The organism is Verrucomicrobiia bacterium (genome assembly GCA_035946615.1).
Classification (GTDB): domain Bacteria; phylum Verrucomicrobiota; class Verrucomicrobiia; order Limisphaerales; family UBA8199; genus DASYZB01.
This window is the reverse complement of sequence record DASYZB010000086.1, coordinates 1-51,172: the sequence shown is the minus strand read 5'-3', so window position 1 is coordinate 51,172 and position 51,172 is coordinate 1. Positions and strand designations below refer to the sequence as shown.

Below are 51,172 nucleotides of genomic sequence, written 5' to 3'. Positions count from 1 at the left end.
AGCGAAGGCCAGCGCGAAGCGTTTGGATCTCAGTTCCGCCTACCGCCCTCCAGCGTGCAATCATACCGTTCCAACCGCCTTCATTCTAAAAGCTCCTTCCCCTTCTACCCAAACTCAGCCACTAAATTCCCCGAATATCCTTATAATGGAGCAAAGCGGTTTTTTCCTGAGCACCAGCGACCGAAATGCGAAACTCTTTGTCGGTTCCGAGACCAAGTGGCGCCCGAACCAAGTTTTTCAGAAGTTTTTCAATCGTCTCTTCATCGATCCCCTCGCCCTTAATCTCGGAGGTATCGTACACCGTCACATCGTCCTCTGGAAGAAACTGAAGCGCCCCAACGCAATCTCGCCCTATCTGAAAGAGCAGGCTGTAAGCATCCGTGCCTTTTGCTCCAACCCTTTCCGCCACTCGCCGCCGGAGTTCCTCTGAGTCCGGCAGGAGGTTCTCGAACACAGCCACCACCCGATCTCCCTTAAAAGCATCATCCCGTAGCGGGAGCGACATCGAAATCGGGAAGGTATTGCTCCAGGATAACCAACTCTCATCGTATTGAAACGAGATAGCCCCGCTCGTCTCTTTCAAAAGCCGGCCGACCAACCGGTTATTTAGGAGGACCCGTAACGGTGTATTTGTAGGCTTCCGCGGCATCAAAAATCAGTTTCTATGCCCAAGTCTCCTTTGGAACGCGATGCAATACGAAATTCAAGGTCCAGGGCGGAAAGGACTTTCAGGATTGTTTCGAGCTTGGCAGCCTCATTCCCGTTCTCTATCAACGAAATGGTTTCCTGGCGCAGGCCGGCTTTGGCACCAAGCGCGCCCTGGCTCAATCCCCGGCGCTTACGGGCGCGGCGGATTAAGTTGCCTATCTGTTTCGGATCACGGGCTAAATCACTCACACAGTAATTATGTGTCAAACCCGATAATTCGTCAATATAGTAAATAACACATAAATATGGATTATGCGCTTAAGCAGATAACTCCTCTCCTGCGATTGCTTTTGAAATTTCGGCCATCGGGTGTTCCGTTACCCAGACCTGGGACCTAAAAGTCTTTAGTGACACGAAGGTTCCATGCTCCGAGGGATGAGAGCCAAGAACATGGCGTTTCCAATCTCCGAATGAGAGCTATGGACCTTCAGTGCCGTTCTCGCGCCGTAGACAATGAATCCCCAAAGTCGATTTCTCCTGTCACGCGGTTTATCATGGCCGATCATCATGCTCTAGTCGTTTGCCCATGCTCACGACATCATCCACTGAGTAACCGAGCCGACGATAAAACTCAATCACAGGCCGGTTGGAAGTGCGGATCTGGAGGTTGATCTTGGGGCAACCTGCTTTCCGAAGCAACCGCTCCGCCTCGGCCACGATCGCCCGCGCCAAGCCGCAGCGCTGGAATTCGCGAGCAACCGCCAGGTAATTGAGCCACCCGCGGTGTCCTTCGTAACCGGCCAAGACTGTGGCCACGACTTGTCCATCAACTAATCCCACGTGGAACCACTCCGGGTTGATCTTGCGCTTGCGGCAGATGTCGCGGTGGGGATCGTTCCAGGGGCGAACTAAATCACACTGTTGCCAAAGGGCGATGACGGCCGGCTCGTCTTCCGACTGAAAGCATCGGATCTTCATCGACCTGCGGGAGGATTTCATGTCGGTCTCAGGCTGCCCTGCTCTTTGATACTCATGCGCATCAAACGCGTCAGGTGCACGCAGTACAGCAGGGGGATTGCGCCAAAAACCCAAGCTTATCAGGTTCCCTCCGCTAAATTAAAGACCATTAGGCCGGCCGCCTTCGCGAGCGCTATTTGGTCGGTGTCAAAAGAGAGCAGGGCGTCTGCCCCAACCTCGATTGCGATCGCCAGGTGAAACAGGTCCATCGCTCGGACCACCCTCTTAAGGGAATGTTCGGCTCTGAGTTCCCCGGCTGTCCGCACAGCGTCTGTCCAGTCGAACTCGACATGTGGCCAATAGCCGATCCTTACCTCTTGCTCCAGGATGCGAATAGTCTGCTGAGATTCTCCCTTGCGCATCAAACCCGCGCGCTCGGCCTGGCTAAAGCCGTTAAAGACCTCGACCCGCTGCCAAGGCGTCCAGAGGACCTCCGCCTCCGGTTCACGCTCGAACAACCTCAAAGCCGAGTGGTGTTGCGTATCGCTGCGGCACTTGTATCCCAGCCACCACGACGTGTCGGCATAGAGTCTCATTTCTTGAGCGACGCGAGGAAGGCTGCCCCGTTAAACCGTGGGGCTTTCGAGTCGCCAATGGCTCGCCTTTCGGCCAGTTCCCGCGTCATTTTCGGCCGCGAGCTTTTGCTGACCACAAACTTTGGCTTCCCATTGGAGGTCACCACAAGTTGATTTCCTTCTGCCAATCCATCAACCAAGGCGGCGTTATGGTAAAATTCGCGAACAGTTACCGTCTTCATTGTTAGACAATAGCGTCTAACAAATTAAACATCAAGTGCAATCCTGAGATGTCTGGCCCACCAGCAACACCCAAATATCAAGCAACAGCGCCCCTATCGGACTCTCCTCCTGCGCCCCCGCCGTCAAACCGACCGCCGCCCTCCGCGCCTCCGTGGTCGCATTGGCCACCGACCACCCCAATCGTGAGGCGCTCCATTTTTCAGTTATGATTGACAAATCCCAACCACAGCGGTAATCAAAGCACACTTCACGTTCGGTTTTCAATTTCGGACTGAGTATGAAGAATTGGCAAACATCTCTCATTTTCGCGGTGGTCGCTTTCACCTTGCGGGCGCGAGGCGACGTCAAACCAGCCGGTTCTCTGCCGGTGCAACCCTTTCCGCTGAGTCAGGTGCGCCTGCTCGATGGCCCCTTTAAGGATGCAATGGTGCGAGACGGGCATTATCTCTTAAGCCTTGATACGGACCGTCTGCTCTACAACTTTCGCGTTAATGCCGCCTTGCCCTCGTCTGCGGAGCCCTACGGGGGCTGGGAAGCGCCAAAGTGCGAACTCCGAGGGCACAGCGTCGGCCATTATCTCTCGGCCTGCTCTCTGATGTACGCCAGCACTGGCGAGGCGCGTTTTAAGGAGCGCGTGGACACGATCATTTCATGCCTCGCCGAATGCCAGGCCGCGCTCTCAACAAACGGGTCGCATTCGGGCTATTTATCGGCTTTTCCTGAATCGTTCATTGACCGTGTGGAAAACCGAAAGCCGGTTTGGGCGCCCTGGTACACGTTGCACAAAATCATGGCCGGCCTTTTAGATTCCTACCAGCTTTGTGCCAACGCGCAGGCGCTCCAAATCCTAACGAACATGGCGGATTGGGTGACATTTCGCGTGGACCGTTTGTCGCCGGCCAAAATGCAGGCCTCGCTCGATACCGAATTCGGCGGCATGAACGAGGTGCTGGCCAATCTTTACGCCGTAACCGGCACTCCGGACTACCTGCGCATTGCTGGAGCATTTAATCAGAAGAAGCTTTTTGAGCCGCTCGCGCGCGGCGAGGATTGCCTGGACGGACTCCACGCAAACACTCAAATTCCGAAAATTATCGGCGCAGCCCGGCAGTATGAATTGACAAACGACCCGCGGGATGAACGCATCGCAAGGCTCTTCTGGGACCAGGTCGCCCTGCGCCGTTCGTATGTCATTGGCGGTGACAGCGACCGGGAACACTTTTTCCATGTCAATGAGTTCTCCCGGCATCTTTCGGTTGAGACTTGCGAGACGTGCAACACCTATAACATGCTCAAGCTCACCCGGCACCTTTTCCAATGGCAGCCGGACACCGCAACGATGGACTTCTATGAGCGCGCGCTTTACAACGACATCCTTGCCTCCCAAGACCCCGCCAGCGGCATGTTCACTTATTTCATGCCGCTCAAGCCCGGCCACTTCAAGACGTACTCCACTGCGGAGAATTCGTTCTGGTGCTGTGTCGGCACGGGCATGGAGAATCATGCGAAGTACGGCGACTCAATTTATTTTCACAGCGACGACTCGCTTTTTGTGAATCTTTTCATTCCTTCGGAACTCTCATGGCCTGAAAAACATCTGCACCTGCGGCAGGAAACAGCTTTTCCAGAGACAGACAGAACGCGGCTGACTTTTAACACCGAAACCCCGACCGAGATTGCGCTGAAAATCCGCTGGCCATCCTGGAGCGACCGTCTTTCGGTGCGTGTGAATGGCCGAAAGCAGAAAATCTCGGGCGCCCCTGCTTCGTATGTGAAAGTAAACCGCGAATGGCGTGACGGCGACCGGGTGGAAATCAGGTTTTCAATGAAACTGCACACCGAGCCGCTGCCGGGGTCGAGCAACACCATCGCTGTGCTCTACGGTCCTCTCGTGCTGGCCGGTGAGCTGGGCGCCAATGCAATGCCCAATCCATACGCCCGGGACCAATTAGATTTCGCCAAAGTGCCCGATCCGGCCGTGCCGGTATTGGTTGAAGCGCCGGGATCATTTCTGAAACGGATAGAGCGCGCGCGTCGTTCGCTCACTTTCCGCACCCAGGGGCTTGGCAAGCCCAAAGATATCACACTGATCCCCTTTTACAAACTTAACCATGAGCGTTACAGCATTTATTGGACATTGACGCGCGCAGACATCCCGAGGTGAATCCTAGGACCGAAATTGCCCGAGGGCGCGCAGAGAATCGCAAGGGCAACGAGATTGGAAAATGTAACTTGAAGATTCGGCCATGTGTGGCACCGTTTCTCCATGGGACTTTGAGTTGTTAGTTATTATGTCCGAAGAGGAAGGAGAAAATCCGGGCTTGAAAGACTTCGCAAATATTCTTGTGGTCGATGACCGTGAGGAAGACGTTTTCTTCTTCCGCCGCGCGTTTAAATCCGCTGACCTTCAGCACCGCATCTCCCAAGTGGGCGACGGAGAGGAAGCAATCAAGTATCTTTCGCGCCAAAACCCGTACGACGATAGCGCGCTTTATCCCGTGCCCGATGTAATCGTGCTGGACCTGAAGATGCCCAAGAAGGACGGTTTCGAAGTTCTCCAGTGGTTACGAGACCAGAACGCCCTTAAGCCCGCGCCGGTTGTGGTCCTGACCTCATCCAATCGAGAGGATGATAAAAAAAGGGCGAAAGACCTGGGCGCGCGCAGCTATTACACCAAGCCGGTTGACTTCACAAGGCTCGTAGGCGTGGCCAAAGACATCAACCGTCGATGGCTCACACGGCGGCGCGCTTTAGGTTTGCTGATCGTCGATGATGACGAGAACGACCGCTTGCTCATCGAGCGCGCTTTCGAGAAGCTCAACGTGGGCTACCGAATTCAACCTTTGGCAAACGGACGGGAAGCCCTGGCGCTCATCAAAGGAGAAGGCATTTATGCGGATCGAAAGGCATATCCCTTCCCGAGCTTTATCCTGACCGACCTTAAGATGTCCGGAGGCGACGGCTTCGAGATTCTCTATTACCTCAAACAGCACCCCGAGATACTAATCGTCCCCGTGGTGATGCTCTCCGGCTCCGACGACCCGGATGACGTGCGGCAGGCCTACCTGCTGGGCGCCAGCTCTTTCATCGTCAAACCAACGGAACTCAACGGGCTGGAAGGCATCGTTCAAAAACTCCATTATTACTGGTCCGAATGCGAAGTGCCGCTGGTCGATGAATCCGGCCACGCTATCGCAACGAACTCCGGCGGAAAAATCGGTGAGCGCTTCAGCAAGGAATAGACCGCTCTGAATGCATTCGCTGCTCGAAGAAAACCGGCGGCTTCAGGCTAAGTACGGTCTCACGGCGTGGTTTTACGACATTTTGGATTTGCCCTGGGAACTCCAGTATCGCCGCTGGCGGCCATCGTTGCTTGAGGATGTGCGGGGCGCGGTGCTGGAAGCCGGCGTCGGCACGGGTCGTAATCTCCCCTACTATCCTCCCGAGGCCTCGGTGACGGGAATCGATCTGTCCCAGGCGATGCTCCGCCGCGCAGCCAAAAGGGGCCGCCATGCAGGCTGTCCCGTTGTGCTGCGCCAAGAAGATGCCACCACGATGGCATCCATTCCTTCAAACCATTTCGACTGGGTGATTTCGACCTTTCTCTGCTGCGTCATGCCCGACCATCTCCAACCCCTGGCCCTCGCGCAGTTTGCGCGAATCCTCAAACCCGGCGGGCGTTTCCGCTTGCTCGAAATCATATACTCCAAAAATCCGCGGCTCAGGCGGCGCCAGGAGCTTTTTGCGCCTTTTGTCGAAAAAATCTACGGAGCCCGCTTTGACCGCAACACCTTGAGTCATGTTCGCGAGGCATCGAAGCTCCAGTTGCTCAATACCCGCTTCCTCAAGCGGGACGCCTATTTGCTAATCGAAGGCGAACGCAGCCGTTAAAGCGTGTTTTGAGAATGGACGGCTTGCCCGAGCGCTCTTGCAGGTCTTGCCGGCGTTATCATGACCTGCGGCTATGCGTATCCTGGTGGTCGAAGATGAGCGCAAAACGGCGGCATATCTCCAACGCGGGCTTTCCGAAAGCGGCTTTGTGGTGGACCCCGCCGGCCGGGGCGATGATGGGGTCGAGTTGGCGCTCAGCCGCGATTACGACATGGTTATTCTCGACGTGATGTTGCCGGAACGGGACGGCTGGGCTGTCCTCGCTGAAATCCGCCGCGCGGGCAAACAGACCCCCGTCCTGTTCCTGACGGCCCGCGATGCGGTACCAGACCGGGTCAAAGGTTTGGAATTGGGCGCCGACGATTATCTTGTTAAGCCATTGGCTTTTTCAGAGCTGCTGGCGCGAGTCCGCTCCATCTTGCGCCGTGGGCCTGCCCGGCAGCCCGATATGGTGCGCGTGGCCGATTTGGAGATGGACCTCCTCCGGCACAAGGCAATGCGCGGAGGCCAGCGCCTGGACCTTGCCCCGAAAGAGTTTGTGGCCGTCCGCCGGCTGCGCAGAAAGGCCGACGACCCCTTTGCCCGCAAGCTAATCCACACCGTCCGCGGGTTGGGCTATGTTCTCGAAGAACATTGAATCCCAGCGGGCCGCCTCTGGACCGCCCGGTTCGGCGCGAGCCTGGTCGATCACGCGCCGGCTGACGCTGCTGTACGTGGCATCGACTCTGGTCCTGCTGTTTCTCTGCACCGGATTTCTCTACTGGGTTTTGGCTTGAAATCTGGAGCGCGAAAACGCCTCCTTTGTGGCAAACAAAATCCTGGCTCTGCGCCTGGTCCTGAACAAGCACGCCAACGATGCATCCATTCTGAGCAGTGAGGTAGAACTCGAACCTTCCGCCATCCAGCCTGCCAGGTATTAGATCCGCATGTTGGATGCGCGAAACGAAGTGGCCGTTGAAACACCCGGCATGCGAGACCAGGTCCCGGTCAAGGTCTTCCCGGCACCAGTTCAGCCGGCTGCTGTTCCTGGCTCAGGCGGCAAATGGAAATCGCGATCGAGGAACATCTTTCTGCTGATGTCGGCGCTCTCGCCGACCGGCGCTTCGCGCAAAGGTGTTTGGACCCTGCAAGTGGCCCTGGACGTCTCTTTGGATGAGGCCCTGCTGGCGAGCTATCGCTGGACATTTATGGCGGTGTTGGTCGTGGGGGAGGTGTTTGCGGCTGCGGCTGGCGTGTTCATCGCGCGAACAGGGATGGAACCGCTTACGGACATCGCCAAAACCGCGCGTCGCATCACGGCCAGCCATCTTCACGAACGCATCGCCGCCTCACGCTGGCCGGCCGAACTTGCCGAGTTGTCCGCCGCCTTCGATGCCATGCTCGACCGCCTCGAGAACTCCTTCACGCGCCTCTCACAGTTCTCCGCCGACCTGGCCCATGAGTGGCGCACCCCCATCAACAACCTCCGCGGAGAGGCCGAAGTGGCACTCGCCCGCCCTCGTTCCGTCGAAGAGTACCAGCAAATTCTGGCGTCGAGCCTTGAGGAGTGCGAAACGCTCTCGCGGATGATCGATGGCATGCTTTTTCTGGCGCGAGCGGAGAACCAGGACGCGGCTGTGACGCGCGTGCGCATCGATGCTCGCAAGGAAATCGACGCGGTCCGGGAGTTCTACGAAGCTTTGGCAAAGGAGCAGGAGGTCGAGGTGACCTGCTAGGGCGAGGCCAGCCTGACCGGCGACCCGGATTTATTTCGACGGGCCATTAGCAACTTGCTGGCAAACGCATTACAACACACTCCGCGAAAGGGGACCGTAAACATCTCCATCGCGTCGGTTGATTCGGCCACGGTGCGGGTTGATGTGCGCGACAGCGGGGACGGAATCGCGCCGCAGCACCTTCCGAAAATCTTCGACCGCTTTTACCGGGTGGACCCTTCCCGCTCACGGCCAGCGCGTGGGACCGGCCTGGGTTTGGCCATCGTGCGCTCGATCATGCAACTGCACGGAGGCGCCGCCTCGATTCAGAGCGCCCTGGGCCGCGGGACGGTGGTCAGTCTTGAGTTCCCGGCCTGAAGCCCGGAATGGATTCTTGAATTTGGGTTTTGGATTTTCGATTGTGGACGATCGCGCGCTCCTCACAGATGACCGAAATGTAATCCAGCGGTCATGTTCCGGTTACTTTCCGTGTAATAAGGGTTTAGCAATAAGCTCCTTGTGATGAACCTTGTAAAACGATTCGAGAATTCTCGGCGGCGTACGGTTGTAGCGCATGTTGCGACTCCTCTGCGCGATTGAAAGGGAAATCAAACCAGCTCCACTCGATGAAATTCGACCTTATCATCCCAACCCTCCTCGGGATTGTTGTCCTGAGCGGGTGCGCCACTTCCAAGATGGAGAGCAAGGAGCGTTCGCCGGAGAAGCCGGACCCGAAGTTATTCTATCTGCCCAACGCCGAGGCCTCACGGGTCGTAAGCGTCACGACCAACGGCGTTAGCGGCGCCAATATCCTGGTGCAAACCCACCGCGTAGCGGTCAACGAGACCGGTCTCAAAGAGACCATCGAGAGATTTGGCGAGGTATATTGTTTCTCACCGAATTTCTTTGCCGTCCGTCGTGAGGAACCCACGCGCATCCGTTTGTGGAATCTGCAGCCCGATGACAATCACGATTTTATGCTCATTGATCCGCATTCGCGGGTTCTGATGAGTGCCCGGCTGCCACCGTTGAAAGAAACTGCCTATATATTCAGCTTCCATGAAGAAGGGCTGTTCACCTTTGTTTGCGCCATGCACCCCGCCTCGATGGCGGGCCAGATTCTGGTGCTGCCGCCAAAAGCTCCTTAGCCAATGAGCCTAGTCCACATCGCGTTGCGCCGCCCGCTGACGATCGTGGTGCTCATGATTGGCCTCGTGCTGGCCGCGGTGCTGGCGGTGGAGCAAATGCCTCGGGACATCTTTCCCACGCTGGGCATTCCCACAATCTACGTCGCTCAGCCTTACGGCGGCATGGACCCGGCGCAAATGGAAGGTTATCTCAGTTATTATTACGAGTACCACTTCCTCTACATCACCGGCATCGAGCACGTCGAATCCAAGTCCATCCAGGGCGCCGCGCTTCTGAAACTGCAATTCCACCCGGCCACCGATATGTCGCAGGCGATGTCGGAGACGCTCGCCTATGTGAACCGCGCGCGGGCGTTCATGCCGCCCGGGACCGTGCCACCCTTTGTGATGCGCTTCGACGCCGGGAGTGTCCCGGTGGGAGACCTGGTTTTTTCGAGCACCAGCCGCACGGTAGGCGAGATGCAGGACCTGGCCTTGAATCGGGTAAGACCCCTGTTTGCGACCTTGCCGGGCGTTTCGGCGCCGCCACCCTTTGGCGGCAGCGCCCGGAGCATCGTCATTAACCTCAGACCTGAGCGCCTCCGCGCTTTTAATATGTCTCCTGATGAAGTCGTGGCCGCCGTCACCTCCGCCAACCTCATCAGTCCTTCTGGGAACGTCCCCATTAAAGGCAAATATCCAATGGTGCCCCTCAATTCTGTAGCGCTCAATATCAAGGACCTGGAAGGCGTGCCGATTCGGACCGGGACGTTCCCCACCGTTTTTCTGCGCGATGTCGGCCAGGTCATTGACGGCTCGGACATTGTCACCAGTTACGCGCTGGTCAATGGACGCCGGACGGTCTATATCCCGGTTATCAAGCGTTCGACGGCTTCGACCCTGTCGGTTGTCAACCTGGTCAAGGCGAACCTGTCGAAGTTCCAGAGCGTGTTGCCGGCTGACGTGAAGGTCAGCTATCAGTTTGATCAATCCCTTTACGTCACGCACGCCATTGGGGGCCTGGTGCTCGAGGGCGCCATGGGCGCGGTGCTGACAGGGCTCATGGTATTGTTGTTCCTGCGGGACTGGCGAAGCGCCTTGATCGTGGTCATCAACATTCCCCTTTCCTTGATGGGTTCCGTACTGGCGCTGTGGCTGACGAAACAGACTATCAACATTATGACCTTGGGAGGGCTGGCATTGGCCGTGGGCATCCTGGTGGACGAGGCGACCGTTAGCATCGAAAACATCCACACTCATCTGATGCGAGGCCGTTCCATTGGATGCGCAGCACTAGAGGCGACAACCGAGACAACAGTGCCTCGATTGCTGGCCATGCTCTGCATCCTGGCAATATTTAGCCCGACGCTCTTCATGTCAGGGGCTGCCAAAGCGATGTTCTTGCCGCTGTCATTGGCGGTCGGCTTTGCCATGATGACCTCGTATTTGTTGTCGAGCACCCTGGTGCCTATCCTCTCGGTTTGGCTTCTACGCAGTCACGAAAACGCCGCTGCGGGCCATACCGCAGCCGAGAGCCGCTTCACTCGATTCCAACAACGCTATGCCGCCCTGGGGCAGAAGTTGGTTCACGCGCGTTGGGCGGTGGCCGGCCTTTACCTGGTGTTAGCGGCTGCGGTCATCGTGTTTCTCGGGCGGCGTTTGGGCGCCGAGATATTCCCAAAGGTGGAAGCCGGGCAGATTCAACTGCGTTTGCGGGCTCCAACCGGCACGCAGCTTGATTGGACCGAGGCAATTGCGCTGCAAACCCTGGACCTCATCAAACAGGAGGTCGGTTCTCAAAATATCGAGATTTCCCTGGGTTTCCTGGGAGTGCATGGGTCGCCTTACCCGATCAATTTCATTTACCTCTGGAACGGCGGTCCTGAGGAAGGCGTGCTCCAAGTGCAACTAAAGCCCGGCGCCCCAATTCACGTCGAAGAGTCGAAGGAACGGCTGCGGAAGATTTTTGCCCAAAAGATGTCCGGTGTCAGCTTCTCGTTCGAACCCAGCGATATCGTCAGCCGCGTGATGAGCCTGGGTTCACCCACGCCCATTGAGATAGCCATCAGCGGCCAAAACCTGGCCGCTGACCGCGCATTTGGCGAGCAGGTGAAAGCGGCCCTCGAGGAAATCCCATCCCTGCGCGACATCCAATTCGGCCAGGCCCTGGATTATCCCACCGTGGATGTGACCGTGGATCGCGAAAAAGCCGGCGTGATGGGAGTCAAAATGGCCGATGTATCGCGCGCGCTTGTGACGGCCACTTCGTCCAGCCGGTTTGTGGTTCCCAACTACTGGGCCGACCCCAACAGCGGCGTCACCTACCAGGTACAAGTGCAGGTTCCCCAGACTCGAATGGACTCGGTCGAACAGATCAAAAATGTGCCGGTGATGGACCACGGTGGCCATGGACTGTTACTCCGCAATGTCGCCAACGTCACGCAGAGCACTGCGGTCGGTCAATATGAGCGATACAACATGCAGCGGATGGTGACGGTGACCGCCAACATTGCGGGTGCTGACCTGGGCAGCGTGGCCAAGGAGGTCAAAGAGGCGCTCCGGAAACTGGGGCAGCAACCACCGGGTATAACCGTGACGGTGCGCGGCCAGGTTGTCCCGCTGGCACAAATGCTCGACGGGTTGCGAACCGGGTTACTCATGGCGGTGGTGGTCATTTTTCTGCTGCTGGCGGCCAATTTCCAGTCCCTCAAGTTATCGTTCCTGGTGGTTTCCACCGCGCCGGCCGTCATTGCTGGCGTCCTCCTCATGTTGTGGGTAACGGGCACGACACTGAACATCCAATCCTTCATGGGGGCAATCATGGCGGTCGGCGTGGCTGTGGCCAATGCCATCTTGTTGGTGACTTTTGCCGAGCGCAGCCGGCTGGGAGGGGCCAGCGCGCCTGAGGCGGCAATCGAAGGGGCGCGCAGTCGTCTGAGGCCGATTCTCATGACCAGCACGGCGATGATAGCCGGCATGATGCCGATGGCCCTGGGTTTAGGCGAGGGTGGCCAGCAAACCGCTCCGCTTGGCCGGGCTGTAGTTGGGGGGCTGGCGGTCGCGACGGTGGCGACCCTGCTGGTGCTGCCTGCCATATTTGCGCTGGTCCAGGCTCGCGCCCACCGGCGCTCTGTCTCGCTGGACCCCATTGATCCGCAAAGCTCAGCCGCAGAGCCGGTGTAAGAACGTTATGCGCGAATTAGTCAACCATGCGTAAGATGAAATCCGAAATCCCAACCTGGCATTGCCAGAACCAGGGAATCTTGAGGAATAGGACTGGCGGGGCATTCTTAAGGACATTGGCCTTGCTCGGCCTGGTCATGCTATGCGGTTGCGGCCAGACCCAAACTGAAGGGCCGAAAGCCCCTCCTCCCATCACCGTGCAAACCGTCCTTCCTCATCGGGGCGAGATTGCCCGCACCCTCACCCTGCCAACGTTTCGTATCCTGGCGCTTCAGGAGGCCACCCTTTACGCCAAAGTTTCCGGCTACTTGAAGACCCTTTTCGTGGACAAAGGCGACGCTGTCACAGCAGGCCAGCTGCTCGGCGAGATTGAAGTGCCCGAACTGTTCGCTGATGAAGCCCAGTACACAGCGGAATCAGAGGTGGCGCGCACCACTTACCAACGCATGGCTGAAGCTCGCCAAAAAGCTCCCGACCTGGTCGTTCCTCAGACGGTGGATGCCCTGCGAGGGCAGTGGGAGGTCGCGCAAGCGAAGTTACAACGGACACAGACGCTCTTGCAGTATGCCCGGCTGGTGGCGCCGTTCTCCGGCATGGTCACGGCGCGCTTCGTGGACCCCGGCGCGTTTATCCCCGCCGCGACCACCGGCAGCACTCCGCAAGGGGCCGCAGTCTTGACGTTGATGGATTACAGTCGCGTGCGCGTCCAGGCCTTCGTGCCGGAGCCGGAGGTCCCTTTCATTAAGAACGCCGCGCCTGCAAAAGTTTCTGTGGAAGAGTTGCCCGACCGCGTTTTTCCAGGGTTCGTAACCCGTTTCGCCCACGCGCTGGACCCCGCCACCAAAACCATGCTCACCGAAATCGAGATACCTAATCCAGACGGTGAACTCCGGCCCGGGGCCTATGCCACCGTGCAGTTGGAACTCGAACGCAAGCAGAATGTGTTGCTTTTACCCGTCCAAGCCCTGCTGGTAAAGAAAGCAGGGACATCCGTTTTCACCATTGCAGAAGGGAAAATTAAAAAGCTCTCTGTCAAAACGGGCTTTAACGATGGCGTCAATGTTGAGATAGCCAATGGTCTCAACCCTGACCAAGCGGTCATCCTCGTAGGCAAGCAAACGCTCAACGATGGCCAGCCCGTCAACCCTGTGGAGGCCAGGTGAGAGGTACGATTGCCGCTATCTTCGCCGCCACGCTTGCCATTTCGGGTCAGGCGGCTGACAGCACCGCGGCCGGGCTGGCGATTCCCAAGTCTGAGACCGGAACAAACATGGTTTATCCCATCGATCTGCCGGCGACATTGCGTTTGGCGGGCGCGCGAAACCTCGATATTCAAATCGCACGCGAAGCCCTGAATGAAGCCCAAGCCAATCGCCAAAGCGCTGTCGAGCAGTTTTTCCCGTGGGTGGCGCCTGGGATTGGCTCCCACCGCCGCGATGGCGCAGCCCAGGCTGTCCCCTCCGGGATCATCTCTGATACCCACTTCCAATCGTATTCACCGGGCGCCACACTGACCGCACAAATCGCCCTGGGTGACGCTATTTATAATTTCCTCGCCGCCAAGCAATTGGTCAAAGCCTCCGATCAAGCTTTGGAAACCCAGCGCCAGGACGCCATCTTGTCTGCTGCTCGGGGGTATTTAGACCTAGTCAAAGCCAAAGCGCTCGCCGAAGTCGCCCGGCAAGCCATTCAAATCTCCCAGGATTATCAGCAGGAACTGCAACGGGTCGTCACCGCGGGGATTGCTTTCAAAGGCGACCAACTGCGAGTCCAAACGCAGACCGAACAATACAGGATTGTGCTGCAGCAGGCGCTCGAACAGCAACGGGTAGCGGCGGTAAATCTGGCCCAAGTGCTGCACCTGGATTCGCGCGTGGAATTGACGCCGCTGGACCCCGGGGTGTCGCCACTAAGGCTGTTTCCTACCAATGCCTCGATGAATGCGCTGGTTGCGCAGGCCATGGCATTCCGGCCCGAACTGAAGCAAAGCCAGGCCTTCTTGGCGGCCACGCGCCCCACGAAGAACGGTGCGCTTTACGGGCCCCTGATTCCTTCAATCGGCGCCCAGGTATTTGGGGGCGGGATGGGAGGCGGCCCGGACGGCGGTCCCAATAATTTGCTCGCTGAAGGAGATTACATGGTGGGATTGAATTGGCGGATAGGCCCAGGCGGTTTGTTTGATTCCGGACGAATCAATGCCAGCAAGGCCCGGCTGGCTGCTGCTCGCTTCGCAGATTCCAAGCTTAAGGATACGATTATTGCCCAGGTTGTTGCCGGCCTGGTCCGCGTGAACTCCACGGCGGCCCAGATTGAGCTTTCAGAGCACAACCTGAACACCGCAGACGAAACGCTTCGTCTGACCCGCCAGCGCAAACAATACGGCGTCGGCATCGTTCTCGAGGATATCCAGGCCCAACAGGCCCTCACCCAGGCGCGTTCGGACTATGTGACTGCTGTGGCTGAGAACGCCAATGCGCAATACTCATTAACGAGGGCAACTGGCTCTCTGCCTGAAATGCAAGAGTCTAAACAGCAATAGGGGACAAGCGTTGGTTTTGACGACCCATTAATTAAGAGAAAACTCAAGCGGCGCGCGCCTGGCAGCGTAAACGCCATGCCCGAATCTGCCGGAATGTTAGGTCAATTCTGTTCCGTGGAAATCCAGGCTAGTTCTGTGGTTCCTGTGCCGAATGGCTGCCATGCCCACCCGCAACGCGGGCATCGCAACCAGGCTAATTGACGAAAAGCCGATGGCAATTTTTGATTGGAAAAAGCCAAAACCAGGCGAGCCTAATTCGCTATTTGGCTAATTATTTAAGCGGTGACTATGACTGCCGCCGCTCATGCCAAATACAAGGCGCAGGCCCGCATCCTCAAGGCCCTCGCGCATCCCACCCGCCTGTTCATCGTGGACGAATTGTCGCGGGGCGAACGCTGCGTGTGCGAACTCACCGACATGATCGGCGTCGAGATGCCGACGGTGTCGCGGCATTTGAGCCAGCTCAAGAACGCCGGCCTCTTGGAGGACGAGAAGCGCGGCTTGCAGGTTTTCTACCGGCTGCGCGCGCCGTGCGCGCTGAACTTTTTCAAGTGCATCGAGGCGGTGCAAGCCGGCCGCGCCGGTTGCTGACGAAAGAAGCTTTGCCATGAGTCAAAACCAGATCATCACTGTGAAAATCCTTGACTCGCTGGGCGCAGACGGCCGGCACTCCGGGTTTAGGGTGGCGGCCCGATCGATTTCGTTATGAAGATAGAATCCATACGCCTGAGGGGCTTGGCCCGCGCCAACCTGAAGTGGCTGGCGCTGGCGGCCGTCGTTGGCTTTGGCGCTTACCGCCTGAAGTTCGCCCCCGTTCCAGTAGTGGCGCATCAGATCACGACCGGCCCTCTGGTCGCCGAGGTGATGGGCACGGGCGCGCTGGGGGCGCGGGTCAAGACCACCATCAGTTCGCACATCCAGGAACCACTGGCCGAGGTGCTGGTGGACCAAAACGACTGCGTCGCGGCTGGCCAACTGCTGGCGCGGTTGGACGACAGCGAACTCAAACGACAAGTCGAGGTAGCCGAAGCGGGACTGGCGGCGGCGCGCGCCACCCTGGAACGGGTCAAGGCGGATGAGGCCCGGGCCGTCGCGTCGGAAAAACTGGCGCGGCTCAATTACGAGCGTGAATCCGAATTGCTGCCCACCAAGAGCACCTCGCAGCAGGATTTTGACACGGCAGAAGCAACGCTGCAAAACGCAGAGGCCGATGTGAAGCGCGCGCAAGCGGCCACCACCGAGGCCGAGCGCCAGGCGACCTCTGCGGACAAGACTCGGTCCTATCAAATGGCGTTGCTGGCGTTCACGCCGATTCTCAGCCCCTACAACGGATTAATTGTCCGGCGCGAGCTCGACCCCGGCAGCATCGCGCTGCCGGGCAGTTCCATCCTGCAATTGATTTCCACCAACGAGATTTGGGTCTCGGCCTGGGTGGACGAGACGGCCATGGCGGCCCTGGCGCCCGGCCAGCCGGCGCGCATCGTCTTCCGGTCCGAGCCGGAAAAGAGTTTCCCCGGCAAGGTCGCCCGGCTGGGGCGCGAGGTGGACACCGAGACGCGCGAATTTGACGTGGACGTGGACGTGACGGTATTGCCGCGCAACTGGGCCTTGGGGCAGCGCGCGGAGGTTTACATCCAAACCGGTCGGGCCGCGAGCGTCCTCGCGTTGCCCGCGAAATTCCTGTTGTGGCGCGAAGGCCGGCCCGGTGTGTTTGTAAACGACCATGGCCGGGCGCGCTGGAGGGACGTGCAACTCGGCTTGCGCGGACTCGAAGCCGTGGAAGTGGTTGCCGGACTCTCGGCCGGTGAACAGGTCGTCGCAACAGTCATGGGGGAAAACTCGTTGGCACTCGACGGACGAGGCGTGCGCGTCCTGCCCGGCGTCCAGCCGGCGAACAAAGATGCGTCGCCATGAATCTCGCCGCGCAAGACATCCGCCACAACCTCGCCCGCTTTAGCCTGACCGCCTGCGGCATCGGGCTGCTGCTGATGATCGTGCTCGGCATGGGCGGCATTTATCGGGGACTGGTGTATGAGGCGACCCTGCTGGTGGACCGCGTGAACACCGACTTGTGGGTCGTACAACGCAACACGCGCGGCCCGTTTGCGGAGCTTTCTTCCGTCCCGGCCAATGTCGAGAACCGCGCACTGGCAGTGCCGGGTGTGGCCACGACGCGGCGTTTCGTCTATTGGACCATTCAGCGCGAACTCGCGGGACGCCCATTGCGGCTGGCCATTCAGGGTTTGGTCTGGCCTTACGATCCCGGCGCGTGGTTGCCGCTCGCGGCCGGGCGGCCGCTGGGGCAGGCGCATTACGAGATGGTCGCCGACCGCAGCCTCGGCCTGCAACTCGGCGAGCGCATCAAGCTGGGCAAGGATTTCTACACGGTCGTTGGCCTGACCAAGGGAATGACCTCGGCTTCGGGCGATGGCATGGCCTTTTTCTCGTTGCCAGATGCGCAGGCGATTCAGTTTGACCAACCGGGTGAAGCCATTCGTTTACAGCGCAACAGCCGCGCGGCTCAATTGGCGGCGCAAGACCTCGGACAGCAACAACCGGCTCTGGCGGCGCGCGCCTCGGGCCCTGCGGCGAACTTGCCCGCCATTCTGCCCCCGACGGTCAGCGCCATCCTGGTCAAGCTGGCCCCGGGCGCGGACCAGCAGGCGGTCATCCACACCATCAACGGCTGGCCGGACCTGACGGTCTATACGCAGGCGCAAGAGGACGACCTGCTGGTGCGCGGGTTCGTGGACCGCTCGCGCCGGCAGTTGGGATTGTTCCGCGCCATCCTCGTGGTCGTTTCCACCATCATCATGACTCTGATCCTCTACACCCTTACTCTCGACAAGACGCATGACATCGCGATGCTCAAACTCATGGGCGCGCGCCGCGGCGTCATCATCGGCCTGATCTTGCAGCAGGCGTTGTTGCTCGGCGCCCTGGGTTACGGGCTGGCGGTGTTGCTGGGCCACTGGCTGTTTCCCTTGTTTCCGCGGCTGGTTGTCATCACCCCGCGGGATTTCTGGTTCCTGGCGATGGCCGTGGCGGGAATTTCCGTGCTCGCCAGCTTGCTGGGAATTTGGAAGGCGATGCGCATCTCGCCCAACACGGTTCTGTCATGAACGCGCGCGCCAACCAGTCTGCCGCCGCGCTGGAGGCCGCCGGCTTGACCAAGGTTTACGGCAGCGGCAACACCGAGGTCGTGGCGATGAAAGAAGTGTCGCTGCAGGTCGCGCGCGGGGAAGTGGTCGCGTTGCTGGGACCGAGCGGCGCGGGGAAAACGACGTTGCTCACCGCGCTGGGCCTCATCAATCCGCCCACCGCCGGACGCATCACCATGGCCGGTGAGCGGGTGATGGACGGCCCGCGCGCTTTGGTCAACCTGGCTGCATTCCGGCGAAAGCATCTTGGCTTTGTTTTTCAGAAGGCGAATCTGATTCCGTTTTTGAACGCGGTGCAAAACGTGCAGGTGGCCCTCGAGATCAACGACGTGCCGCCGCGCGCGGCGCGCCGCCGCTCGATGGAGTTGCTGGAATACCTGGGCGTGGCAGACCGCGCCACCAACCTGCCCGACGCGCTTTCCGGCGGGCAGCAACAGCGCGTGGCGGTGGCCCGCGCGCTCGCCAACGAGCCGAGCCTCATTCTCGCCGACGAGCCGACCGCCGCGCTGGACGGCGCCCGCGGACGGCAGGTGATGGAATTGTTCCGCAAAGTGGCACACGAACGCGGGGCCGGGGCCATCGTCGTCACGCATGATCAGCGCGCCCTCGAGGTGTTTGACCGCATCGTCGAAATGGAGGATGGCCGAGTGCGGCCCGGGCAGAAACCGCCATCGATGCCAGGCCGCCATGACAATCCCAGGGCATGAAACCAGCAACCATCAACTCCCAATCGCAGCACGGCCATCACCTGTTTTGCGCAGCCCGAACCGCTTCCCTGCTTCTAGGCATCTCGGGTCTGGCTCTCGGCCTCTCGGGCTGCGCCATCGGGCCAAATTACAAGCGGCCCGCCATCGCCGCCCCGGCTCAATTTCGAGGGGCCCCGGAGACTAACTCGGCCAATTCGCTTGCGGACCTGCCGTGGTGGGGCGTTTTCAAGGACCAAACTCTGACGAATCTGGTGCAGATTGCCCTGACCAACAATTACGACCTGCGTCTGGCCGTTAGCCGCGTGGAACAGTCCCGCGCCCTGGCCATGGAGGCGCGCGCCCAGTTCCTCCCGCAGATTGGTTACGACGGCGAAGCGGCCCGCGGCCGAAATTCATTCCTTGGCTCGCCCTTTCCGATGGGAGTTGTCAGCGGCGCGGCGCTGCCCAAGGAATCGTTCCTGGCGCTGTTCAACGCCTCCTGGGAAGTGGACCTGTGGGGCCGCATCCGCCGCTTGAATGAGTCGGCCCGCGCGCAATACTTCGCCAGCGAGGAAGCGCGGCGCGGTGTGGCCCTCTCGCTGATCAGCCAAGTGGCCCAAGCCTACTTTGAACTGCTGGAATTAGACGAACAACTCGGAATCGCGCGGCGGGCCACCAACTCGTTTGGCGAAACCCTCGAGGTTTTCAGCAACCGGCTGGGCGCGGGGGCCGCCTCGGAGCTTGAGACCTGGCGCGCCGAGGCGGCGCTCGCAACCGCGACGGCAGCGGCGCCCGAGCTCGAGCGCCAGATCGCCCTCAAGGAGGACCAAATCAGCATCCTGCTGGGCAGGAACCCCGGCCCCATCCCTCGTAACAAAACGTTGCTTCAACAAGCCATGCCGCCTGAGGTTCCCGCCGGCCTCCCCTCCGAATTGCTCGAACGCCGGCCCGACCTGCGCCAGGCCGAGCAGCTTGCGCGCTCGGCCAACGCGCAGGTGGGAGTCGCGCTGGGAGACTTTCTGCCGAAGATCGGACTGACCGCGCTTTACGGGGGCGTCTCGATGGACCTCTCGGCCATCACCTCGCCTGGGGCGAACCTGTGGTCCATCGGGGCCAACGTCACCGGCCCGCTCTTTCAGGGAGGCCGGCTCTACGGCCAATATCGCCAGTCCGAAGCCGCGTGGGAACAAGCCAAACTCCAATACCAACAGACGGCTTTGAATGCCTTGCGGGAGGTCGTTGACGCGCTCATCACGCGGCAGAAACTTGAGGCGGTCCGTACTGCGCAGGAGCGAGCGGTGGCGGCCTATCGCAAAGCGGTCGAGGTCTCGACCCGGCGCTACCTCGCTGGCAAAGCCAATTACTACGAGGTGCTCGAAGCGCAGCAGCAGCTTTTTCCCGCAGAAAACGCCCTCGCCCAAACTCGACGCAACCAGCTTATTGTCATTGTTCAACTCTACCAGGCGCTGGGCGGGGGCTGGTAGCGGGCGGACCCGTCCCCGAAATAACCCCCCGTGCGCGCCGAAACGGGCGCCGGCTCCGGCGCTCGAATGAAACCCGATTGGTTTCTTAGCGATGACGTCGAAAAAGGAACTCCGTCTGCACCTGGACCGCCTTGCCATCCACCTCGAGGACCGGGTAGGCGAGGAAATTGATTAGGCCGGAGGCAGGTCCGGGTTCCACGACCAAGTCGCGGCCCTTGCTCAACTCGAACCGGTTCGCCGGGTGATGGCCGAAGTAATAATTCGCCAGGCTGGAGTTTTTGTTCGCTTCGCTGATGTCCACGGGCTCCCATTTGCCGTCGGCGAAGAACTCAGCCCAACAGTGGTAGCCATCAATGCCGCCGTCATTGCGCTCGGAAGGAATGGCTGCGCCAATGGCGAAGCGGGCCGGGATGCCGATGGAGCGCGCCAGCGCGATGAAGTAGGCATGGAAATCCGAGCAATTGCCCGAATGTGCATTGCAGGCATACACCGCGTCACCGACGCCCCAACCCGAGCCGTACCGGGCATAGCGCACCTTTTCGATGACGTGGTCGTAGAGCGCGCGAGCGCGGGCCAGGTCCGTCGTTTTGCCTCGTGTGACTTGCTGTGCGATAGCCGTGAAGGTTTCGTTCGCGGGAGAAGGCCGAGAACATGGTCCAGTTCTTCTGTGGTGGTCCATCTTCCCAGGCTGAAGCGCACCGCGCCCAGGCCGATGGCTTCCGGCGCGCCCATCGGTTTGAGGCAAAGCTGTGTTCATTTTGGCGCTCATTTTTGCGCAATGCGGAATCATCGGCCAGACACCAGCCACGGTCGAGTATCGTGGCAATGCACGAGTTCTGGCGACCACGCCAGTCGCCGTTCAGGGATAATCTTGTCGGCTGCGGGCCGATGCAGCCGCTGAATTGCCTTCGTTGGTTCCGACGTTTCCAGCAAACTTTGTCCGCGTTCGCATGGAGCTTTTTAACCCGCGTGGCCACAACGAAACAATCATTCGGTGTTCCCAGAGGGTTCGGAAGTCAGCTAAGTCACTGATGCGCAATATAAAGCGCCTCGCGGCGTTTATGGCATTGATTTTGCCGAAAGGCGGCAATGCGGCGGATGCTGTTTTGCGGCTTATTGTGCTCGAGTTGGCTGATTCAAGGTCACGCTGATGTGGTGCCGAGAGGCGAATTCCCGTTTGAGTTCCGCGAAGGCTTGCTTTGGGTGAAAGTCCAGGTCCCGGAATCCGGGAGGGTATTGAATTTCCTGCTCGATAGCGGGGCGGAGGCGAGCGTGGTGAATCTGCAGACCGCGAAGGAACTGGGTCTCCCGCTCGGCCAGCGAGCCGAGGTGCGCGGGGTCGGGGTTTCGATGGATGGGTTCTGGACCGGGACGCGCTGGGCCAAAGCCAACGAGGTGACCCTGCCAAACCGCCTGCTGGCTCTTGATTTGGGGAAGCTGAGCCGCTCATGCGCGCGCCGAGTGGATGGTTTGATTGGGGCGGGGTTCTTTAAAGACAGAGCAGTGCAGATCGATTTTCGCGAATCGAAGGTCCGGTTACTTGCTTCCGGCACGGCGACCGCGGGTGACGTTGTGCCGTTGGACGCGCGGCGCTGCGGAATCAGAGTCAAGGCGAGCGTCGGCGGGAAAAGGGCCCGGTGGTTTCGGGTGGATACCGGGTGCGCCACGCCCTTGCAGTGGGTTACTCGAGACGTCAGCCCAAAGGATTGCAGCCGCAAGGTGGCGGTGGGATTGGCAGAGCTGGGAATTCCGCAGACAAGGACGGCTGTAAAAATTGGTGCGGAAATTCTGGGCGATGTGGAAACGGGTTTGCACGCCAACCCAATTTTTGAGGGCGAGGCCGGACTTGTGGGGAATGGCCTGCTTAGTCAATTTGAGACCGTCACGATTGATTCAGCCAGGGGCAGGCTGGTTTTGGGACCACAGCTCCCATCCGCGCCAAAGGCAGCGCCCTAAAGACGGATTGCTAATGATTTATGGTGCTTTATTGGGAGCTTCGATTCAGGCACATGGGCCAGAGAGACCGGCCTCCAGGTTCATGGAACCATCACCGCCCGATAGAATCGAGCGCGCAAACCCTGGGGAGGCGTGTCGCTCACCTGGGTCATCGAGCCCATCACGGTGAAGTTGGTCATCGCCAGCCAATTCACGGCGCCGCCTAACATGTCGGAGTAATCAATCCTGAAGTGGCTTCCGGCAGGCGCCGCGAGCGTCAGGCGCAAGGTTACACCGGTGAACTGCATACTGAACATGCTGACGGCGGCCGATGAGTTGGCCACGGTGCCCACGACGTTTTTCGCCGTGACGGTGTACTGACCGGCATTTGCCAGGCTCATGCCAGAAAGCGTGCATGTTGCGTTGGTGGCGCCCTCAATGGGCATCCCGTTTAGGAGCCATTGATAAGTCAGCGGTTCACTGGCGCTCATCTGCATCCCGAGTGTAACTGAAGTTCCCGGCCCGACGACTCGCGGCGACGGACCCGCCACCATCGTGACCGGAGCGGACACTGGCGTGAGCAGAAACGCATTCGTGTGTCCGGCGCGCATTCCCCAGCCCACAATTTGATCCGCCGCGTTCACGCCGCGCGCCACCATCAGTTCCCAGCCACTGTTGGTTGGAATCAAGTTGTTCAAGTCTGTCATGCGAGCCATTCCGCCCATCCCTCCCAGAGCGTTGGTTACCATGAATGCGTGCGGCATTCCTGCGGCCAGTTGCGCCATCCCAACGGCTGTGCCCGCGTTGTTCAGGCAATAGGCTGCGCTGTTCGTCCCGCCCAGCGTACCGAGATCGACCACCGTTTGCCCCATCATGCCTCCGCCGCTGGAGACGAAGGCATGGAAGTTGCCGCCGGACATCATTGCCTGCCCGGCGGTGTCTCCCATGTCGTTGACGTACCACGATTGGCCGCCCGATGCGCCCATGCTGCCCATTCCCATCGCCATCATGCTCGAACTGCCGAATAGGGCATTGGTGGACATGATCGGCTCCATCACGCCGTTGGACATCATCGCGCCCCCGACCACCATGCGGTTGCTATTGATGCAATACGCTGCCGAATTAGTGCCGCCAGATGTGCCCAGGTCCATCATGTCGCCGGCCGCAAAATTGGTCATGAAAAACGCATGCTGGCTGCCGTTGGTCGTCAGTGCCCAACCGACAATATCCCCGCGCATGTTGATCATCCACGCGGCGCTATTGCTGCCGCCAAGGGCGCCCAAATCCATCATTGCGGGATTCATCAGCGCGTTGGCGCAGAGGAAAGCGCGCATGTTGGTCGAAGCCATCTGCGCCCCGCCGACCATCCAACCGCTGTCGTTAACGCCATAAGCCCAACTGTTGCTCCCGCCCATCGTGCCGAGATCCACCATGCGGCCGCCATCGAACATGAAGGCGTGATAGCCGCCCAAGCCGGTCTGCATTGCTCCCACAATTTGCTCATGATTGTTGATGCCGTAGGCCATGCCGTTGGCGCCGCCAAGAGTGCCGAGGTCGGTCACGGCATAAAACTGACCGCGGGCCGGCCAGCACAGTCCGAAGAGAACAAGCGCGGCTGCCAGGTTCCACCGCAGAAAAGGAGAGGCGGGGCGGCTGACTGCGATTTGGTCGATTTGGTTTACGAAGCGCATAGTGATTATTGTCTAAATGTGTTGTCGGCTTTATGTTTTTTCGCCCGCTAATAATGCTGATTAACGGCTTTTGGCTTGCTCCTGACTCCCCACGGATTGCCAAAGGCTATGCAAGAATTGGCCAACTCATTCCCCGCCCGGGTCCATATCGTCCTAATACGGAGACCGGAAACCACGGATTGATCGTCGCGCTCGATGATTTGATCAATTGGCGCCCTAAACCGCGCCGGGGTCTTTTGCAGAGGGGGGTTGATGAAAACGGCCGGGCGCGGCAGAGGATTCCGAAGCCCTTAATCAGTTATTGTTTCGGCAACGCGAATTGCTTCCCAGGGCTTGGTCCGAACGTGTCAAACCCCAGGCGCTGCGCCTTATTATTAGAACCGAACCGAAATTCTGAGGGATGCGCGCTGTCGCGGCGTATTGGAAACAGAACGAAACATGAAGACGAGCACTTTGAGAATCATACCAAGCAGGTGGGCAGACAAATCGGTCGTGATTCCCATCGCGCGAGTGGTTCCAACCAGTCCGGATGGAAGGCGGCTCTGGCTGCGCCGTGGCAGCCAACATGGACTCAAGGCACCGAAAGGCGCCTTGCGCGAATGCTTATTCAGGGGTCTCGCGTTCGCTCACGAAGCCAGCCATTATGGCGCGCTCAACTTTCGTTGCGCATTGAACCACCCCCCCCTCGTGATAGGACATCCGCTGAGAATCGAAATCGAAACCAAAACAAAACAAACGAAAGACAATAACATGAAGAAAATGACTATCAGGGACCTGAAGGGCCGCCTGCGCCCATGCTATGGCCTGGCGCTGGCGGCGGCTCTTGCTGTCGGACTGCCCAACGCGGCACGGGCGCAGGATGACATTAGCGACATGAAGGGCGCAACCCACATGCTCAAGCTCCAGGGCATCAAGACTACGGCGGAGGCGGAGGCGCTCAAGCCCGGTGACACCATCGCGATGGTGTGTTCCAAGTGCAAGTCGGTGATGATCCATAATGTCACCACCGAAAAGGGACACATTAAAATCATGACGGTGGGCGAGAAACATCTCTGCCCGGGCTGCGACTCCTTTATCAAGGTCATCGCAGCCGGCAAACATGGGCGGAAAAATGAAGTCAAGCATGTCTGCGAAAAGTGCGGCAGCAGTTCGGTCTTTTGCTGCGCGACGAAGCCGGGCAGTGGTTCAACGGCTGGCATGGAAGAAAAGAAGTAAAGAACACGCTCGGCCAGAGGGCGGCGAGGTTTCTCCAAGCTTCTCGCCGCTTTTCTTTTTGACCAGGAATCCCGCTGCGACTCGCGGCAATCACAGGATAGCGCGGTTCCGCGTGAAATTTGAAAGGCCGCCATGAGCCGCACGGAACGACCACGCCCACCAAACTACCCGCACCTGCTTCGGACCTTGGCCGCCATTTACCCTGCATGACGGAACGACTGTCACAAATGCCGGTGAGCCAGCCCTTTGCATGAACTGTCATCAGAGCCGCCAGAACGCAACCAGCTATGTGGAAATCGAATCGGCGGGCCCTATTTCGGCCGCATGAGGGTCCGCAGGCGGACATGCTCATGGGCGTCAACGGCGTCACCTACGGCCAATCGATACCCAGCTCCGCCCACCGTGATTCCGTCCCCAATCTATTCGCCGCCGTTGCTCCTGCCGTGGCAAAAAAGGGTGAGGTTTTGGCAAAGAATGTCAAAGGGATGCGGATCAGTCCCGGCGTATTAATGAACAGACGGGCGCGAGAGGATCGCCCGCAGAAAACTTAAAATTGCCAATGATATGAAAATGACAAAATCACTTCTCTTGAGCGCGACAATCGTCGCGGCATTTGCGACCAATGTCCGGGCCGATAACCTGGCGGCTCTGGCAGCCAAGGCATCTGCAATTGTAAACGGGCCGGTCATTGCCAGCCCGCACGGGCTGGAGGAATTCCAATGGCTGACCAGGCAGTCCCAGACCTCAACTGGAGCAGTGGCGCGCGCCAACAGGGTTCCCTCGTACATCAGAAAGAACAGCGCCTTGGCGGCCAGTCCGCGAGTGCGTGAAGATTTCCCCGCATTGGGTCGCGGCGGGCAGTCGCCGACTCTAACCACTGCAAAGCCGATCGTGAGCGTGAATGAATTCAATCGGGTAACCAAGGACCAGGCCTGGGCCGCAAGCCCGAGAGTGAAAGAAGAGTTTCCCTGGCTCGCCCGAGGCTACACAAATGATTCCATTCAGGTGGCTCCCCTCAAGTAGGCACTGGCTGACGAAAGGAGTGGGCAAAAGCAGTTTCATATCCCGAACCGGCCGGCATGGATCGGCGTGAGCGGGAGGACCGTAGAGCGTGAGGGCGTTGAAACGTACGCCGTGCTCCACCCACCCTGACGCTCCACGCTCCGACATCATCAGGCAAATGCTGCTTTCGCCCGCACGATTCATCGAGCTGCGCGCACTTCATTTCTTTCTGTGAATTCCGAGAGGGAAGGCGCACCTTTCGGCGTAGTAGAGGAGACGATGCAAAATATCGCATTTGAATTTTATGATTAGTTTGAAACCGACGCGCAACGCCGCAATGGCGGGCCTCGCGGCTCTGGCCCTGATTCTTTCGGGCTGCAAAGGGGTGCCGACCAAAGGCGAGAAGGAAGCTCGCCGCCAGGCCCAAAGCGTGGCCGCCGATTATCGCCCCCATGGCGAAAAGCCGGTGCTGCCTGAGCTCTCGGCCAGTTCCAGCCTCAGCAATTATCTCGCTTATGCCTTGTTAAACCAGCCAAAGGTCGAAACAGCCTACTACGATTGGCTCGCGTCCATCGAACGCATCACCCAAGCGCGCTCTTTGCCCGACCCCCAGTTCACCTTCCAGATGGACATCCAGAACATCGTCACTTCGATCATGCCCGGGCTGATGGGGACCATCCCCTGGCCGGATAAACTCCGAGTGGGGGCGCAAATTGCCTCAGCCCAAAGCCAGGCCAAATACTTCGCTTTTCAATCCACTGTACTGGAGAGCGCGTTCGACGTGAAGCGCTCCTACTACCAACTCTACTTTTTAGCGGAGAAACTCCGGGTCAACCAGGAAACGCTTGGCCTGCTGGCGGACCTGGAAAAGCTAGCTCTCGCCCAAAACGAAGTGGGCAAGGTCACCCTGCAAGACGTGCTGCGCGCTCAGATCGAAGAGGACCGGCTGCGCACGGACATTGCCAACCTCGAGGACTCGCGCAACGCGCTGGTGGCACAGTTTAAAGCCGCCCTGGGTTTGAAAGCCGAGGACCCGGCTCCGCCGATGCCTCAGCGTTTTGAATCCACGCCATTGGACCTTACCGCGGACAAGCTCTTCGACATGGCGCTGGCGCAAAACACGCGGCTCAAGGCCATCGAAGCGGAGGTCCGCGCCGCCGAGGCTTCGATTCTCCTCGCCCAAAAGTCCCGCCTGCCCGACTTCACCCTGGGTTTCATGGGTGACGCAAAGACCGACCCAACTCTCTATCGTTTGCCGGGAAATCCGGGCACCATGTCACTTCCCATCTGGCGCGACAAGATCGCCGCGCAAATTGCCGAGGCCCAGGCCAATAAGCGTTCTGCTCAGGCGCAATTGTCGAGCGAGCAAATTGCGCTGGCGGCCGATTGGGCCGCCAGATCATACCTTTATCGCGAAGCGAGCCGCAATCTGGCGCTGCTGAACGACCAACTCCTGCCCAAGGCGCGGCGGTCGCTCGAAGTGGCCCGCTCCGGTTACCTGGCCGGCCAGATCGATTTCTTCAATCTGACCGACTCCGAGCGCACGCTGCTTGGGTTCGAGTTGGACCAGATCGAGGCAAGCACACAGCGCGAAGTGGTCCTGGCGGAATTGTCGCTGATCGTTCAGGGCATGCCCCCGAGTGGCGCCTCGCTGAGTCCCACAAGCGCCGGCATGAGCCGGGGCAACTCCTCGGCACCAAGAAAAACCAGCGGTGGCATGTAAAAGAAACCCAAAGTCTTGGCGGACGGCCACTAAATTCCGAATTTCGAATTTCGAAATCCGAACAAATTCAAATATGAAAGTTGGAAATAAACGCACAAAGTCCTCGATTCTCCTCGCTTTAGCTGTGGCGCTGTTGGGTGGGACCACCGCTTTGTTCACTGGCGCCGCCCACATGCATGCCGCCGAGGCGGCCAAAACCCTTTACACCTGCGGCATGCACCCGCAGGTCGTGCAGGACCATCCCGGCAATTGCCCCATCTGTGGCATGAGGCTCACTCCCGTCCGCAAGCAGCTAGCCTCGCCCCACCCCGCATCGACCAACGCTCCGACCGGCCCGCGCAAGATAGTTTACTACAAATCCACCATGATGCCGGGGGAAACCAGCCCGGTCGCCGCCAAAGACAGCATGGGGATGGACATGGTTCCCGTTTATGAGAGCGCGGCGGCAGGTTCTGAGGAATCGGGCTTGATCTCGATTGACCCGGTCACAATGCAGGACATGGACTTGCGCACCGCGCCGGTGACCCAAGGGCCGCTGCGCCGAACCATCCGCACCGTGGGCATCATCAATTACAACGAGACTACTTTGGCGGACGTGACCACCAAGTTCAAAGGCTGGATCGAGAAACTCTTTGTAAGCGCCACGGGCCAATTGGTAATGCGCGGTGAGCCGCTGTTTGAGATTTATTCACCTGAACTTTACAGCGCCCAGCGGGAGTACCTCTTGGCCCTCGAACAAAGCACCAACGCGCCCGGAGCTGCCGCGCTCCGAACCAGCGCCCTGACCAAACTGAAATTCTTCGATATTTCCGACCAACAGATTTCGGAATTGGAGCGCAGCCGCCAACCGAGCAAGACGCTGCGCATCCTCGCGCCCCAGGATGGGTTCGTGATCGAGAAAGACGTTGTGGAAGGCCAAATGGTAGAGCCGGGCATGAAAATCTACCGGCTGGCCGACCTGGGCCTGGTCTGGGTGCAGGCGCAGATTTACGAGAACGACCTGGTGTATATCAAGCTGGGCCAGGAGGCGACCGTGACGCTGGACTACCTGCCGGACCGCGAATTTCGCGGGCGAGTGACCTATGTTTATCCGAACGTGGATGAGAAAACCCGCACGGCTCAGGTGCGCATGGAGTTTCACAACCCGGGCTACTTCCTTAAGCCGGGCATGTTCGCCACCGTTCAGGTTATATCTGAGTTGGAGCCTTCCGCGGTGCTGGTTCCCGACATGGCCATCCTGCGCAGCGGCGAGAAGAATACCGTCTTTGTGGCGCTGGAAGGCGGGAAGTTTGACCCACGGACTGTCACCCTGGGGCCACAAGCAGAGAACGACACCTACCAGGTCATCAGTGGAGTGAAAGCCGGCGAGCGCATCGTGATTTCCGGCCAGTTCCTGCTCGACTCCGAAAGCCAACTCCGCGAAGCCATCCTGAAGATGCGCGAGCCGGGCAAGCCGGCCGAAATCATGCCCGGCTCAGCCGAAGCCACCAACGTCGTCCCGGGAGAGGCAAAGCCCCCCACCAAGCCGCCGGCGCAACCGCCCGTGGTCAAATACATCTGCCCGATGCCGGAACACGTCTCGATTGAATATGATCATCCGGGCAAGTGCCCCATCTGCGGCATGACCCTCGTGCCCGTCACGGCTGCCACCCTGCAAAAGCTTCAGCCCGGCGGCAAGCTGCTCTATTATACGTGTCCCATGCCCGAGCACAGCGACGTTCACGAAAGCAAACCGGGCAAGTGCCCCAAGTGCGGTATGACGCTCATCCCAGTGATGGAGGCCCCGTCACTGCCCAAATCCGTCCCGTCCGGCAGCGAAGCCATGCCCAAAGGGATGGTCATGCCCGAAAATCAGCACTGAGCGGCAAGGAGTTTATGCTCAAACGCATCATCGATTTCTCGCTGAACAACAAGTTCATCGTCCTGCTGGGAACGATCGCCCTCGTCCTGGGCGGCGTCTATGCGCTCAAAAACATCCCGCTCGACGCCATCCCCGATCTCTCGGATGTGCAGGTCATCATTTACACGCAATGGCCCGGCCAGGCACCGCAGATCGTCCAGGACCAGGTTACCTACCCAATTACCACCAAGATGCTCTCGGTGCCCAAGGCGACCGTCGTGCGCGGCTATTCGTTCTACGGCTTTTCGTTCGTCTATGTGATTTTTCAGGACGGCACCGACCCCTATTGGGCGCGCAGTCGCGTGTTGGAATACCTCAGCGGCTTGAGCGACCGCCTGCCCAAGGGTGTGTCGCCCGCACTGGGGCCGGATGCCACGGGCGTCGGTTGGGCCTTCATGTATTCCATCAATTCGACCAACCGCGACTTGGCCCAACTGCGCTCCATGCAGGATTGGTACCTGCGTTATCAGTTGGCCTCGGTCGAAGGGGTGTCGGAAGTCGCCTCTATCGGCGGGTTCGTGAAGCAGTACCAGGTCACCGTGGATCCGACCAAACTGCGCGCGTACAACCTTTCCATCTCGGACGTGGCGATGGCCGTCCAGCGCAGCAACGGCGAAGTCGGCGGACGCTCCATCGAGTTGGCCGAAAAGGAATTCATCCTGCGCGTGCGGGGCTACGTCCACGCCCTGGACGACTTGAGGAAGGTTGCTGTGAGTGTCGGCAACAACGGCGTGCCCATCCTCCTCGGGCAGGTGGCCAACGTGGAACTCGGACCGGACATGCGGCGTGGCATCGCCGAACTCAACGGCCAAGGTGAAACCGTCGGCGGCGTCGTTATCGTCCGTTACGGCGCCAACGCCCGCCAGGTCGTCCTCGACGTGAAGAAGAAGCTCGACGCCGCGATGAAGGGCCTGCCGCCGGACGTGAAATACAGCATCGCCTATGACCGCAGCGCGCTCATCCAGCGCGCCGTTAAAACACTCGAAGAAAAGCTCCTCGAGGAAAGCATCGTCGTAGCGCTCGTCTGCATTGCCTTCCTGATGCACCTGCGCAGCGCCTTTGTCGCCATTCTGATCCTGCCCATCGCCGTGCTGATGTCGTTTCTCGTCATGTTCACTCAGGGGATCAGCTCCAATATCATGTCTCTGGGCGGCATCGCCATCGCCATCGGGGCCATGGTCGATGCCGCCATCATCATGATTGAGAACGCTCACAAACACATGGAGCACGACCAGGGCAGGAAGCCTCACTGGGACATCATCCGCGATGCATCGGTCGAGGTCGGCCCCACGCTCTTCTATTCGCTGCTGGTCATTACCGTCTCCTTCCTGCCGGTCTTCACCCTCCAGGCGCAGGAGGGCCGCATGTTCAAACCGCTGGCCTTCACCAAGACCTACTCCATGGCGGCGGCGGCAATCCTTTCCATCACCCTGGCTCCGGTCCTCATGGGCTTCTTCATCCGCGGCAAGATCCCGGCCGAGGAGAAAAACCCCATCAACCGCTTCCTGATCTGGCTCTATCACCCGGTCATCGATTTCGTCATCAAATGGAGATGGCTGGTCGTCTTCACCGCCGCCGCCCTCATCGTCTGGGTGTTTTTCCCCTGGAATAAACTCGCCGCCCGCCTGTTGCCCAACGGCCCGGTCAAGGAATGGGCGTTTAAGCTTGGAAAATACTTCCCCTACCAGAACCTCGGCTCCGAATTCATGCCCCCGCTCTACGAAGGCGACCTGCTCTACATGCCCACGACCTTTCCCGGACTCGGCGTCACCGAAGCCCGCGCCATCATCCAGCAAACCGACAAAATCCTCAAGAACTTCCCCGAGGTCCATCACGTCTTCGGCAAAATTGGCCGCGCTGAAACGGCCACCGACCCGGCGCCGATGGATATGATTGAAACCACGATCATGCTCAAGCCCGAGGAAGAATGGCCCGCTGTGGACATCAAAGACGCGGATGGCAAAGTCATTGCCCACCGCCGCCGCACGCCTGATGAACTCACTGACGCCATGAACGCCGCGATCCAGTTTCCCGGCCTGAATAACGCCTGGACCATGCCCATCAAGACTCGCATCGACATGCTGGCCACCGGCATCAAGACCCCCGTCGGCATCAAAGTCGCCGGGCCGGACCTGGCGGAACTCGAGCTCGTCGCCTCCGAGATCGAAGCGGTGGTGAAGGGCGTTCCTGGCACCTTGAGCGCCTTTGCGGAGCGCACGATGGGCGGCAACTACATCGAGTTCAACATTGACCGCGACGCCATTGCCCGCTACGGCCTCAAGGTGGGCGACGTGCAAGACGTGCTGGAAGTCGCGTTGGGCGGCATGCCCCTCACTACCACGGTCGAGGGTCTCGAGCGCTACACCGTCAACCTGCGCTACAACCGCGATTTCCGGGAAAACCTGGGCGCCCTGCGCCAGATCATCATCCCCGCGCCCACCGGCGCCCAGGTGCCCTTGAGCCAACTGGCCACTCTGAAGGTGTTACGGGCGCCGATGGGCATCAAGAGCGAAGCCGCGGTCCCCAACGCCTGGATTTATGTGGACATCAAGGACATTGACATCGGCACCTACGTCCAGATGGCCATGCGCGCCGTCAACGACGCCATCGCCAAGGGCCAAATCAAGCTGCCGAGCGGCTACAACATCTTTTGGAGCGGCCAGTACGAATACATGCAGCGGGCCAAGCAACGACTCATGCTCGTCGTTCCCCTCACTCTGCTCCTTATCATCCTGATCATCTATCTCAACACGCGCTCCGCCATCAAGACCGCCGTCGTTATGCTGGCCGTGCCTTTCTCCCTGGTGGGGGCAATTGGCATTCTCGCCATCCTTCACTACAATCTGAGTGTCGCCGTCTGGGTCGGCATCATCGCCCTGGCCGGTCTAGACGCCGAAACCGGGGTCGTCATGCTCCTCTATCTCGACCTCGCTTACGCCGAATGGCAGAAGAAGGGTCTTATGCATAACCTCGCCCACCTCCGCGACGCCATCTACCACGGCGCGGTGAAGCGTGTCCGCCCCAAAGCCATGACGGCGTGCGTCATCATTGCCGGCTTGGCCCCCATCTTGTGGAGCCACGGCGCTGGCGCCGACGTCATGAAACGCATCGCTACCCCGATGGTGGGGGGCGTCGTCACCTCGACCATCATGGAATTGATGGTCTATCCCGCCATCTTTTACCTGTGGCGTTCGCAGGAGCTCAAGAAACCAGGCGAACCATTGCCAGGCCCTGCTGCTTGACCGCGCCATGAAATAATGGTGAGGGATTCCAACTGCGGCGGCGTATTAAAGAACAGAAGAAACCGGCGGGTTAAGCCGCCAAAGAAAGACAAAACCATGAAGAATCTGAATAAAGTCCTGTTCGCCGCGGCTGTCGCCGCAACTCTCAGCTTGGCCAGCGCGGCCAGCGCCCAATACAAACCCACCGGAGACGATGGCATTACCGCCTCGCCCAAGGTCCGCCAAAGGCTCAACGAAAGAGCGGCTGCCGCGCTCGCAAGCCCCTCGGTGGCCGCTGCCATGGTTACGTATCGGACACCCGGGTTGGAAGGCCTTACCGCCTCGCCCAAACTTCGCCAAATGTTGGCCGAACGGGAAGTAGTCGTGAGCGGCGCGCCCACTACCGAGGTGGCGGTTTCCGCATATCGCCCGACTGGCGCCGATGGCATCACCGCGTCCCCGAAATTTCGCGAACAACTGGATGAGCGCACCGCGCCAGTCATCATCGCGCCGCTTAAGTAAGCCGGGTCAGAAACATCCCAAGCGCGCCAAAAGTTAGCCTCTCGAAATAATGAAAGCCCACAGAACCATACCGACAAACCTCGAGGACTGGTTGCATAGCGGTCCCAAGGCCGGATGTCCTTCAAAGCGAAGGTGTACTCCGTGGCGGGATGGGGAGCAACCGCTTGCCACGGTGGCTGCGGCGCGCCCATCCAAAACGTTGTTCCCATCTGTGGCGAATGGTAATCTCGTGTTGTCGTTTGCTGTATGAAACCCAATCATGAACCCGATAAGGACCGCGCCCTGGACAAAGTCTTGAAGCAGTGGGTGGTGGATGCCCCGCTCCCGCCGCGTTTTGAAGAACAAGTCTGGCAGCGGATCGCTCGAACGGAAGCTCGCCCCGCGCCAACCTTCCTGGCCTCATTGAGCCGCCTCATTGAAGCCGCGCTGCCGCAGCCCCGATTCGCTTGTTCCTATGTGGCAGTTTTGCTGGTGCTGGGGGTGATGGCCGGCTCCTGGGCCGCCCAGAGAGAAACCAGCCGCCTGGACGCGGCTTTGGGTTCTCGTTATGTGCAGTCCATTGATCCCTATCGCAAGGCTCCTTCAGAACAGTGAAAAAGGGCGCACTCATTTTATTGTCGGGCCTGCTGGTCTGCGCTGCGGCCTTTTCAGGCTTCTATTATTTCGGCACGGCGCCGTGCCGAGCCATGATCAGCCAGCCGCAACCCGAGTTGGCCTGGTTGAAAAAGGAGTTCCACTTGAGTGACGCCGAGTTCGCGCGCATTACCAGGCTGCACGCGGCCTACTTGCCTCAGTGCGCGCAACGCTGTCTGCGCATTGCCGAGCAAAACCGGCAGCTCGAGCAATTACTCTCCCAGGCATCCTCAGTGACGCCCGAAATCCAGAACCTATTGGCCGAACGCGCCAAGACACGAGCCGACTGCGAGGCCGAAATGCTCAACCATTTTTTGGAAGTCAGCCGCGCGATGCCGCCCGACGAGGGCCGGCGCTACCTCGAGTGGGTCGAGCAGCAGGCCTTCCTGAACGACCCGGCAATGGAAACCCGCCACCACCATCCCATGGCGGAGGTGCGTGGTGAGCGTTAGACCGGCTGAGCGTCCGGGCGTCGAGCGTGGACCGTCCAGAGCGTGGAACCTGCATACTTTTGAGCGTGGAACTCTCAACCTCACGCTCCACGCTCTACGCTCCACGAGCCCATGAACGAGCCCGCTACGGACGAACTGGATACGCGCGACATGGCCCTATTGGCGGAGGGCCATGAAGCTGCTTTAAACGCTTTGATGGCACGCCATGCGCAGAAGCTTTTCCATTATCTCCTCCGCTCGTTGCAAGATGAGGATGACGCCGCCGATCTGGCCCAGGAAACGTTCGCCAGAATTTATCAAAACAGGGCGAAATTCGATCCAAACCAGAAGTTCACCACCTGGTTTTATGCTATTGCCAGCAACCTGGTCCGGGATCGTTACCGCTGGCGTTCGAGACATCCTCAAGTCTCTCTCGATGCCGAAAACGGCCAGTCCGAGGCGGCTCTAAAGGACAGCCTCCCTTCTCTCGACCGGGCGCCCGACCAGAACCTGCAAACCCAGGAACGCGCTAACGCGGTGCGAAAGGCCGTTGCAGCGCTGCCACAGGAGTTGCGGCAACCGCTTATTCTGGCCGTGTACGAGGAGATGTCGCAGGCGGAAATCGCTGCCATCCTCAATTGCTCGGTCAAGGCAGTCGAGACTCGCATCTATCGCGCGCGGCTACAACTGCGCGCCGGGCTGGGCGAATTGGCGCAAGCCTCTTGAAGCAACCCAATCACTAGCGCCACCAGCCCGTTTTGGGACAAAACCACCCTGTCTTTTCGTCCACGTCATCCGGAAACTTTATCGCGCGACTCAGTGGTGGCGTTGAAAGATGTGGTGGAAGCCACTGGCGGCATGAGTGTAATGGCCAAACGCGTTGGACCGTCCCGCATTTTCGGGTCAGGGAGATTTCCGCGCCGGCGGTTAAGGTCCGCGCCGGGCAAAGTTTATTGCTTGGCAATCCGCTCGATGAATCGGGAACTCCTTTCGAGGCAGGGGGCAACTCGCCCAAGTCGCTGCTGGTCCTGATCACGCCGACACTTATCGATTCGGCCGGCCATAGGCTTCACAACTCTGGCGATTAAACACTCGCGCAGTCAGCGGCAGCGGAGGTACTCTCGGCCCATGACAACCACCTCCTGCACTCAACCCATCGGCAGGTCTCTATGCCGTTTGAGAGTTCCCACTCTACCAGGAAAAGCTACTTGGCTTGGCACGGCAATCGCCTGCGTGCTACTTGGCTTGAGCGCGTTCGTTTCCCGAGCCGAGACCCTTTACCGAATCGCCTCGCCCGATAACCGCATCCGCGTCTCGATCCAGATGCCGGTGCCGGGTTCGGCTGACCGCCCGCAATGGGCCGCGTGGTTTCACGACAAACCGATCCTGACCAACTGCGCCCTGGGTCTGCAAACGACCGACGCCGGTGAGTTGCTGGCAGGCGTCCAGGTGCTCCGCGAGCGCCCCCGCTCGCTGAACCGTCGCATCCCTGTCTTGTTCGGCAAGGCGGATCACGCTGATGACCATTTCCGCGAAACCCGGTTCATCCTGGAAACACCTCAACATCGCCGGCTCGACGTAGTGTTCCGTTGTTACAACGACGCCGTTGCATTCCGTTATGAGTTGCCCAAAAACGCCGGCGCCCAGACCGTAACTATCGCGGACGAAACGACCTCGTTCCGGATTGAAGGCGAGCCCACGGCCTATGCGCAGTATCTCGAAAGCTACCGCACTTCCCACGAACACAACGTGACCACCGTGGCGTGCCGCGAATTGCCCCCAGACGTGCTGCTGGACATGCCCCTGACCTTTTCCTGGGACGATGGCACCTACGCAGCCATCACCGAGGCGGCGCTGCGTCATTACGCCGGAATGTCCCTGATGCGCCCGGCCAGCCCCACCACCGGCGGCGAGCTGGTCTGCAAACTCACGCCACGCCCCGACGGCGCCAAGGTCGTGCGGCCCTTGCCTATGCTGACGCCCTGGCGCGTCGTGCTGGTGGCCGACCATCCCGGAGCGCTTCTGGAATCCAGCACCACCTATTGCCTGAACGAGACTTCGGTCATTAAAGATGTGTCGTGGATTAAACCAGGCAAAATCACCTTCTCTTGGTGGAATGGCGACGTTTACGACGGCCACCGCACCCTGCCGATTCTCTCGTTCGCGATGGCAAAAAAATACATCGATTTTTGCGCGCGCAATGGAATTCCGACTCACTCACTGACTTCAGACGAGAAGACGGTCTCCCCCTGGTATTTTCAATCCAACTTGGGCGTGGCTCCCGGCCCCGACACCGATGTTACACGGACTCGGGCGGACTTCGACTTGCCGGCCATTCGCCGTTATGCGCAATCGAAGCATGTGCGGCTCTGGACTTGGGTCCACCAGGGGGCATTGCGCGGGCGAGTTGAGGAGGCCTTCACGGCGTTCGAGAAAATGGGCTGGAGCGGCATGATGGTGGATTTCTTCGACCACGACGACCAGGAATCCGTCGAGTTCGCCGAATCCATTCTGCAAGCTGCCGCCCGTCACCACCTGCTGATTCATTTCCACGGCGTCTGGAAGCCGACGGGTTGGCAGCGCACCTACCCCAACCTGATGAACCATGAAGGGGCGCTCAATCTGGAATACCTTAAGTGGAGTGACCGCTGCACGCCGGAGCACAACCTCAACATGGCCTTCACCCGGCTCATCGCCGGGCCGATGGACTATCATCTGGGCGGATTCAGGGCCGTGACGCGCGCCGCGTTCAAGCCCCACAACATCGCCCCGAACGTCCTCGGCACCCGCTGCCATCATCTGGCAATGTACGTCTGCTTCGACAATCCCAACCCCATGCTCGCCGACTACCCCACAGCTTACGAAGGCCAGCCCGGATTCGATTTTCTCAAACTCGTGCCCACCTGGTGGGACCAAACGCGCGTCCTGGAAGGCAAGGTCGGCGAGTTGCTCGTGACCGCGCGCCGGAAAGGCAAAACCTGGTATATCGGCTGCATGTCGGCCCGGCACCCTCGCGACCTCGACCTGCCACTCACTTTCCTGGGCGCCGGACAATACCGGGCCGACCTCTGGAAAGATGCGCCCGATGCCGAGACCGACCCCAACCACCTCACCATGGAAAACCTGCAAGTCTCATCCGATCAAACCCTCAAGGTCCACATTGCCCTCGACGGTGGGTTTGTGGCGCGGTTCAGCCCGGCTCCATCACAAAGATAGTATTTCTTGTAGCAGTGGAATAGTTTGCCCTCAAACTTCCCGCCGGTATATATTCATCCCAGGCTGTGGCGGAAAACCAGCCGGCAATAAAACCGCATGAGTCCTATTTTTAGTTTCAAGGAATTCGGCGAGCGCCTCCGCGAGTTTATTCGTGGATGCAATGAGCCAACCGCAAATATGGCGGCCTTCGGACCGGCGCTTGGGTCGGAATTCAACCGCCTAGCCCTCGAACTGTTCGACCTTCAGTTCAAGAACAATGTCCCGTACCGCAAACTTTGCGAGCGCCGGGGCATGAGCCCCGCCAATGTGGTAAGTTGGCAGGAGATTCCCGCCGCGCCGGCTTCCGCATTCAAGGAATTCGAGTTTTCCTGCCTTGGCGCGCGTGAGGGGACGGCAGTCTTCCACTCGAGCGGCACCAGCGAGCATCGGCCAAGCCGGCATTGGCATCATACAGAGTCGCTTGCCATTTATGAAGCCTCGCTATGGCCCTGGTTCCAAAAGCATTTGCTCCCGGAATGGACCGAGTGCAGCCCGAGTGGCCGAAGCCAGCCGGCCGCCCCTCGTCTGGTAATGCTCGTACCCAATCCAACCCAAGCGCCTCATTCATCGCTGGCCTATATGTGCGAGACGATTCGGCGCCAATTAGGCGCGCCTGACACTATATTTCTGGGCAGCCTCAGTGAAGATGGGGCGTGGACGCTGGATATTGCAGGGGCGCTCGAGGTTTTACAGGAAGGGATCGAACTTGAGCGGCCTGTTTTACTGCTCGGCACCGCGTTTTTATTCGTGCACTTGCTCGACAGTCTTGAGGCTCGGGCTCTTCGAGTTCGGCTGCCGCCCGGGTCGCGCGTCATGGAGACCGGCGGTTACAAGGGCCGATCACGCAGCTTATCTAAAGCTGAGTTGCACGAGTGGATGGATTCCATCCTCGGCGTTCCAGAAAATAGGGTGATTAGCGAATATGGGATGAGCGAGTTAAGCTCGCAAGCCTATGATAGCGTGGCAAGTGCGCACGGCGCCCATGCCCTCTTGGCAAGGTCTGGCGAGCGTGCTGCCATCGGAGTGCCCTCGTCTCGGGCGCAGGGGGCCTTCCATTTCCCACCCTGGGCCCGAGCGCAGGTTATTTCGCCTGAGAGTGGCAGAGAGGTGAGTGATGGCGAGACCGGTTTGCTTCGCATCTTCGATCTGGCCAATGTCTATTCTGTCCTGGCTATCCAAACTGAAGATTTGGCCGTACGCCGAGGCAACCGCTTTGAGTTATTGGGCCGGGCAGCCCTGGCCGAGCCGCGCGGCTGCTCACTGATGGCGTGCGAGGTTTCAAAAGAGCACCTTGATGAACCTGCCTGATTATTTTATCGCCGATCTGCCTCCGGAAGCTGCCGTCAACCCTGCCTTGATTGGGGAAGCGTGCCAAACACTGAAACGCAATCGCGAACGTTACCTGGCCCACCGCTCGACCCACAGCCTGGTCCACCTCCTGAGCGAGTTGGCGAAAAGCTGGCTCAACCCCGAGTTTCCGTTCCGCAAACTCGCCCTCGAGAAAGGCTCCGGCTCGACCGGCTTTTCCAGCGCAACTTTGGCCTCGGGATTGGACGGGTTTTTCAAGACATTGACGCCGCATGCCTTTGAGACGCTGTTGAACCAGGACCTCGGCCACGCCCACCGCCTCGACAAAATGACCGCCAGCGAGCATGAGCAAAAGGCCAATCGCGCCGCGCTGGCGACCGGGCCGGAGCTTCTGGCGCACATCGCAGCGGGGAATTTGCCGAGCCCTGCTTTCATGAGCATCATCCTGGGCGTGTTGGCGCGCTCAGCCCAATTTGTGAAGTGCGCCAGCGGCGCCGCCTTGCTCCCGCGGCTCCTGGCCCACTCCATTTACGACGCCGACCCCAAGCTGGGCGCCTGCATTGAAATCGCCGAATGGCGCGGAGGCGATGCCCAATGCGAGCAGGCGCTTTTTGCCGAGGCAGATTGCGTAATCGCAACCGGCAGCGATCAGACCTTGGAGGACATTCGGCGGCGGGTCCCCCCGAAGACGCGGCTCTTAGGATATGGACACCGTGTTAGCTTTGCGTACGTCGCCCATGAGGCCGTCACCGGTTGGAACGCCAGAAAACTCGCGGCGCGCGCAGCCCTCGATGTGGCGGCCTGGGACCAGCTCGGCTGCCTCTCGCCCCATGTGATCTACGTGCAAGAAGGCGGAGCTTCGACGCCGGAAAAATTCGGCGAATTGCTCGCGGAGGAAATGGCCGAACGCGAAGCGGTCGAGCCGCGCGGCCAACCGCCCGCCGAGGCAGCGGCGGCCATCGCCTCGCGCCGGGCCATTTACGAACTGCGCGCCGCCAACTCGCCCGGGACGCGCGTGTGGTCGAGCAAAGGCGCGACCGCTTGGACAGTTGTTTATGAAGCCGACCCCCGGTTCCAGCTTTCCTGCCTGTACCGTTTCATTTATGTGAAGCCGGTTGCAGGTGTGAGCGAGGCATTGCAACACGCCGATGCTTTTCGCGGCAGAGTCTCGACGGTGGGGCTGGCCTCCCCCGAGCAACGGGTTCATGAACTGGCAACCGAGCTGGCCCGCTGGGGTGTGACGCGGGTCTGTCCGCTGGGCCAAATGCAGCAACCGCCCCTGGCCTGGCGGCATGATGGCCGTCTGGCCCTGGCGGACTTGGTTGTATGGTCGGATTGGGAACAGGGTTGAGACAAAATGGAGCTACGCAAAATGTTTCAATTCGAGGCGGCGCACCTCTTGCCGCGTTTGCCCAGGTCCCATAAATGCCGGCGTCTGCATGGCCACAGTTTCCAAGTCGAGATTGTCATCGACGGCCCGTGCGATCCGAAACTGGGCTGGGTAATAGATTACGCCGATATAACAGAGGCATTCAAGCCGCTCTGGGAACAGCTCGACCATAATTACCTCAACAAGGTCCGTGGCTTGGAAAACCCGACCAGCGAGAACATTGCCATTTGGATATGGGACCGGCTCAAGCCCAAACTGCCCGGCCTGACCGAGGTCGCGGTCGCTGAAACATGCACTGCGCGTTGTGTGTATCGGGGTTGAATGGACGGCCGATGGTTGAGCTAGGAGGTTCGGTGAATCATCAGGAACTACGCAGTGATGGAGGACCCGGGAATATTAACCTAAAACGACCGATCCTGAAGCGGCATCCACTTTGTCAATGGCGTCGATCCGTTTTTGTAATCGCGTCAGGCAGTCCGGACACATCCCGTGGGTGAAGGACGCATGGGAATGCTTCATGACGTAGGTTTCAACGTCCGGCCAGTCGCCGGCCTCGTCTTTAATTTTCTTGCAATAGCAGCAAATCGACAGCCGCCCGGTCAGCGTTTTAAGGCTGGCCAGCACTTCTTGGAATCGCTGGAGCAATCGCTCTCGTTCCTGCTCCGCCCGGTGTCTCTGCAGACTCATCTCGACCGATATTCTGAGGTCCTCGGTTCGGTAGGGCTTTAGAATGTAACCATAGGGCTCGGTGCGCTGAGCCCGCTGGAGCACGGGACCGTCATAGTAGCCGCTGACGTAAACAATCGGGACTCGCAACGTGCGGATTTGCTCGGCGGCCTGGATGCCGTCCATCTCGCCGGCCAAGTGGATGTCCATGAGCACCAGGTCCGGTTTCAGACTCTGGGCTAGGACGATTGCCTCCTCGGCTGAAGGCGTGATGCCAGCCACTTCGTAATCGAGGTTCTGGAGCTTGTACTTTAGGTCCTGCGCGATGGTAGGATCGTCCTCGACGATGAGGATTTGCTCTTTGCCGAAACGCTGTGCCTGCGACCCGGCGAGTTCGTCATCTAAAGGCAGAACGGTACTGCGGACATTCATAGGTTTGAAAGAGCACTCCTTGTGCCAATCATCTATCAGGACGGTCCCCTGCCGCGAAATTCATGGCGCGAATTGCACGAATTCCACGAAGGGATTCAATCGCGAAGCTGATATTGGTCCGTTGGGTTTTCCAATGCGAATGCGGAAGAACCGCGCGACGTCCGGTCCGCCATAACGCCGTTGGTGGCATCAGTCCAACTGACGAGATTCGTGCTGGATTCAAGAGAGATATAAACCTGATTGCTCATCGTGGTCGAAATTAGTTCGCGGTGAGGGGTTTTGACGGTTAGAATGAGCCAGCGCCCGAAAAGCGCCGCTAAATTATGACGCCAGTGACAGCTCAGCCGCATGCAATCGAGGGGGTCCATCCAAGGGAACCAGGGTTGGGAGTCGAACCCCGTCCCGTGGAGCGAGAGCCAACCGAGACACACCCTGTGGCGCGGCATCAGGCCGCCCGCGAGGTGTATCGCAAAATCGCGGCCAATATCGCCCGGATTATGAAAGGCCAGGCCGGCTCGACGCGGTCGCTTTTGGCCGCCTTGGCCAGCGGCGGCCACGTCTTGCTCGAGGATTTTCCCGGAACAGGCAAAACGACATTGGCCAAGGCCCTTGCCCGTTCGATTGACGCCCAATTCAAGCGCATCCAGTTCACGCCCGACCTGCTCCCGTCAGATATTCTTGGGGTGTCGGTGTTTAATCAGCGGGACCAGCAGTTTCATTTCCACGAGGGCCCCATCTTCACCAATATCCTGCTGGCAGATGAAATCAATCGCGCCTCGCCGCGCACCCAATCGGCTCTGCTCGAAGCGATGGGCGAGAGCCAGGTTAGCGTGGATGGCGAACGGCGCGATTTGGCCGGGTTGTTCTTCGTCATTGCTACGGAAAACCCCGTCGAATTTCGCGGCACTTACCCTCTGCCCGAGGCGCAGATGGACCGCTTTGCGATGCAATTTGCCTTGGGTTACGTGCAATCGGCCGATGAGGTCGCGATTCTGACAGCGCACCAGCGCAATCACCCCCTTGAAGACCTCGCCCCATGCGCGACGCTCGAGGAGGTATTGATGCTCCGTGAGGCTGTGCAGGCGGTGCGCATCAGCGAGGAACTCAAGCGCTATTCAGTCGATCTGGTTGGCGCCACCCGAACGGCCGCAGGCGTCCAATTGGGCGCAAGCCCGCGCGCCTCGATTACGCTGATGAAAACCGCCCAGGCCCTTGCACTATTCGACGGGCGCGAGTTTGTCATTCCCGAACAAATCCAGGAAATTGCTGTGCCGGTCATCGCCCATCGATTGGTTATGGAACCCCAGGCCCGCTTCTCGGGCCTGACCGCGCGGGCAGTGGTCGAGGGGATTGTAAAGAAAACCCGGGTTCCTGCTTGAAAGAACCTCGGTGCGCGTCCGGCGGGCGCAGCAAGGCTAGAATCATGAGCGTTTGGGAAATACCTTGGGCGCTGCAAGTTTGGTGCTCGCTCCACCCCGAACGGGCGCGCCCCGCCAGTGGCTCCCAATGAAAAGATGAGGCCAATCTTTAAAGTCCTCTACCGGTTGTACCGGTTATTCTCCGGTCTGCGACACTGGGGCCGGCGCCGGTTTACCAACGCCGGGTTAATCGTGCTTGGGGCTTTGGCTTTTGCGGCAATCATGTGCCCCGACACGGACAACAACGTCGCTTATCAGGGTTTTGCAGTTCTGCTTTGCCTGCTCTTGCTGGCGTATGGTTTCAGTTGGGTTTTCCGTGCCCGTTTCTCTGCGATGCGGCTCTTGCCCCGGTTCGGCACAGCGGGCTCTCCACTGAACTACACGGTGCAACTGAAGAACCTGACGCATAAAACCCAGCACGGCCTGACCATGCTCGAGGATTTTGCCGACCCACGCCCGCCATTTGCCGACTGGCTGGCGGTGCAACTGGCCGATGAGAAGCGGGCGCGCTCGTTCCGGTTCAACCGGCGGCGGGCCTCGAATCCATTCAACCTCGCAGCAGCTTCTGAAAAGCCGGTGCCGGCCAGTTTGCCGGGGCAGGAGGTAGCCGTCCAGGCCGAGTTAATGCCCTTGCGCCGAGGGCTCTTGCGGCTCGAAGGTGTCACTTTGGCGCGGCCTGACCCGCTTGGTTTGGTTCGTGCGCTGGCCCCCGTGTCTCTGACCCAATCGGTATTGATTTTGCCCAAACGCTACCCTTTGCCGCTCATTGATCTCCCGGGAAACATGAAATACCAGCAAGGCGGTATTGCCCTGGCCTCGCACGTCGGCCAGAGCGAGGATTTCGTTGCCTTGCGCGAATATCGGCCCGGCGACCCCATGCGCCATATTCATTGGAGAAGCTGGGCTCGAGCCGGCAAGCCAGTCGTCAAAGAGTTCGAGGACGAGTTTTATGTCCGCCACGCTTTGGTCCTGGACACGTTCACAGACGACCCACGGAGCGAAGCGTTCGAGGAAGCCGTGTCGGTCGCAGCTTCCTTCGCCAGCACGATTCAAACCCAGGAATCGCTGCTCGATTTGCTGTTCGTCGGGTTGGAGTCCTATTGCTTCACAGGCGGGCGTGGCTTGGGGCAAACCGACCAAATGCTCGAAGTGCTGGCCTCTGTGCGCCCCTGCCACGAACCCTCATTCGGCTCCCTGGAACGGCTGGTGCTAAGCAGGGTGGAACTCGTCAGCGGCTGCATTTGCATCCTGCTTGCCTGGGACAGCGAGCGGCAGGAGTTCATTCGCAAACTGAGGGGCCTGGGTGTTCCGGTGCTGGTCCTAGTCGTGGCCGAACGAGGCAACACCAAGCCTTTCGAGCTCGGTCCAATGCAGGACGAACCGGAGCGGTTTCATCGGCTGGAGGTCGGCGCGATCGAATCGGGTTTGGGCAAACTAAAATGAGGCGCGGCCCAGGATTATGAAGACTCCTCCTTTGCTTGTCGGGGCTGGCTTGGTTTTTTGGGGGTGGCAGACTGGCTTTATTGTCCCGGGTGTGGTCATGGGGGTGGTCCTCGAATCGAGCCGCTGGCTTAAGCCGCGGTGGGAGTTTTCTGATACGGATTTCCGGCGCATCTGGACTTTTTGCGCGCTGCTGTTGCTGGGGGCGGCCGTGTACGCATTCACGGTAAATGACGGCCCCGGGGGTTTTCGCGGGTTGTTTCAGGACCCGAACTTTTTCAGCACCCGTGAGGCGGGCAATGCCACCGCGCGCACGCTAGCGTCTCTATTCCGCTGGCTGCCGATGAGCTTCTTTCTGTTCGTCGGCGCGCAGGTCTATAGTTCGAAAGGCGGTATCCCGCTGGAAACCATTTCACTGATTCTGCGCCTGCGTTGGAGCCGGGCGCGCAAGCTGGGCCGGCCTCTGCCGGAAAGCCGGTGTATTGATGTGTCGTATGCGTATCTGGCGCTCTGCTTATTCTCGGCTAGCGCCCATTTTACGGAGAGCCTGAGCTTCTTTCTCGGGTTCTGCGCGTTGGTTAGCTGGGCGTTATGGCCTCAACGCTCGCAGCGCTTTGGGCTGGCGATGTGGAGCGCTACGCTGGCAATCGCACTGGTGTCAGCCTACTTCGGCCAGCGTGGATTGAGCCAGTTGCAGGCCTATATTGGCAATCTCAACCCGCAGTGGTGGATGAATTTCAGCCGGCACCGCTTCGACCCGGCTCAAACCCGAACTGAGCTGGGGCGCATCGGGCGGCTGCAGGCCTCCAAGAAAATCATTATCCGGTTGACGACCAAAACGGGCGCCCCACCAGGCCTGCTGCGTGAAACCAGTTACCGCACCTTCAAGCATCAAACTTGGTATGCCGATATCACCACCAATGCCTTCGTGCGGGTTTCTGAGGAAACAAACCAGCAGACCTACATCCTGGTGCATGGCAAGACCAACTCCTCTACCGTCAATATCGCGTGCTATCTTGAAGGCGGCACCGCCCTGTTGCCATTGCCCGCCGGCAGCGGGCGCCTGGAGCATTTGATGGCTTATGATTTAGGCAAAAGTCCTCTCGGCGCTGTCCTGGAGGAAGGGCCGGACATGGTGATGTTCGATGCCTGCTACGGCCCCGGCAACACCATGGATTCGGCCCCCGATGAGCGGTTCGATCTCCGCGTGCCGGAACTCGAGAAACCTGCTTTGGACCAAGTCCTTGCCGAGTTGCAGGCGGGGGATAGCCTCACTTGCGACCAGGCCCTGAGGACCCTGAGCCGCTTTTTCCGCCAGCAGTTCTCTTACAGCATCTGGAGCGACCCCGGCCGAATCAGCCGAACCGGCGAAACGCCCTTGACGCGCTTTTTGCTTCGCACGCGGACCGGCCATTGCGAATACTTCGCAACCGCCGGCGTGCTGCTTTTGCGGCGCTTGCATATCCCGGCCCGCTACGCCGTCGGCTTTGACGTTCATGAGGGGATGGGGGAAAAATACGTCGTGCGCCTGCGCGATGCGCATGCCTGGTGCCTGGTTTGGGACAAAGCCACTTCAAGATGGCGCGACGTCGATTTCACGCCACCGACTTGGGTCTCCATTGAGGGCGAGCGAACCTCCAAACTCCAATCCCTGCAAGATTTATGGTCCTGGGTCACTTTCCAGTTCTCCAAACTCCGCTGGGGCCAAACGCATTTGCGCGAGTATTTCCTTTGGGCCCTCATACCGATTCTGGTCTTTCTATTTTATCAGATTGTTTTCCGGCGGCGGCACCGCCAGCGCCGGCAGCGTCCAGGCAGCACCCAGGACGTATTGTGGCCCGGGCTGGACTCGGAATTTTATCAACTCGAACGGTCCCTGGCTCAGAGGGGGGTGGCCCGCGATGCCAGCGAGCCACTCTCCGACTGGCTCGGGCGGGCGCTGGAGAATCCCGCCCTGGGTCAAAACCGGCTTGCCCTTCAGGAGTTGCTCTTGCTGCATTATCGATACCGCTTTGATCCGCGTGGACTGGACTCAGCAGGCAGGCAACGACTCAAATCCAAAGCCAGGGAATGCCTCCAGGAGGTCCTTAAAAAGGAAGACTCGGACTTCCTGATCTCGTGGAAAACGAGTGAGACGGAGTGATGGTGTATTGGAGTGATGGAGTGGTGGGAAACCAATACTCCAGCACTCCATCACTCCGTTTTGAGCCCATGCGAGTTCCAGGCACACGGCAGAACTCCAAGCCGGGATCACGTGTTCTGAGACTTCAGATTCACGCAATCATCTCGACAGCTCAACCACATTTACCTCTTGAGAGGCCAGGTCCATTTCCCAATCGGCGGCGCCTTCGAGCGGTTTGCTGGAAATCAATTCGCGGGCGCGCGTAGAGCCGGCCAGGCCAAGCGCAGCCAACTGAACATGAACCTTGCCCTGCTGGCGCTTGCCGGTACCATTGAAAAGCGTCAACAACACTGTCCCGCCTGGTTCAGGGCCGAATCTCTCGATAAAAATGTTGCTGTTGTCACACGCCGCTTCGGTAACGGGCTGCCACCCAGCCTGGGCGACGCGCCTTATTAGCGGCATGAACTTCTTGAACAGCGGCCGGTCTCGGTTGTACCACTTCGGGTTCTGCCAGTAGGGATTATCAGCCGCATTATGGCTGAACATGCCTGGGAACATCCCATAGAAAAGGCTCCGCTCGAAGTAGCGCTCGACCATATCTGAGGTGAAGATGTCAAAATCGGTGTTCATCAAAAGCAGATACGGTTTGGCGCCGGACATCGTACGCCACAGGCTCATCTGCTCGTCTGATGCGGGCCGATATTGGCCTTCCCGCAGCCAGTCCGTTTCGGTGCCCAGAACGTCCAGCCACGGGCAGAGATACGTGAAGCGATAGGGCACCCCGTTGGCAAAGGTCAGCTTGCCCAATTGATGGACCTGCCCGCAAAACCAGCGCGTAAACTCAAAAACTGCCAGGCCCTTGAATAACGCCGGCTGCCGGGTTTCGCTCGAAAAGGTCAGCGGCACGGTGGTGTAGCGAAAGTGTTCACGGCGAAAATTCAGGTCCGAGGTGACATAGCCTTCGAGTGAATCAAGGTATTCTCCATCCAGTTTGCCCTTCGCACCGGGCCCGTACAACGCCTGCCGTAGCGCCTGGTTCCAGTGAACGGTCGCGGCATTGTACCGTGCAGGCAGCGCACCCTGCTTGCCTGCCGAACCAACATTTCCAACGGCCGGAAGGAACGGGTTGGGGTTGAAGCTCCAGACCGCCCCGTTGCACCATGGCTCGTTCCGAAAGAGCAGGCACGGCTGGCCCGTCTCATCCCACATGGCCGCCACCTGGCTAACCTCAGCCATCTGCCGCTCGAATTGCCGCGGGCCCCTAGCCAATTCATCCCGCAGGCGCAGCGCTTCAGGAATGGTTCGCGGCGCTTCCGTGGGCATCCGCATCCACCAGGTCATCGGCTCGGTATAGCGAAAGCTCAACACCCCGTGCGCATCGTCCCAAACCACATTGTTATCGCCTTCATGGTATCTGAACCCGAAGTCTTCCCAACCCTGCACCGTGCGGATGTCTGTAAAGGGCATCCAAAGCCCCTGCTCGCGTGAGCGCGCCACAAAATAATCCGGGAAAATGGTGGTGAGCTTTTGAAAAGCGGCGCGGAAACCCCAGCGCGGATCAAAGCGGTACAGCACGAAACGGAAGTCTGCGCTCGATGGAAAGCGCTCGGTATCGGGCGCCAACCCGAAATCATAGGCAATGAAGAGTTGCCTGGTCCCGGCGTGGTAACCAAGACGGTATTGGGCGGGTTGCCCCATATCAATCGCGAGGGCCAATCCCTCAGTTTGACTCGAAATGGCAGCCAGCGGATACAGCGACATCGAGCCCGTAGCCCCGCATTTGATGCTCACCAGCTTGCTGAATTCGCCCGCCCCTTCAATCAAGCGGCTGTGGCGGATGTCGTCATTCCAATGCCACCCAAGCGCATCGAGCGGCAGCGCGAAAACAAGCGTCACCGCCCGGTCTTTACCCCGAAAGTCGGAAAGGCGGCCCTCGATGACAATGTGGTCGGACTCGCCTCTGAACTGAGCTTTCAATTTGAGGCCCAACTCGGAGCAGGCGCCCCCTTCGAACGCATAAAAGTCCGAGTCGGCGCCCACATCCCTTGCGAGGAATCCCGAGGGGGAATCGCTCGCGAGGTTCGTTCCAGAGACGCTCAAAGAAGCGACCGTGTTATCCCGCATCACCAGCTTCAATCCGTCGCGTGTTTGGGTAATCGAAGCGTCCGATTGAGGTCCCGCCGAAGGAGCCGCGGTGAGCCGTGCGCCCGGAGTCGCCGGCACCCCTTGAAACAGCACGGTGCCGGCCTGGCTCCGCAGCTCTTCAACGCTCAGGTCATCGAACCAAACTTTGCCTGAATGATTCCTGAAAAGGCAATGCAGGGTCAGCGATTTAACCGGCTTTTCAGGAAGAATTAACAGCTCGCGCGCTTCCCAATCATGCGTGCCCGTTCGGAAGTCCGCGGTTTGCCCCCACAACGGAGTGCCGTCAGTGTAAAGGATGTCCACGTAGAGCGAATAATCGCTGTCGGCTCCGCTGCTGACATTGTCCGCCTTGCTCCAGCCGCGCACAATCAAGGGCAGAGCTTTGGTTCGGTTCAAGGCCACCGTTTGGCTCGCCCCGTACCACCCGGCGCCGCTCGGGTTATCACAGCGTATCCCACGAGAACCGCGGCGCCCCTCACCCGGCGCCAGAACAAATCCCTTCGGACCGGGTGTCCAGTCGCTCAACTTGCCACCCGATGCCTGTTCGAATTGGCCGTTGCCGACCAGCTCGGCTCCGGACGCGCTTCCCCGGACGACTTGCATTGCCGGGCTTGCTGCGATGCCGCTGGTCGAAAGCAACAGCCAGGACACGGCACAAACCAAACCTCCCATAAACAGATCGCAGCTTGGATTTGCCTTTCGAATCCGCCGCGAAATCCGCTTTTTGCTGGTTCGGCTTCTGCCAGGAAGGTTCATCACGAGTCTAAGATTTATCCTGCTTATCGAGCCTGCGAATCCAGATGTTCCGGTAACGCAGCGGGTTATTGTGGTACTGCAGTTCGATGAACACTTCCGGCGGCTGCGGGCTGCCGTAACGCGACAACGTCCTCCATGGGACCTGCTGGGTAATGCCATCGGTGATACCTGTGAACTCGTAATGGTTCTGCACGACCACCCCGTTCTGAAGAACTGTTACCACCGCTTTTTTGATCAACTGGCCATCCTTATCCCAGCGAGGCGACTCAAAGACAATGTCATAGGTTTGCCATTGACCGGGCGGTTTGCTGGCGTTGACCAACGGCGGAGACTGCCCGTAGATGGCGCCGCATTGGCCGTCGGGATAGGTTTTGGCTCGATAGGAGTCGAGCACCTGAACCTCGTACATGCCGTTGATGAGGATGCCGCTGTTGCCGCGGCCCTGGCCAGTACCCTTGGGCGGGAAAGGCGTGGCAAATTCCACGTGCAACTGGAAATCATCCCATTTCCCGCGTGTGCGGATGCCTTCGCGACCCGCAGTTTCCATGTAACCATCCTTCAGCGTCCAGGGGGCATCCTGGCCAAGGGCGTTTTGCCACTTCGACAAATCGTGCCCATCGAAAAGCACCTCCGCATCCGAGGGCGGCGGTGCGTTTTGGCTAAAGTTGGCGCCAGGAGTGACAACCGGCGGCTGCGGACGGTCGGGATCGTGCAGATGCCATTTGGTGCCCGGAATGAGGGGTGTATCGCGAAAGCCGTCAATAGGGTCGGTTTGTGCAGAAGCGCCGTCAGCGCCCAGGGCGGGCAAACGCGTCGCCAGGACCGCAAGGCAGAGGAGCAGTTTATTCATGCCAGCCATAGTGCTTGGGCCGGCCGGTTCGTCAAGCACTCTAAACATGGATAGGGAAGCAGGGGCAATCCTGCCATGTGTTGCGTGATGAATGGCACATCGCTCGGTCTAAACTCCTGAACGGACAACACCAAACCCGATTATGGGAGCAACACTGATTCTGGTTCCGGTTGTTATAGCAGCATGGCCGGCCTTCAGCGCCGCCGTGGTCGCCGCCGCCGCGTCCCTGGGCTATCACGTCGCCTCCGAAGCGGCTCATCAGGCCCGCGCGCCAGCCGCTGCCAAGAGCAGCGGAGTCGTCAATCTTGCAATTGACCGGAGCGAAGTGGTGACAAATCAATTGGGCCGTGACCAGCGGCTCTCCGTGACGCGCGAGGGCGTGACGGTCACCTTCTCGCGCGATGCCCGCGGCAAGGCCTCTCTGTGTGTCACCGGCCAGGGCCAGGACCACGATGCATTAAAGGCTTTGGGCGAAGAGCTAGGCCATGCCGTGGTTCAGGAATACGTCTATCGGAAAATAACCGACGAGATGCGGGCCAGGGGTTTTGTGGTTGTGGAAGAGGAGCGGACGCAGGAACGCGCCATCCACCTCAAGGTCCGGCATTGGGAGGGTTAGCCATGGCTCAACGCGAATTCAACATTACGATCGGCGCGGATGGAAGCGTCGAGGTCCACGTCAAAGGTTATAAAGGCCGCAGTTGCACCGAGGCCGTCAAGCTCTTCGAGCAAATTGTCGGCGAGATTCAATCCGAACAAAAAACCAGCGAGTTCTACGAGCCTGAGGAGCAGGTGCAGTTCCGGATCGATCAGCGCCTCTGAATGGCTTATGGCAAAAGCGATTTCGCCATTTTATCCGCCGCGGGCACGATGGCATGGGCGAATATTTCAATGGGGCGCTTCGCTTCGCAGGCGGCTCTGGCTGGACAGGA

The 51,172-nt window shown here is 59.4% G+C and carries 46 protein-coding genes and 1 pseudogene; 35 read left to right on the top strand and 12 right to left on the bottom strand.

Annotated features, from left to right (window positions below):
- Positions 1–148: 148 nt before the first annotated feature.
- The 6 genes and pseudogenes from VG146_12715 to VG146_12690 all read right to left on the bottom strand — a co-directional run bounded on the left by VG146_12715 (position 149) and on the right by VG146_12690 (position 2,639).
- Positions 149–649 (bottom strand): annotated as a pseudogene (locus VG146_12715) (HipA N-terminal domain-containing protein).
- A complete protein-coding gene (locus VG146_12710; GenBank protein HEV2393211.1) occupies positions 649–897 on the bottom strand; it encodes a helix-turn-helix domain-containing protein in 249 nt (82 codons plus the stop codon). Before VG146_12710 ends, VG146_12715 begins: the two are co-directional and overlap by 1 nt.
- Before the next feature lie 303 nt (positions 898–1,200).
- Positions 1,201–1,626 (bottom strand): GNAT family acetyltransferase, encoded by a 426-nt coding sequence (locus VG146_12705; protein HEV2393210.1) that lies wholly within the window; start codon positions 1,624–1,626, stop codon positions 1,201–1,203.
- Positions 1,627–1,745: 119 nt separating this feature from the next.
- Positions 1,746–2,201 carry a PIN domain-containing protein gene (locus VG146_12700; protein HEV2393209.1) on the bottom strand — a complete coding sequence of 152 codons (456 nt, stop codon included), beginning with the start codon at positions 2,199–2,201 and terminating at the stop codon, positions 1,746–1,748.
- A complete protein-coding gene (locus VG146_12695) occupies positions 2,198–2,422 on the bottom strand; it encodes a hypothetical protein (GenBank protein ID HEV2393208.1) in 225 nt (74 codons plus the stop codon). Before VG146_12695 ends, VG146_12700 begins: the two co-directional genes overlap by 4 nt.
- A 31-nt stretch (positions 2,423–2,453) precedes the next feature.
- Complete coding sequence (locus VG146_12690; GenBank protein ID HEV2393207.1) at positions 2,454–2,639, bottom strand: hypothetical protein; 186 nt, start codon at positions 2,637–2,639, stop codon at positions 2,454–2,456.
- Between the two features lie 61 nt (positions 2,640–2,700).
- Here VG146_12690 and VG146_12685 point away from each other — a divergent pair, with 61 nt between their 5' ends.
- From VG146_12685 to VG146_12610, 16 genes are all read left to right on the top strand, one after another.
- Entirely contained in the window at positions 2,701–4,587 is a 1,887-nt protein-coding gene (locus tag VG146_12685; GenBank protein HEV2393206.1) for a beta-L-arabinofuranosidase domain-containing protein, read from the top strand.
- Between the two features lie 82 nt (positions 4,588–4,669).
- On the top strand, positions 4,670–5,665 hold the full coding sequence (locus tag VG146_12680) for a response regulator (GenBank protein HEV2393205.1): 996 nt from the start codon (positions 4,670–4,672) through the stop codon (positions 5,663–5,665).
- 10 nt (positions 5,666–5,675) lie between these two features.
- Entirely contained in the window at positions 5,676–6,314 is a 639-nt protein-coding gene (locus tag VG146_12675; GenBank protein HEV2393204.1) for a class I SAM-dependent methyltransferase, read from the top strand.
- A 73-nt stretch (positions 6,315–6,387) separates the two neighbouring features.
- A complete protein-coding gene (locus tag VG146_12670) occupies positions 6,388–6,951 on the top strand; it encodes a response regulator (GenBank protein HEV2393203.1) in 564 nt (187 codons plus the stop codon).
- Complete coding sequence (locus VG146_12665) at positions 6,932–7,090, top strand: hypothetical protein (GenBank protein ID HEV2393202.1); 159 nt, start codon at positions 6,932–6,934, stop codon at positions 7,088–7,090. The genes VG146_12670 and VG146_12665 overlap by 20 nt, the downstream gene beginning before the upstream one ends.
- Positions 7,091–7,240: 150 nt before the next feature.
- The gene (locus VG146_12660; protein ID HEV2393201.1) at positions 7,241–8,029 is read left to right on the top strand and encodes a histidine kinase dimerization/phospho-acceptor domain-containing protein; all 789 of its coding nucleotides are present in this window, start codon (positions 7,241–7,243) and stop codon (positions 8,027–8,029) included.
- Between the two features lie 12 nt (positions 8,030–8,041).
- Positions 8,042–8,386, top strand: coding sequence for an ATP-binding protein (locus tag VG146_12655; GenBank protein HEV2393200.1), 345 nt, complete (start codon positions 8,042–8,044; stop codon positions 8,384–8,386).
- A gap of 248 nt (positions 8,387–8,634) precedes the next feature.
- Entirely contained in the window at positions 8,635–9,156 is a 522-nt protein-coding gene (locus VG146_12650; protein HEV2393199.1) for a hypothetical protein, read from the top strand.
- A gap of 3 nt (positions 9,157–9,159) precedes the next feature.
- Complete coding sequence (locus VG146_12645; GenBank protein ID HEV2393198.1) at positions 9,160–12,318, top strand: efflux RND transporter permease subunit; 3,159 nt, start codon at positions 9,160–9,162, stop codon at positions 12,316–12,318.
- Between the two features lie 35 nt (positions 12,319–12,353).
- Positions 12,354–13,481 (top strand): efflux RND transporter periplasmic adaptor subunit, encoded by a 1,128-nt coding sequence (locus VG146_12640; GenBank protein ID HEV2393197.1) that lies wholly within the window; start codon positions 12,354–12,356, stop codon positions 13,479–13,481.
- Positions 13,478–14,857, top strand: coding sequence for a TolC family protein (locus tag VG146_12635; GenBank protein HEV2393196.1), 1,380 nt, complete (start codon positions 13,478–13,480; stop codon positions 14,855–14,857). The genes VG146_12640 and VG146_12635 overlap by 4 nt, the downstream gene beginning before the upstream one ends.
- A gap of 288 nt (positions 14,858–15,145) precedes the next feature.
- Positions 15,146–15,448, top strand: coding sequence for a metalloregulator ArsR/SmtB family transcription factor (locus VG146_12630; protein ID HEV2393195.1), 303 nt, complete (start codon positions 15,146–15,148; stop codon positions 15,446–15,448).
- A gap of 114 nt (positions 15,449–15,562) precedes the next feature.
- A complete protein-coding gene (locus tag VG146_12625; protein HEV2393194.1) occupies positions 15,563–16,771 on the top strand; it encodes an efflux RND transporter periplasmic adaptor subunit in 1,209 nt (402 codons plus the stop codon).
- A complete protein-coding gene (locus VG146_12620) occupies positions 16,768–17,979 on the top strand; it encodes an ABC transporter permease (GenBank protein ID HEV2393193.1) in 1,212 nt (403 codons plus the stop codon). The genes VG146_12625 and VG146_12620 overlap by 4 nt, the downstream gene beginning before the upstream one ends.
- The gene (locus tag VG146_12615) at positions 17,976–18,725 is read left to right on the top strand and encodes an ABC transporter ATP-binding protein (protein HEV2393192.1); all 750 of its coding nucleotides are present in this window, start codon (positions 17,976–17,978) and stop codon (positions 18,723–18,725) included. Before VG146_12620 ends, VG146_12615 begins: the two co-directional genes overlap by 4 nt.
- Positions 18,722–20,188 (top strand): efflux transporter outer membrane subunit, encoded by a 1,467-nt coding sequence (locus VG146_12610; GenBank protein ID HEV2393191.1) that lies wholly within the window; start codon positions 18,722–18,724, stop codon positions 20,186–20,188. The genes VG146_12615 and VG146_12610 overlap by 4 nt, the downstream gene beginning before the upstream one ends.
- Before the next feature lie 85 nt (positions 20,189–20,273).
- Here VG146_12610 and VG146_12605 read toward each other — a convergent pair whose 3' ends face one another.
- On the bottom strand, positions 20,274–20,945 hold the full coding sequence (locus VG146_12605; protein ID HEV2393190.1) for a transglutaminase-like domain-containing protein: 672 nt from the start codon (positions 20,943–20,945) through the stop codon (positions 20,274–20,276).
- A 332-nt stretch (positions 20,946–21,277) separates the two neighbouring features.
- Here VG146_12605 and VG146_12600 point away from each other — a divergent pair, with 332 nt between their 5' ends.
- Entirely contained in the window at positions 21,278–22,144 is an 867-nt protein-coding gene (locus VG146_12600; protein ID HEV2393189.1) for an aspartyl protease family protein, read from the top strand.
- Positions 22,145–22,224: 80 nt separating this feature from the next.
- Here the strand turns inward: VG146_12600 and VG146_12595 are convergent, their stop codons facing one another.
- Positions 22,225–23,814 carry a hypothetical protein gene (locus tag VG146_12595; protein ID HEV2393188.1) on the bottom strand — a complete coding sequence of 530 codons (1,590 nt, stop codon included), beginning with the start codon at positions 23,812–23,814 and terminating at the stop codon, positions 22,225–22,227.
- A 750-nt stretch (positions 23,815–24,564) separates the two neighbouring features.
- Here VG146_12595 and VG146_12590 point away from each other — a divergent pair.
- From VG146_12590 to queD, 13 genes are all read left to right on the top strand, one after another.
- Entirely contained in the window at positions 24,565–25,029 is a 465-nt protein-coding gene (locus tag VG146_12590) for a hypothetical protein (protein ID HEV2393187.1), read from the top strand.
- 564 nt (positions 25,030–25,593) lie between these two features.
- Positions 25,594–26,052 (top strand): hypothetical protein, encoded by a 459-nt coding sequence (locus tag VG146_12585; protein ID HEV2393186.1) that lies wholly within the window; start codon positions 25,594–25,596, stop codon positions 26,050–26,052.
- A gap of 283 nt (positions 26,053–26,335) precedes the next feature.
- Positions 26,336–27,754 carry a TolC family protein gene (locus VG146_12580; GenBank protein HEV2393185.1) on the top strand — a complete coding sequence of 473 codons (1,419 nt, stop codon included), beginning with the start codon at positions 26,336–26,338 and terminating at the stop codon, positions 27,752–27,754.
- A gap of 73 nt (positions 27,755–27,827) precedes the next feature.
- Positions 27,828–29,615 (top strand): efflux RND transporter periplasmic adaptor subunit, encoded by a 1,788-nt coding sequence (locus VG146_12575; GenBank protein ID HEV2393184.1) that lies wholly within the window; start codon positions 27,828–27,830, stop codon positions 29,613–29,615.
- A gap of 14 nt (positions 29,616–29,629) precedes the next feature.
- Positions 29,630–32,896 carry an efflux RND transporter permease subunit gene (locus VG146_12570; GenBank protein HEV2393183.1) on the top strand — a complete coding sequence of 1,089 codons (3,267 nt, stop codon included), beginning with the start codon at positions 29,630–29,632 and terminating at the stop codon, positions 32,894–32,896.
- A 96-nt stretch (positions 32,897–32,992) separates the two neighbouring features.
- On the top strand, positions 32,993–33,397 hold the full coding sequence (locus tag VG146_12565) for a hypothetical protein (protein ID HEV2393182.1): 405 nt from the start codon (positions 32,993–32,995) through the stop codon (positions 33,395–33,397).
- 246 nt (positions 33,398–33,643) lie between these two features.
- Positions 33,644–33,991, top strand: coding sequence for a hypothetical protein (locus VG146_12560; protein ID HEV2393181.1), 348 nt, complete (start codon positions 33,644–33,646; stop codon positions 33,989–33,991).
- Positions 33,988–34,482 (top strand): hypothetical protein, encoded by a 495-nt coding sequence (locus tag VG146_12555; GenBank protein ID HEV2393180.1) that lies wholly within the window; start codon positions 33,988–33,990, stop codon positions 34,480–34,482. The genes VG146_12560 and VG146_12555 overlap by 4 nt, the downstream gene beginning before the upstream one ends.
- Positions 34,483–34,593: 111 nt before the next feature.
- On the top strand, positions 34,594–35,187 hold the full coding sequence (locus VG146_12550) for a sigma-70 family RNA polymerase sigma factor (GenBank protein HEV2393179.1): 594 nt from the start codon (positions 34,594–34,596) through the stop codon (positions 35,185–35,187).
- A 519-nt stretch (positions 35,188–35,706) separates the two neighbouring features.
- Positions 35,707–37,677, top strand: a complete 1,971-nt coding sequence (locus VG146_12545) for a glycoside hydrolase family 97 protein (protein HEV2393178.1) — start codon at positions 35,707–35,709, stop codon at positions 37,675–37,677.
- A 96-nt stretch (positions 37,678–37,773) separates the two neighbouring features.
- Complete coding sequence (locus VG146_12540; GenBank protein ID HEV2393177.1) at positions 37,774–39,024, top strand: hypothetical protein; 1,251 nt, start codon at positions 37,774–37,776, stop codon at positions 39,022–39,024.
- Positions 39,011–40,375 carry an acyl-CoA reductase gene (locus tag VG146_12535; GenBank protein HEV2393176.1) on the top strand — a complete coding sequence of 455 codons (1,365 nt, stop codon included), beginning with the start codon at positions 39,011–39,013 and terminating at the stop codon, positions 40,373–40,375. Before VG146_12540 ends, VG146_12535 begins: the two co-directional genes overlap by 14 nt.
- Positions 40,376–40,381: 6 nt before the next feature.
- A complete protein-coding gene (gene queD, locus VG146_12530; protein HEV2393175.1) occupies positions 40,382–40,735 on the top strand; it encodes a 6-carboxytetrahydropterin synthase QueD in 354 nt (117 codons plus the stop codon).
- 75 nt (positions 40,736–40,810) lie between these two features.
- Here queD and VG146_12525 read toward each other — a convergent pair whose 3' ends face one another.
- Positions 40,811–41,512: a response regulator gene (locus tag VG146_12525; GenBank protein HEV2393174.1), complete on the bottom strand. Its 702-nt coding sequence runs from the start codon at positions 41,510–41,512 to the stop codon at positions 40,811–40,813.
- Between the two features lie 95 nt (positions 41,513–41,607).
- Positions 41,608–41,760: a hypothetical protein gene (locus tag VG146_12520; protein HEV2393173.1), complete on the bottom strand. Its 153-nt coding sequence runs from the start codon at positions 41,758–41,760 to the stop codon at positions 41,608–41,610.
- Between the two features lie 249 nt (positions 41,761–42,009).
- Between VG146_12520 and VG146_12515 the strand changes: the two genes are divergently transcribed.
- The 3 genes from VG146_12515 to VG146_12505 all read left to right on the top strand — a co-directional run bounded on the left by VG146_12515 (position 42,010) and on the right by VG146_12505 (position 46,513).
- Positions 42,010–42,891 carry a MoxR family ATPase gene (locus VG146_12515; GenBank protein ID HEV2393172.1) on the top strand — a complete coding sequence of 294 codons (882 nt, stop codon included), beginning with the start codon at positions 42,010–42,012 and terminating at the stop codon, positions 42,889–42,891.
- Positions 42,892–43,026: 135 nt separating this feature from the next.
- A complete protein-coding gene (locus VG146_12510; GenBank protein ID HEV2393171.1) occupies positions 43,027–44,373 on the top strand; it encodes a DUF58 domain-containing protein in 1,347 nt (448 codons plus the stop codon).
- A gap of 16 nt (positions 44,374–44,389) precedes the next feature.
- Positions 44,390–46,513 carry a transglutaminase-like domain-containing protein gene (locus VG146_12505; protein HEV2393170.1) on the top strand — a complete coding sequence of 708 codons (2,124 nt, stop codon included), beginning with the start codon at positions 44,390–44,392 and terminating at the stop codon, positions 46,511–46,513.
- Between the two features lie 138 nt (positions 46,514–46,651).
- Here VG146_12505 and VG146_12500 read toward each other — a convergent pair whose 3' ends face one another.
- The gene (locus VG146_12500; GenBank protein HEV2393169.1) at positions 46,652–49,309 is read right to left on the bottom strand and encodes a hypothetical protein; all 2,658 of its coding nucleotides are present in this window, start codon (positions 49,307–49,309) and stop codon (positions 46,652–46,654) included.
- A 91-nt stretch (positions 49,310–49,400) separates the two neighbouring features.
- On the bottom strand, positions 49,401–50,243 hold the full coding sequence (locus tag VG146_12495) for a DUF1080 domain-containing protein (GenBank protein HEV2393168.1): 843 nt from the start codon (positions 50,241–50,243) through the stop codon (positions 49,401–49,403).
- 142 nt (positions 50,244–50,385) lie between these two features.
- Here VG146_12495 and VG146_12490 point away from each other — a divergent pair, with 142 nt between their 5' ends.
- Complete coding sequence (locus tag VG146_12490; GenBank protein ID HEV2393167.1) at positions 50,386–50,859, top strand: hypothetical protein; 474 nt, start codon at positions 50,386–50,388, stop codon at positions 50,857–50,859.
- A 2-nt stretch (positions 50,860–50,861) separates the two neighbouring features.
- Positions 50,862–51,062 carry a DUF2997 domain-containing protein gene (locus VG146_12485; GenBank protein HEV2393166.1) on the top strand — a complete coding sequence of 67 codons (201 nt, stop codon included), beginning with the start codon at positions 50,862–50,864 and terminating at the stop codon, positions 51,060–51,062.
- Positions 51,063–51,172 lie beyond the last annotated feature (110 nt).

Coding starts and splice junctions, on each gene's coding strand:
- VG146_12535 (HEV2393176.1), top strand. CDS start 39,011: ATGAACCTGCCTGATTATTTTATCGCCGATCTGCCTCCGGAAGCTGCC.
- queD (HEV2393175.1), top strand. CDS start 40,382: ATGGAGCTACGCAAAATGTTTCAATTCGAGGCGGCGCACCTCTTGCCG.
- VG146_12490 (HEV2393167.1), top strand. CDS start 50,386: ATGGGAGCAACACTGATTCTGGTTCCGGTTGTTATAGCAGCATGGCCG.
- VG146_12680 (HEV2393205.1), top strand. CDS start 4,670: ATGTGTGGCACCGTTTCTCCATGGGACTTTGAGTTGTTAGTTATTATG.
- VG146_12495 (HEV2393168.1), bottom strand. CDS start 50,243: ATGAATAAACTGCTCCTCTGCCTTGCGGTCCTGGCGACGCGTTTGCCC.
- VG146_12610 (HEV2393191.1), top strand. CDS start 18,722: ATGAAACCAGCAACCATCAACTCCCAATCGCAGCACGGCCATCACCTG.
- VG146_12700 (HEV2393209.1), bottom strand. CDS start 2,201: ATGAGACTCTATGCCGACACGTCGTGGTGGCTGGGATACAAGTGCCGC.
- VG146_12600 (HEV2393189.1), top strand. CDS start 21,278: ATGCGGCGGATGCTGTTTTGCGGCTTATTGTGCTCGAGTTGGCTGATT.
- VG146_12595 (HEV2393188.1), bottom strand. CDS start 23,814: ATGCGCTTCGTAAACCAAATCGACCAAATCGCAGTCAGCCGCCCCGCC.
- VG146_12525 (HEV2393174.1), bottom strand. CDS start 41,512: ATGAATGTCCGCAGTACCGTTCTGCCTTTAGATGACGAACTCGCCGGG.
- VG146_12705 (HEV2393210.1), bottom strand. CDS start 1,626: ATGAAGATCCGATGCTTTCAGTCGGAAGACGAGCCGGCCGTCATCGCC.
- VG146_12695 (HEV2393208.1), bottom strand. CDS start 2,422: ATGAAGACGGTAACTGTTCGCGAATTTTACCATAACGCCGCCTTGGTT.
- VG146_12550 (HEV2393179.1), top strand. CDS start 34,594: ATGAACGAGCCCGCTACGGACGAACTGGATACGCGCGACATGGCCCTA.
- VG146_12590 (HEV2393187.1), top strand. CDS start 24,565: ATGAAGAAAATGACTATCAGGGACCTGAAGGGCCGCCTGCGCCCATGC.
- VG146_12670 (HEV2393203.1), top strand. CDS start 6,388: ATGCGTATCCTGGTGGTCGAAGATGAGCGCAAAACGGCGGCATATCTC.
- VG146_12565 (HEV2393182.1), top strand. CDS start 32,993: ATGAAGAATCTGAATAAAGTCCTGTTCGCCGCGGCTGTCGCCGCAACT.
- VG146_12485 (HEV2393166.1), top strand. CDS start 50,862: ATGGCTCAACGCGAATTCAACATTACGATCGGCGCGGATGGAAGCGTC.
- VG146_12630 (HEV2393195.1), top strand. CDS start 15,146: ATGACTGCCGCCGCTCATGCCAAATACAAGGCGCAGGCCCGCATCCTC.
- VG146_12605 (HEV2393190.1), bottom strand. CDS start 20,945: ATGAACACAGCTTTGCCTCAAACCGATGGGCGCGCCGGAAGCCATCGG.
- VG146_12510 (HEV2393171.1), top strand. CDS start 43,027: ATGAGGCCAATCTTTAAAGTCCTCTACCGGTTGTACCGGTTATTCTCC.
- VG146_12665 (HEV2393202.1), top strand. CDS start 6,932: ATGTTCTCGAAGAACATTGAATCCCAGCGGGCCGCCTCTGGACCGCCC.
- VG146_12515 (HEV2393172.1), top strand. CDS start 42,010: ATGAAAGGCCAGGCCGGCTCGACGCGGTCGCTTTTGGCCGCCTTGGCC.
- VG146_12570 (HEV2393183.1), top strand. CDS start 29,630: ATGCTCAAACGCATCATCGATTTCTCGCTGAACAACAAGTTCATCGTC.
- VG146_12640 (HEV2393197.1), top strand. CDS start 12,354: ATGAAATCCGAAATCCCAACCTGGCATTGCCAGAACCAGGGAATCTTG.
- VG146_12650 (HEV2393199.1), top strand. CDS start 8,635: ATGAAATTCGACCTTATCATCCCAACCCTCCTCGGGATTGTTGTCCTG.
- VG146_12505 (HEV2393170.1), top strand. CDS start 44,390: ATGAAGACTCCTCCTTTGCTTGTCGGGGCTGGCTTGGTTTTTTGGGGG.
- VG146_12660 (HEV2393201.1), top strand. CDS start 7,241: ATGTTGGATGCGCGAAACGAAGTGGCCGTTGAAACACCCGGCATGCGA.
- VG146_12615 (HEV2393192.1), top strand. CDS start 17,976: ATGAACGCGCGCGCCAACCAGTCTGCCGCCGCGCTGGAGGCCGCCGGC.
- VG146_12500 (HEV2393169.1), bottom strand. CDS start 49,309: ATGGGAGGTTTGGTTTGTGCCGTGTCCTGGCTGTTGCTTTCGACCAGC.
- VG146_12620 (HEV2393193.1), top strand. CDS start 16,768: ATGAATCTCGCCGCGCAAGACATCCGCCACAACCTCGCCCGCTTTAGC.
- VG146_12685 (HEV2393206.1), top strand. CDS start 2,701: ATGAAGAATTGGCAAACATCTCTCATTTTCGCGGTGGTCGCTTTCACC.
- VG146_12560 (HEV2393181.1), top strand. CDS start 33,644: ATGAAACCCAATCATGAACCCGATAAGGACCGCGCCCTGGACAAAGTC.
- VG146_12540 (HEV2393177.1), top strand. CDS start 37,774: ATGAGTCCTATTTTTAGTTTCAAGGAATTCGGCGAGCGCCTCCGCGAG.
- VG146_12580 (HEV2393185.1), top strand. CDS start 26,336: ATGATTAGTTTGAAACCGACGCGCAACGCCGCAATGGCGGGCCTCGCG.
- VG146_12645 (HEV2393198.1), top strand. CDS start 9,160: ATGAGCCTAGTCCACATCGCGTTGCGCCGCCCGCTGACGATCGTGGTG.
- VG146_12520 (HEV2393173.1), bottom strand. CDS start 41,760: ATGAGCAATCAGGTTTATATCTCTCTTGAATCCAGCACGAATCTCGTC.
- VG146_12625 (HEV2393194.1), top strand. CDS start 15,563: ATGAAGATAGAATCCATACGCCTGAGGGGCTTGGCCCGCGCCAACCTG.
- VG146_12585 (HEV2393186.1), top strand. CDS start 25,594: ATGAAAATGACAAAATCACTTCTCTTGAGCGCGACAATCGTCGCGGCA.
- VG146_12675 (HEV2393204.1), top strand. CDS start 5,676: ATGCATTCGCTGCTCGAAGAAAACCGGCGGCTTCAGGCTAAGTACGGT.
- VG146_12575 (HEV2393184.1), top strand. CDS start 27,828: ATGAAAGTTGGAAATAAACGCACAAAGTCCTCGATTCTCCTCGCTTTA.